The organism is uncultured Roseobacter sp., assembly GCF_947488185.1.
GTDB lineage: Bacteria > Pseudomonadota > Alphaproteobacteria > Rhodobacterales > Rhodobacteraceae > Roseobacter.
In genome coordinates this window covers 57672-109404 of record NZ_CANKYM010000007.1, presented here as the reverse complement: position 1 = coordinate 109404, position 51733 = coordinate 57672, and the positions used below count along the sequence as shown (strand labels likewise).

Genomic DNA, 51733 nt, shown 5'->3' with positions numbered 1-51733 from the left:
AAGCATTGATTGAAGCATTTGTTGATCTCTGTTCGGTTGCTTTGCGCGGCCGTCTCTGGCGTGCGAGAAGAACAGGATAGTGATCAGGGACAGCGCTCAATCCGCGATCCGTTACCGTACCCTAGCCTATGCTATTTGACTGATTTCCGTACAGGCGCACCACTGGCCATATCCGCCGCGACATAATCCAGCTTTGCGTCTTTCCACGCGCCAAACCCTCCTTCCAGATGGGCGATCCGTTTTGCGCCGGATTGCAGCGTTTTTCGCGCCATCATCTCTAATCGCGCCGACGAACCACACATCAGAATAAGTCGCTGTTCGTTGTCTTCCGGCAAGAATCGCGGATCGAAAAACGCCATGGGCAGAAGCAAGGCACCCTCGACGTGCTCAAATGTATACTCGGCCGGCTTGCGGACATCCTCGAGGACGATCTCACCCTTGCGCAAGGCTGCTTCAACCTCTTCCGGCGTCCAGGTTTCGAGGGCGCCACTATCAACCATTTCTTTCTTCATTTCTTCTCCTCAGAATTTGTTTGCAGGAATCTTGAAATAGGAATTTCCGTCTGCCTCGGCAGGTGGAAGACGCCCACCACGCAGGTTGACTTGCAAGGCAAAGAGCACGCGATCGGGTAGCCCCAGCGTCGCGTCGCGCTCTTCCCGCAGTTTGATGAACGCCTCTTTCGACTGATTGCCGCCGACGTGCGGATTGTCGGTCCGGTGTTGGGCGACAGTTGCCTCACAGGCCGGTCTCTCGCGTTTATCGGCCCCGTAGTCGTGACCGATAAAAAGACGTGTGTTTTCTGGCAACGACAGAATTTCTTGTATCAAGTCCCAAATCTCTCCGGTGCTGCCACCCGGAAAGTCTGCGCGCGCGGTCCCCACATCGACATGCATTAACGCGTCATGCACGAACGCCGCATCGTCAACGACATAGCTGACAGAGCCAAGCGTGTGTCCTGCCGAAAGCAGGACTTTGACACCAAGTTCACCGATGGAGAAATCGATGCCCTCGGGAAGCAGACGGTCGAAATCATCTGCCACCGGAAAAGCGTCAGGCAGATGATAATAGTCCCGCCAAAGCTTCGCGATCTCGGTGACCTTTTCTCCTATGACATGCGGCGCACCGGTGCAGTCCGCCAGCCACCGTCCGGCGGTCAGGTGGTCGGCATGTGGATGTGTGTCGAGGATCCATTGCACGTCGTAGCCGTGCTGCTTCACGATCCCCAAAAGCTTTTCCGCAGACTCGGTTGACGTGCGGGCATGGGCGGGATCGAAATCCAGCACCGGATCAATGATTGCGCACTTTCCAGTGGCGGGATCCGCACAGATGTATTGTCACGACCCGGTATCGGGTTCGTACAGACAGTGAACCAGCGGCCCACCGCTGCTAGAATGGCTGGTGAATTCTTGTCCGACCGACATGTGTTCCCTCCTGTCTTTTTCGCACTTATCAACTGAACAACCTTCCAGCACTGGATGGTTCCAAGGGATTTCGCCAACGAAAAGAGGAATTTGGAAAACGTTGCACTAATCCGCGCTTCTTCCGGTCGTTGGTTTGCATCCAGCGAGCGCACCAGAAAGATCCTTCAAGATCGGGCAATCCGGTCGGTGGTCGCCGTGGCAGGCCTCGACGAGATGCGACAAGGTCTCGCGCATCTCTTGAAGCTGAGCGATTTTGTCGTCGATTGCGCTCAGGTGCTCTTCAGCGATGGTCTTTACCTGGGCACTTTCCCGCGTTTCATCCTCGTAAAGGCTCAAGAGATTGCGGCAATCCTCGATCGAGAACCCGAGCGCGCGCGCGCGACCCAGAAACGCAAGCTTGTGCAGATCGGTCTCGCGGAACGCGCGGTATCCGTTGCCGCTGCGCTGCGGCCTGACCAGGCCGATATCCTCGTAGTAGCGGATGGTTTTGGGCGGGATGCCGGACCGCTCTGCAACTTCTCCAATGTTCACGACACGATCCTCCTATTCCGCGGGTTGGGTCTGTGCACCGATCCGTGGTGCGGTGATGTCTCTGTCTTCACGCAAGGCCGGCGCGATGCGGCGCAGACGCAGGGCGTTTGTCAGAACCGATACCGACGACAGGGCCATAGCACCCGCCGCGAAGACCGGGGAAAGAAGCAGACCAAAGGCCGGATAGAGAACCCCGGCGGCGACCGGGATCAGCGCAACATTATACCCGAAGGCCCAGACGAGGTTCTGGCGAATGTTCGACATGGTGCGCCTGGAAACCTCGACCGCATTCACCACGCCGCGCAGATCGCCTGACATCAAGACCACATCGGCGGATTCGATAGCGACATCGGTTCCGGTGCCGATGGCGATGCCGACATCCGCATGGGCCAGGGCCGGTGCATCATTGATGCCGTCGCCGACGAAAGCAATCATTCGGTCTCCCGCGCGCAGATCGTCGAGCGCTGCGACCTTGCCATCCGGCAGGACACCCGCGATCACGTGGTCGATTCCGGTTTCGCGCGCGATGGCCTCCGCCGTCTCGCGTTTGTCTCCGGTGATCATCGCAACCTTGAAACCGCGCGCGTGCAGGGCTGCAATGGCTTCCTGGCTGGCGGGTTTCACGGGGTCCGCCACGGCGATCACTGCGGCCAGTTTGCCGTCGATCGCCGCATAAAGCGCTGTCCGGCCCCGCCCTGCCAGCTCGGCTTCCGTTTCGACCAAGGCGGCGATTTCGATCCCTTCGCGGGACATATAACGGTCCGCGCCGACCATCACCTCCTGACCTTCGACAGTCGCGGCGACGCCGTAACCGGTGATCGACCGGAAGCCCGTGGCATTCGGAACGGCGATCCCTTCGGTGTGCGCTCCGCGAACAATGGCTTCGGCGATGGGATGCTCAGACTGGGCCTCCACAGCGGCGATCAGGCTCAGCACTTTGTCTCGGTCGAAACCGTCGGCGGTGACCAGATCGGTCAGCGACGGCTGGCCTTCGGTGACCGTCCCCGTCTTGTCGAGTGCGATGACATCGACTTCGGACAAGGCCTGGAGCGCATCCCCCTTGCGAAACAAGACTCCCATCTCTGCGGCGCGCCCGGTACCCACCATAATCGACGTGGGTGTGGCCAAGCCCATGGCGCAGGGACAGGCGATGATCAGAACCGAGACGCCGGCCACCAGCGCAAAGGTCAAAGCCGGGTCCGGTCCGACAAGCAACCAGACCACCACCGTGAGCGCGGACAGCACCATGACCGCAGGCACGAACCACAGGGTCACGCGGTCAACAAGGCCCTGGATGGGCAGCTTGGCGCCTTGCGCCTCCTCGACCATGCGGATGATCTGTGCGAGCGTGGTATCCGACCCGACCCGTGCGGCCTTGAACGTCAGGCTGCCAGTGCCGTTGACGGTCCCGCCCGTTACGGCGGCACCTGCAGCCTTCTGCACGGGCACAGGCTCTCCGGTAATCATGCTCTCATCCACATTGCTGGATCCCTCGGTAACCTCGCCGTCCACAGGGATCCGCTCACCCGGGCGGACCAGGATCACATCGCCGACGGCGAGTGCATCGACATCGACCTCTACCGTGTCACCACCCCGGACGACGCGCGCGGTGCGGACCTGCAGGCCCAGCAGAGCCTGAATCGCAGCGCCGGTGCGGCCCTTGGCGCGTGCTTCGAGCCATCGGCCAATCAAAATAAGGACGACGATGACCGCAGCGGCCTCGAAATAGACCGCGCGCACACCCTCTGGCAGAAGTCCGGGAAGAAAGGTTGCGACCACCGAATATCCCCAGGCCGCGCCGGTGCCGATGGCGACGAGGCTGTTCATGTCCGGGGCGCCCTTGAAAAGCGCGGGAAACCCCTTGGTGTAGAAATGGCGTCCCGGCCCGAAGAGGACGAGTGTTGCGAGGACGAACTGGATGATCCAAGACGTTTGGAGACCAACCGTCGTCATCACCAAGTGATGAAATGCCGGAATAAGATGGGAGCCCATTTCTAGGATGAAGACCGGGAGCGTTAGAATTGCTGCCAAAAGGACGCTGCGGCGCAGTCCGTCGGCTTCTTCTGCCTTGCGTGCGACGCGAGACTGGCTCGCCTGCGCCTCTGCAATTTCGGCCGGATAACCAATCGCCGCCGACGCGGCCATCAAGTTGCCCAAGGACACCGCGCCCTCGAGATACTCGACCGTCGCCGTTTCTGCCGCCAGGTTCACGCTGACGGAAAGCACTCCGGGCACGTCCGCCAGTGCCTTGTCCACCCGTCCGACGCAGGATGCGCAGGACATGGACGCAATGTTCAAGGTGACCTTGGATGTTCGCGCGGGATAACCCAAGGAGGCAAGCGTCTGCGTGGCATCGGTAAGTCGAGACGGATCATCCAGCGAAACCCGCGCCGTCTCAGACGCGAGGTTGACGGCGACGTCGGAAACCCCATCGAGCCGCGCCAAGGCCTTTTCAACACGCCCCACGCAGGATGCACAGGTCATGCCTTCGATGCTGAGCGTTGTTTGGCTGGTGTCGGTCATGGCATGTTACCTCGATTGCGTGCTCGAGGCAGATATAGGGCTTCCAGTCACTGGAAGCTCAAGGGGTTTATCGGAGATTTCTTTTTCAACCGGCACAGCATCAACCTACAGTCTCTCTAACCCCCTGTTTCCGATTGAAATGTATCGATTTGTAAACTTGTCGCACGAGCGATTGGTGCGCTATCTCCGAGGAAGGAGTATGTTCGATGAATATGTCAGATCAAGAAAAGCAGCCGCAGAATTCAAAGATGATGCACGTCGGCATGTGGGTGTGCTGCGCGGTGATGCTGCTTCCGCTGCTTGTTTTCTTTATCCGAGGCGGCTCGTTTTTTGGATTGCAGGACAGTTTGGGCGTTCTGGCACCAATCGCCCTTTGCCTCGGCGCACATGGCGTGATGTTCTTCTTCATGGGGAAGTCCTGTCATGGAGGCAGCAAGTCATCGAATAGCAACGCTCCCGTCGCCATAAAAACCGCTGTTCCAACATCGACGGACGCTTGACCTTCCACCAACTGGAATCCCTATTTCCAATTGGTGAGAAAAGGATGCGCCATGAAATTTCACGTCCCAGAGATGAGCTGCGGCCATTGCGTCGCTGCAATCGAAAAAGCGGTAAAGGCCGCAGACCCGCCAGCAACCATCCGGACGGATTTGGCTGCACACGCGACAGAGATCGACTCGACAGTCTCCACGGCTGCCCTGCTTCAGGTTCTTGCGGAAGCTGGTTATCCGGCGATCGCTCTGGGAGAAGGTTCGGAGGATTGAAAATCCGGATGAACGGGACCTCTAAGGCGTTGGGCCTGATTTTTGGTGCGTATTTGCTGACCGGATGTGCCACGACGCCGGCGGTTGATGCGGACGGTGCCTTCACCGAATTGCCTGAACCACTCGTCGGTCTCGCTGCGCCATATCAAAACCTCAACAAGGTACGGCTTGATCCGAATGACAATTGTTTTTGGTATCTTCACAACGGCCCGGTCGAAGCGACCTGGTTGCCGCTCAGAACGCCTCAAGGCAATCCAATCTGCCAGGCGGTGAGCTAGGTCAAGACGCTTTGAGCAACATCAAGGTGCCCATTTAGCTGCCGATCGCATCTTCGGGCGGATACAGGTGAGCGGTCTTGCCCGTTTCCACGTTGGGATAGAGATCGTTGATATGTGCCATGATCATGCGCACGCACCCCGAACTCGCACGACCTCCGATCGAACGCGGCTCAGGAGATCCATGAATACGCAGATAAGTGTCCCGGTTCCCCACGTAGAGATAAAGCGCACGGGATCCCAATGGGTTGGTTGGCCCCGCGTCCATCCCCTCCGCATGCTGTGAGTAAAGGTCCGGGTCGCGTTCGATCATGTCCTCCGTTGGACGCCAAGTGGGCCACTTGGCTTTTCGCCGGATCGTGTAGACACCCGGCTCGTACAATGTCCCGCGTGCGATGGCCACGCCATAGCGCATCGCCGTGCTGCCGTTCGGCTCGATATGATACAAGTAGCGCGCAACGGCATCGACATGGATGTCACCCGGCACGAGGCCCGCCTTTGCCTCCACCCGAACCGGTAGGAACCGCGGATGAACCCCCCACGGATTGGAAGTTGAGGGGTCATAACCCGGAGGTGTGACTTGCGCATCCCAGACATCCCACATCGCGCGCGGGGACGTGGGCGCTGCCGATATCGACGTGGCGAGCGGCGCCGAAAAGAGCATTGCAGACCCTACCACAAAGTGCCGACGCGTCAGTTTGGCCATCAAAGTACCTCTTTCACTCGTTTTGACTGTGTCCGTTCGGCCATTGTCTGGAAACTATTGACCTGCGGCGCGTGCTTCCTGCGCAAGACGGATCATCTGATCAGCCTCGATGACCCCCGGAACCAGCGCGTCTCCGATCACAAAGGATGGCGTGCCATTGAAGCCGAGCGCGCGGCTCATCTCCATTGACGCCGCAATATGGGCATCAATCTCAGGCGCCTGCATGTCCCGTCGCAGCTGCGCGACATCCAAACCAATTTCCTGCGCAACCTGGATGACGGACGCTTCCTCGGCTCGGCCCTGCATGCCCATCAACGCCCAGTGAAACTCTTCGTATTTGCCCTGCTCTCGCGCGGCCAATGCGGCGCGCGCGGCAAAAACCGAGCCGTCTCCGAGGATCGGCCACTCTCGATAGACCAGCCTCACATTGGGATCTTCGTCCAAGAGCGCTTCGATATGCGGCTTCACGCGACGACAATAGGGGCAGTTGTAGTCGAAAAACTCCACGACCGTGACGTCGCCTTCAGGATTTCCGAGAACCGGCGCGTTCGGGTCGTTCTCGAGGAAATCGCGGTTTTCGGAGAGGACACTCGCCGCTGCGGCGGCCTGCCGTTCCTGTTCACGCCGTTCAATGATCTGAACCGCCTCGAGGACAATCTCCGGGTTTTCGCGGATGGCCTCCAGAACCAATTCCTTGACCCGGTCTTCGCTGAGCGCGTCAGCATGAGACGCGAATGGGGCGAGCAAAGTGACGACCAGAGACATTGTCATTGCGATCTTCATGAGAGTTCTCCTAGTTCACCGGCACGCCATTGGTGCGCGCGGCTTGCATATCCTGTATTTCCTCGGGCCAAGTCGACTTGATGTACCCGAGGATATTCAAGATTTCCTGGTCGGAAAGTTGGTCGCCGAAACCGGGCATGCCGCTGTCGAACTCCATGCCCTGAGCGGCCATCACCTCTCGGCCCCCAAGCTTTGTGTAGTCGAACAGCACCTGGTCGGCATGATGCCAGGTGTGACCGGTTTCATCATGGGGAGGTGCCGGCAGCCGACCGTCCGCGCCCGGACTCCGCCAGTTCTCCTGACCCTCCAGATTGGCCCCATGGCACGCAGCACAGGTCTCGGCGTAGAGCGCTTTGCCGACCACGAGATCGACGCTTTCCGGCATCACCCCGCTTTGGACATCTTCGGCAGACCCGGTCCAGACATAGGCTGCCGCCCCGAGCGCCGTCAGGACACCAATCCCGAGGATGGCAGCCATCGCTCTCATGCCACATTGACCCATGTCATCATGCCGGACGCCGCGTGTGACAGCATATGGCAATGCAGCAGCCATTTTCCTGGGTTGTCTGCCACGAAGGCAATGTCGCGCACTTCGCCCCGGTCGAGCAGCGTGGTGTCGCGCAGCGCGCCGAGGCTGCCATCGGGTGCGATCTCGTGAAAATGCATGCCATGAAGATGCATGGCATGCGGAAACGATGTGTCATTAGTGATCTTCAGCCGAACGGTTTCGCCACGCGACAACTCCGCCAGTGCTGGACCATCCATGCCACCCACCGCGCCATTGAAGGCCCAAAAGTTTCCTGTCTCCATCATGTCGCGCATCGAAGACATCCGACCGCCCATCATGGCACCGCGCATGCCGCCCATGGCCCCCCCTTCCATCAGCAATGCGATGTCCCTTGCCGATCCCAGATCGGGCATGGCATGGGCATTCGGCGGCAAGGGTTGAGGCGTTCCGCGCCGCGCGCTTGTACCGTCGCCTGTCACCCCGAAAGCCACCTGAGAAAAGCTTTCATCGCGGCTCAATTGCACGATATGGCCCGCGCTGCCGACCTCTGCGGTCACGTCGACGATCAGGTCCACCCGTTGTGCCGACGACAGCAGGAATGAACCTTCCACGGGTTGCGGCACGGCCAGCGGCATCCCGTCCATGGCCACAATCCAGCCTTCGAGCCCCTCCAGCGCGAGTTGGAAAATCCGGGCGTTCGATGCATTGATAAGACGCAGGCGGAGACGCTCATGCCGTTTCACATTCTTCGCGAGATTGTAGACGCCGTTCGTTGTGATGTAGTTCCCAAGGCGCCCGGCATGGCTGAGGTCATGCATCGCCCCGAAGGTATCCGCAATCTGAGCTGTTTCCGGATCGATGCGCCAATCGTCAAGGATCAGGACCTCTTCCCGATCGATATCGATCAGCTCCGGCTCTTCGACGATCAGCGCACCCTGAAGACCACGTGCGACCTGCTCGAAAGAGCGGTTGTGCGCGTGATACCAGTATGTGCCCGCGTCGGGGACAACGAAATCGTAGTCAAAGCTGTCCCCGGGGCGAATGGCGTCCTGCGTCAGACCGGCCACCCCATCCATCGCATTGTCGATGCGAATCCCGTGCCAATGGGTCGAGGTCGGATCGGGTAAGTCATTGACAATACGCCTCTGTACCCGCGCGCCTTGCAAAACCCGAATTTCCGGGCCCGGCGCGATACCATCGAACCCCCAGATCTGTGTTTTTCCGTAGTTATCAGGTAAAAGCTGTATATCTGCGACCCGGGCTGTCACCGCGCGCATGTCTGTCTGCGCGAGCAGTGAACTCGGCATGCACACCAAACCGGCAGCACTCATGCGAAGAAAATCGCGTTTTGAAAGTTTCATGATGGCACCGTTAGGATTGAGGTGAAAACAGCCGTGGCAAGCAAGATGACACCGATACAAACCCATTCGAGAGAAATCGATCTTGCAAGGTGCGGCCCAGCTTTGGGATCACCGCTCTGCAAAGCGGGCACAATCCGTGTTTTGTTGATGGCGGCAAGGGCCAGAAGCAGCGTCACGACGGCAATCTTTGCCAGAAGTGTCAAACCATAGGCAGTGCCGAGAAGCGCGGATAACGAACCCACCAGTCGCCAGGTCATTACCACGCCAGCGAGTAGTAGGAGTGGGACCGCAACAGATGCGACCTGTCCAAAGCGATGTCCAAGCACGGCAGCAACTCGCAATGTGTCCGCAGACCCCGAAAGCTTGTGGAGCGGAAGAAGGACGCCGATCCAGAATGCGGCAACGATCAGATGACCGAACAAGACGCTCTGAAACCACAGGCGATCTTCGCTGGCGACATGACCGATCTCGCAAAAACTCCAGATTGCCAAGAAACTGCCCAGGAGCGCGACCCATAGCCACCGCCCCCCCAAGACCACACCGGTCAGGAGTGCCCCCAGGCCCAGTAGCCGCAACAGCAGGGCGTCTCCGGGCGGCGTTTCCCAGAGCAACGCCAGGATCGCCAGATCAGTCATGCCTGAAGCATCATCCATGAGCACTGCGCCCCGCACGGCAAAGCCGAGGAATGACATTGCAGCCGCCAAAAGAGCAAAGAAGACGGCCCAGGCCCGTAGAAAACGGTCGAGCCCAGCCAACTGCTCGGAAAAGACTTGGCGACAGAGTATCAGCCCGGCACTCGTGAGGACGCCGAGATAGAGCAAAAACTTTGTGGCAACCGCAGCCTGTCCCCAGATATCCGGCACCGCTCACTTCACTTCAAACGAGAAGACACCGGTCATCGGGTGCCCATCAACACCAAGCCCGCGCCATTCAATATGATACATGCCCGGCCCCATGGGTGTGAGAGGAAGCGAGAATTCTTTGACAAAACCGGATTGGGTGCCGAGGTCCAGAGCCTCGGTGTGCGTCTCAGCATGGGTCATTTCGACTTTCGTCAATCGCATCCCATCGTTGAAGCGCAATCCAATCGTCTCTGGTACGGCGTCAAGAATGGCTCCGTCTGCAGGCGTCATGCTTTCCTTTTCAGAATGGGCGAGGGCTTGCGCGCTGGTCAGCGCCAAAAAAATTGTCAGTGCGACTCTGTATATCACGGATCGTCCTTCGTCGGTTTCTTCAGTCAGTTTATACCATTCGCGCGTTGCAACTCACGCACGTAGGCCACGATCATTTTCACATCGCCATCGGTAACACCTTCGACCGGCGGCATGTTCCCAAAGCGCCAATGATGCGCACGGACACCATTCTTGGCCGCCAGAAGGAAGGCGGCATCCCCATGGTGGCTGGGTTTGTAGATTTTATGCACAAGAGGGGGCGCCACACCGTCCTGCCCGGCCGCATTTGCGCCGTGACAGGCTGCACATTTCGCATCGTAGGCCAGTTTGCCAATCTCCGTATTGGCAGACAGCGCTTCCGGCACCAGTACATCGACAATGGGTGCAGCCGCTTGTGCCGTGACGTCCGCAGCAGGCGCAACGGCATCGCCGGTTGATCCGGTCCACCAGAAGCCTATGCCAAGAACCACGGCAACGCCGACGGCAACGATCGCGTACCGCCCCATCAGATCAGTTTGACCTGCGTGCCGACCGGGGTTCGATTGAAAACCTCGATGATATGTTCGTTGTAGAGGCCGATGCAGCCGCTCGACGAACGACGACCAATCTTGCGTGTATCGTGTGTCCCGTGAATGCGATAATATTGCCAGGTCAAATGCAGCGACCGCACCCCGAGCGGATTGTCCGGACCTGGCGGCATATAGGCCGGCAAGGACGGATCGCGCTCGCGCATGGATGGCGTGGGCGTCCAATCCGGCTCAGGATCTTTGAAAACGATCTCTGTATAGCCCCGCCGCGTCAGCTCATCCGTCATTGGAACCGATGTCGGATAAAGAAACATTTCACCGTCGGCTGTCCATTGCTGAAGCGCGCGGGAATTGGTATCCGCAATAATGATGCCTTTGCCCAGACGATCGAAGTGGTCTTGCCAATCGTGGGTTCTGAAGCTTGAAGCGTTACGCCGAACCGGTGCGCGTGTTTCGGCGCGCAGCACCGAAGGCGCGAACAGGAGCGTCGCACCGATGCCGCCGATCAGCTGACGACGTGACCGAAAGGGTCGATTTCTTGCCTGCATGGCTCTGCCTCGTTTCCATGTCGAACGCCTTGTTTTCTATCGGAGATCAGCAAGCGGCGAAACGCAGGGAGAGCCAGAATTTTGTAAGGTTATGTATCAACCCACCGGTTGGACGGCGGGCCTAGACCTTTTTGATCTGAACCGAAAACCCGGTTTCGGCGCGCGCTTCGGGATGCTCTGACAGAGATGTCATCGCGGCTTGATCCGCAGTCACGGGCAAAACAATCCGGGCACAGAGCCCCCCCTCCGCGCGGTTCGACAGGGTGATCGTGCCGCCGTGTTGCAAAACGATGCTGCGGGCGATTGAAAGGCCCAGCCCATGGCCTCCGGTTTCGCGGGAGCGCGATCCCTCAAGGCGCAGGAAGGGCTGGAAGACATCGCGCAACCGGTCATCGGGGATCCCCGGCCCATCGTCCTCGACCAAAATCTCGATGCTCTCGTCAGAGACGCCCCAAGTCAGGGTCGGGTTGCGCCCGTAGCGCCCCGCGTTGTCGATGAGATTGCGCAAAGCACGGCGCAGCGCCTTGGGCTTGATCTGCACCATTGCCTCGGGTCCCGGGCGCACGTCCAACGCACCGTTGGTAGCGTCCCGAATGTCGGTCAGGAACGCGCCAATCTCGGTCCGTTGCAGGGCCTCGTCCTGTCCCACACCGCGCGCATAGGCCAGCGTGGCTTCCACCATATCCTGCATCTCGTCGAGAGAGGCCGTGATGCCGGTCTTGGTCTCCGCATCCTCCACCATCTCGGCATGAACCCTGAGCGCGGTGAGTGGCGATCTCAAGTCATGAGCCAGGGCGGCCAGCATTTGCGTCCTGTCCGTGACGAAGCGAGCCAGGCGCGTTTGCATGTCATTGAAGGCCGTCGTCAGGTTCCGCACTTCATTTGGGCCGACCGGCGTAAGGGGTCCTTGCCCGCCACCGCGCCCGAACTCCTCGGCTGCCGCGGCGAGATCATTCAGTGGCCGCGTCAGGCGCGTCAGCAGAAACCAGAAGATCGCAAGCAGCAACACGGCGGCCGTCAACACGAAAGAGAGGGTGGAGGCCCAAGACCATTGTATGGGCGGCCGCTCGAACCGGGTGGCGACGTTCAGCCATTGGCCTCCGGCAATGGCGATCGAGACCTCCATCTCGAGGGCCGCCAGGGTGCCCTGCATCATCTCGGCGTGCATTTCCGCCATTTCCGGAGAGAGGTTCGGCAGCGGCAACAGCCCCTGTTCAATCTCATGCACTTCGACCCGGATATCGCGGGTGTAGCCATCGTTCAAAAGCGCACGCACGCGCGCTTCTATCGCTCCGTTCTCATCATGGTGGGTGTGCGTTACGGCAGGCGTGTCGCCGAGATCGAAGCGTACAAGGGGCGAGTTTGCCGCCGCCACAATATCCTCATGCAACGTCGGCGGTGCCTCCTCGATCAGACGGGCGACGTTTGCCGCGCGTCCGGCTGCCTCGCTGCCGATGGCCGCTTGCACGGCAAGCGACCGTTCATCGACGAAAAGCCACAAACCCACGACCTGCGCCACGAACAGAACCACCACCACCAAAAGGGCGATCTGTGAGCGGAACCCCATTCGCATCAGGCCTCGACCTCCACATCACAGTTCAGGCAATATCCACCATTGCGCACGGTCGATATGATCCGGGGGCGAAGCACATCGGGTTCGATTTTCCGGCGCAGGCGCGAAACCTGATTGTCGATCGTTCGGTCAAATGGTCCGGCAACACGGCCGGCGCTCAATTCCAGGAGCTCATCCCGGCCGATCACCGCCCGAGGACGCTCAAGTAAGACCGTCAGCAGCTTTGCTTCGGCCGTGGTCAATGTATTGACCGTGCCATCGGGGCAAATGACATGGCTGGCGTCGTGATCGAATGTGATCCCGGCAAATACGGCCCGCTTGCCCGCAAATGTTCCGCCATGGGGTGCATATCCGTCCGCCGCACGGCGCAGGATCGCATTGATCCGGGCCAGAAGCTCGCGCGGATTGAAGGGCTTGGCCAAGTAGTCATCTGCACCGGTGTCGAGCCCCTTGATCCGAGCGTCATCGTCGCCGAGCGCCGTCAGCATGAGAATCGGCGTTTTCTGCTGCTCCCGTCGTAGCCGTGCGCAGGCCGCGAGCCCGTCCTCTCCCGGCATCATGATATCGAGCACGATCAGATCGAATTTGTCCTCGCTCAATCGTGCATCCATCTCGCCCGCACTTTTGGCTCCCGTCGCGCGCAGCCCGTTTTTCTCAAGGTAGCGCGTCACGGAGTGCCGGATCTCGGCATGATCATCGACAACCAGAATATGCGCCGATGCCGCCATCAGCGATCGGGTCCCACACATCGGCACGTCTGGCCGATCGGCCCTCTGTTCACTAGATTGAGTTCCATAACACCCAGAATAGATTGTTCTTTCGGGAAAGACCCGCACCTCGTTTGTCGCAATATGTATCAATAGACCTGACATGTCTTGACCCTCCAGCTGCTGGAAGCCCCATCTGACGCGGCATGACAGGCGCAAGACCAGACATATCGGGGCAATATCCCGCCCAATCAGCGCACCGGACCATGGCGGCGCCCGCTTGGATCGGATTTGCGCTTTTTGTGGTCACAATGCCCGCCCACCTCCTCTTGGAACAGGCAGACTCGCTTGCCTTGGCAGCGGTCACACTGGCCCTGATCGGCGGGGCCTATATCGGGTTCGGTGCCGCCGATGGCCGTCGCTCCGTGTTCTGGTCTGAGCTGGCGGTTGCTCTCGTCTTTGGTGCGGCGGCCGTAGCGGGTCTCCTTTGGCATTGGGCAGCCTTGCCTCTGGGTCTCGCGCTCCATGCGCTGTGGGATCTTGCCCATCACAATGCGGTCCGGCTTGCCCGGGTCCCACACTGGTACATCCCGTTTTGCGTCGTCTTTGACCTGATGGCGGCAGCCTTTCTTGTGCTGCTTTATACGAGGTAGGCCATGGTGCGTGTCGTTGTTCTTGTCCTTCTGGGGCTCTTGCTTCTCGTCCTGGCGCGTCCGGACCTTGCGGGGCTCGATGCCGATCTGCCGGAGCGCGACGACCTGCGCCTTTGGATCGAGGCGGCTGGTCTTCTTGGTCCGCTTCTGGTCGTGGCGCTGATGACGCTGGCGATCGTGGCCAGTCCCCTGCCCTCGGCGCCGATCGCGCTGGCTGCCGGGGCCGCCTATGGTCACACCTACGGAACACTGCTCGTCGTGCTCGGCGCAGAGATCGGCGCGCTGGCCGCGTTTCTGCTCGCGCGCAGGCTGGGGCGCTCTTTCGTGGAACGCCATGTCGGCGAGACGATCGGGCGTGGACTTCTGGGGTCACAGAATACACTGACGTTTCTGGTGTTCGGAAGCCGACTGCTGCCGTTCCTGTCCTTCGACATGGTCAGCTACGCTGCAGGATTGAGCGTCTTGCACCTTTGGCGGTTTGCCCTGGCGACCCTCGCGGGGATCATTCCGGCCAGCTTCTTGCTCGCCCATCTCGGCAGCGAAGCCATGAATGGGGACGTGCAAACCGCCACCTGGACGGCGCTGGCGCTTGGCGCATTTACCGCCGCGTCCGTCCTCTTTGCGGTATGGCGTGACCGCCGCACGCCGAAAAAGGAGATCTGACATGGCCACTCATTCACATGCGGGACATATGCCGTCGTCGGGAAAAGCTCTGGTCATATCTGCCTGGCTGACCGGCATCTACTTCGTGATCGAACTGGCCGTCGGGCTCTGGACCGGCTCGATCGCGGTGCTGTCAGATGCGTTTCACACGTTGTCCGCCGTCGGGGGCGTGCTCGTCGCCATCATTGCGCAGCGGATCGCGCGCCGCCCGGCGGATATGGCGCGCAGTTACGGGTGGTATCGCGCAGAGATCATTGGCGCGCTCGTGAATGGCGGCTTTCTTCTCGGCATGGCGCTTCTGGTGATCTGGATGGGGGCGATGCGGCTCGGAAATCCGATCCATCTGCCCACGGGACCGATGCTCTGGGTGGCCTTCGGTGGCTTGGTCACCGAGGTGATCTCGCTCGGCCTGATGTGGAAATCCAGCCAGGATGATCTGAATGCCCGCGGGGCCCTCTGGCACATCATCCAGACCTTCGTCGGCAGCCTGTTGATCATCGTGACCGCGCTCGTCATCGAGTTCACCGGCTTTCTGGCGATCGATCCGATCCTTGGTATGGCCTTCGGGGTCGTGCTCCTCTGGGCCTCGATCGGAGTTATCCGCGAGGCGGTGCATATTCTGTTGGAAGGGACCCCGGAAGATACTGATCTCTCGGCCGTGACCGCTGATCTGCGCGCGCAGGACGGCGTTCTCGATGTCCACCATGTCCACGCCTGGACCCTGACCAGCGGCAAGCACGCCTTCTCGGCCCATCTGCGCCATGCAGAACCTGCCGATGCCGCGCGCATCCTTGAGACCGCCTATACGCACCTGACCAAGCATCACCGGTTTCACATGGTGACCCTGCAGCTTGAAACGGACTGCCTCGACGAGCGCCACGCGGACGATTTGGACGTCACGCAATCGATGGGGCCGCAGGCAGAGCTTCATGAACCACCTGCGCACCGCGATCACCTCGACAGTGCCGCTCCGGATGCTAATCTCGAACGCAATTCAAAAGGAAACGACACATGAAACGACGTAGCTTTCTGCTGACCGGCGCTGCCGCCACAATCGCGCTCCCGGCCATGGCTGATGCCGGGCCCATCATCAAGGTTGTCAAAACCCCGACCTGCGGATGCTGCACGGCCTGGGTCGATCATGTCCGGCAAGCCGGATTTCTGGTCGAGGCCCAGGATGTCGATCAGGACGCCCTCTATGCGCTGAAAGACAGGCTCCGGATCGCGCCGGAACTGGCCGGTTGCCACACCGCCGTGGTGGGCGATTATTTCATTGAGGGCCATGTGCCGGCTGAGGACATCGCCCGGCTTCTTTCAGAGCAACCGGCGGCGCGCGGGCTGAGTGTACCGGGTATGCCGATGAGTTCCCCCGGCATGGGCGGTCCCGGTGCCGGCGATACGTTTGATACGCTGCTTGTCGGGCCCGATGGCGCGACATCGGTCTTTGCCAGTCATAGCTAGGCCAATCGGTAGGTCCCACGGGACGGGTTTGTAACCCGGCCCGCTTCGACAAGCGCCCGCAGCGCACGGTAGGTCGCCTCATGCGTCAGCTGGAGGCGCGCGGCAAAGTCGACGACGGTGCCATCCAGAAGACCCGCAACGATCCCCGCCATCACCCGATCCTCGGCGCGTCGGATGCCGACAATTTCCATGATCTGCCGGTGCGCCTGAACCTGTTGGGCCGCATGGCGTCCATAGGCCCGCGCAAAATCCGGGTTCGCGAAGGCGGCGAGAACCGCGGACTTGTCGATCCGGACCAACTCACCTGCATCCATCACGATGGCATCGCAATGATAGCGCTCCGAAAAGACCGAGGCTTCGGCAAAGCTGGTCCCGGATGTCGCCCGGTGAATGATGAGCCGCTCGCCATTCGGACCAACCCGTTCGAGATGCACACGCCCGGTTATCAGCACATAGAGGCCCAGGGTCCTTGCACCCTGTCGGAAGAGCACGTCGCCAGCCGCAATTGTGTGCGACTGACGCGCAGTTGTCGGGAGAAGGTCGTAGGGCTCTGGCAGCATATGATTGAAATCATATTCCAGAGCAGGCCTGCGTGCTACGAAAAACGGGTATCGTGCCGTTCAAAAGGATCCCCCCATGCGCCTTGTTGCTCTCCTGCTTGCCCTGTCATTGTCTGGACCCGTCGCGGCCCAGCACAGCCATTCCGCGACCGGGCATGCGATGCCGGGTCCGCAGGAAACCGGGCAATCTGCCTTTGCCGCCATGGCCGAGATCGTGGCGCTCCTACGCGCCGATCCCGCTACCGATTGGGCAAATGTCGATATCGCGGCCCTGAGGCGACATCTGGTGGACATGGAGCTTGTGACGATGGAGGCCGAGGTTACCCGCAGTGTGCGGCCCGCCGGTATCCGGTTCGAAATCCGCGGAGCACCGCGCGTTCTCGAGGCCATTCGCGCCATGGTGCCTGCCCATGCGCCGTTCCTGGCTGCCGAGACGGGTTGGGAGGTCACGACAGAGGATCTCGGGGATGGTGTTGCCCTCCTCGTCGATGGCGATTCCGACCAGATACAGGGTCTTGGGTTCTTCGGGCTGATGACCATCGGCGCGCATCACCAGGAGCATCACCTCATGGTGGCAAAAGGCGAACCGCCCCACCATTGAGCTGAAGATCCGCCACAGTTTCCCTCCGCCAGCCCCCGGGTTGCAGACAAAACATTACAAAACCTGCGTTGACGTTCCGGGGCGGGAAGGTTGCACACTCGCTGTGCTATGGATGCGACCGACGACACTGACCGCAGGGATTTCCTGTATTATGCCACTGCTGGCGCGGGCGTCGTCGCCTCCGGTGCGGCGCTCTGGCCGCTGATCAATCAAATGAACCCATCGGCGGATGTGCGCGCCCTGGCGACAATCTCGGTGGATATCTCCGGGCTCGCGGAAGGCACCCAACTGACCGTCAATTGGCGCGGAAAGCCCGTCTTCATTCGCCACCGGACGCAAGCGGAGATGGCCCAGGCGCGTGAAGAGGCGGTCTCCACCTTGCCGGACACCGATGCGCGCAATCCCAATCTTCCCGGCGAGGCCACAGCGCAGGATGAGAACCGGGCCATTCCGGGCCATGACGCCTATCTGGTGATGATCGGTGTCTGCACGCATTTGGGATGTGTCCCGCTTGGCGATGGCGCGGGCGATTTTGGAGGGTGGTTCTGTCCCTGCCACGGGTCGCACTACGATACCGCGGGTCGTATTCGCAAAGGGCCTGCGCCGGAGAACCTGCACATTCCACCTCTGGCCCTGTCCGACAACATGGTGCTGACGCTCGGTTAGGCGCATGCGGCGTTGTCATCCTGACTGGCCCGCCAACCGCAGGGTTGGGCAGGCTCTAGGGCATAAGGTGCCCCGGAGCCAATACTGTCTCCGCCCTTCCGGGTAACCATCCTTCGGGCACAAGACAAAGGCAATCGCGGGCCTGCCCGCGATCACGCGGTCAATCGACGGGGGCGCCGCCGCTCTGCTTTGGCACCCCCGACGGTTTTGCATTTTTCCTCCGCCTGACATCCGAACGACGGCGCCAACAGGGGCTCGGGTGCCGCTGGCGCGTCAGCCTCCGCCGGAGAAATCCGGTGCCTCCCGTCGGCTGATGCCGCCGGGTCCCTCCCGATTTCACCGCTTCGGCCCCCTGTGTCCCGCCGCCGCCCGGCCGCAGGTCGGGCTGTGCCCTTCCCTGCTCTGCCCTTCGGAAGACGCGGGGGTCTTCCGAACGTCAGAGACAGGGATGGCCCGCGCCCAAGGCGGACAATGGGCCAAAGCACAAAAGACCCATGCCGCGCCAACCACGAAGGAAAGGAGCGAGACCATGGGCCTCGATCAATATGCCTATCTCAAGACACCCGAAAGCGGAGACGAAGGGGAAGTGCCCGCCTTTGTCTGGCGCAAGCATTCCAAGCTGCAGACATTCATGGAAACCCTCTATGTCGCCCGCACCGGCCTCTCGGCCAGCGACCTCAACTGCGGCGAGTTGATCCTCGCGCCGGAGGACATCGATCGTCTGGAACAGGCCGTCACCGACGGCACCCTGCTCCAGTGCGACGGCGGCTTTTTCTACGGCCACCAGTTCCAGGACGAACAGGCGCAAGACTACCGCAACTACGACCTGGACTTCTGCGGATGGGCGCGGGCCGAAATGCAGGCCGGATCGACCGTGGTCTATTCCTGCTGGTGGTAACCCGACAGCGCCTCAGAGACGCCCTGAGCGTCTTTTGGGGGCCTTCCCCTGCCCTTCCCCTTCCATCGTCCTCCTGCGCCGCCACGGCGCGGTAGGCGCCACATCCCACCCACAAACTCAAGGAGACTTCCCCATGACCAAGCAAGACCCGATCCTCACCGACACGGGCAGCATCGAACTGGTGCCGCTCGACGCCCTCACGCTCTCGGACCTCAATCCGCGCAAGAGCGTCTCGGACGCGCATATCGACACATTGGCGGCCAGTATCGCCCGCTTCGGACTGATCCAGAACCTTGCAGGCCTGCGCACAAAGAAAGGCCGCGTCGAAATCGTCGCGGGCGGATGCCGCCTGCGGGCATTGCAGAAGATCGCCGCCGAGGCCGAAACCCCTGCCCCGGTCACCGTCCCGGTGCGCATCACCGAGGATGCCGAGGAAGCCGCCATCTGGGCCAATGCCGAAAATGCCGCGCGTGAAGCCCTGACCCCGGCGGATGAAATCCGCGCCTTTGGAGCAATGACGGCCAAGGGCGCGACAGTGCCCGATATTGCGCTGGCCTTCGCCACCAGCGAGGCCCAGGTCTATCAGCGGCTGGCCCTTGCCGCCTTGCCCGCCCCGGTCATTGACGCGCTTGCCGCAGGCAAGATCACCCTCGGCGCGGCCAAGGCCTTCACCTTGTCGCAGGATGCGGCGTTGACGCTCACGCTTCTCGAGCAGATCAAGGGGCAGCCGATCTCCGAGGCGCAGCTGAAATCCGCGCTCACCCCCGAAGCGGTGACCGGCAGTGACCGCCGCGCGCTCTTTGTCGGCCAAGAGGCCTATAAGGCCGCAGGCGGCGCGATCACGCGGGACCTGTTTTCGCAGGCGGTCTATTTCACCGATCCGGCTCTGCTGGATGACCTCTTTGACGAACGGCTCGAGGCGGCCCGTGACGCGCTGGTGGCGGATGCGGGCTGGCTCTGGGCCGAGGCCACGCGCGAGCCATGGCTCAACTACTATGAAACCGACCAAGCCAAGCTGACACGGCTTTACCCGGTCGAGGGCGATCTGAGCGACGCGGAGGCCGAGGATTACGACCAACTTGCCGAGATGTGCGAGGCGGGTGTGCTCGACGCGGACGGCGAGGCGCGGCTGGCCGATCTGCAATCCACCCTCGACGGCTCATACACCGACGACCAGAAGCGCGTCTCGGGGTGCCTTATCCTTGTAAATCAATCGGGTAAGGTGGAGATCACCGCCGGTCTGGTGCGCCCCGAGGACAAGGACGTGGCCCTCGCGGCGGGCGTTCTTACAGCCCCCGACCGCCCTGCCCCCGCGCCGAAATCCCCCTACTCCCAGAAGCTGAGGGCCGACATGCAAGCGATCCGGCTGGCGGCGGTGCAATCGGCCCTTCTGGCCAAGCCGGACCTTGTGCTTGATCTTCTGGCCTTCGGCCTGTCGGAAGCCTCCGGGTCGTTCGAAAGCCTCTTTGATCTGCGCCTCGGACGTCCCAACAACGTCCCGAGCATCGAGGATGGGTTTGACCGCGAGCCGCGGCTTGATCACGGTCTCGAGCCGACCACCGGTTGGCAGACCGGCACCCGCGTCGATGATCTGGAGGAGGCCTTCACCGCCTTTCGGGCCAGCGGCAAGAAGGCCCGCAACGCGGTCCTGACCGAAGCTTTCGCGCGCGCCCTGCCCGATCAGGCCGGGGACGAAGGTTTCTTTTCAGCCATCGCCGCCGAGGCCAAGGCCGATATTCGAGCCCTCTGGACGCCCACGGCGGAGAATTTCTTCTCGCGCGTCTCCGCCGGGGTGCTGACCGACCTTCTCTGCACCTTCCTCGACTGCGATACCCGCGACGCGCGTGTGGTGGCCTTCGGCAAACTCAAGAAGGCGGAGAAGGCCGAGAAGCTGGAAAAGCTGATCGGCGATGCGACCACGCAGAAACTCATGGGGCTGACCTCCGAGCAGAAAGACAAGCTGGCGATCTGGGTCCCGGATTGCCTCTGAGCCTTCCTTCGTGGGAAGACCACCTGGCCCCGCTCCGGCGGGGTCTTTTTTGCTCCGGCCAGTGCGGGTACGGGATGGAGCAAATTTGTCCGGCGGCGGGGCAGAGGAATGCCCCCTGCCCCGCCGCCGGACCGGCGCTGCCCGCGCGGGGGTCGCTGCGCGACGGGAGGGGCCGGGGAGACACTCAGGGGGGGGGTCGTCAGGCCCGTTGGGCGTGGAGTGGCCACTTGCGGCAGCTCCGGGGCGTGCCGTTGCAGCCAGTGAATCGGGCTGGAGGCCCATGAGGCGGGGCGGGAGCGTCGCACCCCGCGCGCCGGGCATGGCGCTGAGACAGGTGGCCTGCCCGCTGCGACCTGTGCCGAAACCCTGATTGATATCTCACGGGATGGCCTTGGGGTGACGACCGGTTGACGCCGCCTCGCGGGTTTGCGGCATGGGACCCATGGCGGCGACCGGTGCCGGAGCCAGGCCAGCAAGTTCCCGGATGAGAGGTGGGATGGCGTGCTGTCCTTGCGTTCCGGCGACATGCGTTGCCGAGGCGCAGATCCTGTCCAAGCCATTGGCGCTGATCGTGGCGGGCACCTGTTGTTGTCCGGGGGTCCGGCCCGTCTCCGACCGGTGTTGCTGAGCGTTGCCGGTGGCAGGGCCCCCCGGGAGCCGCAAAGGTTGGGGCCCGTCTTTTTCCCCTGCCCGTGCCGGGCATTCCGCGCGGGTCAAAAAGTGCGCCCCCCTGCCCTTCTCCGCTGCGCTGCGCCTGCGGTGCTGCCCCAGGGCTCCCTGCTTTGGTCACCGGCATTGCAACACCAGAAAAGGAGACACGCAATGACCCCGAACTGCATCAAATTTGACGCCGCCGAGATCGGCACCGCCAAGGGCACTGGGTCGATCTCGACCCTGACCTTCGATCTCGACATCTCCGTGGAACCCGTGACCAACGACAATCCGATGGCACCCACCCACCGGGTGCTCGGCCGCTCGCCCCGCGGCCGTCTCGTCGAATGCGGCGGCATCTGGCGCAAACAGAACCGGGAGACCGGCGCGGACTATTTCACGCTGACGATCCGGGACTACGGGTTCAATGCCAATCTCGGCCAGGCGGCGCATCAGGACGACCCGACCCTGCAGGCGGTGATCCCCTGGGGCCCGAAAGAGGCCGCGTGAGCCCGCGGTTGGCCGGGACTCCCGGCCAACCCACCCGGGCTTGGGCCTGGGAATCGGGGCCCGATTCTCTCCAATGGGTGGGCTGGGGGTGTTTCTTGCCGGGGTCCTCCGAGCGAGACCCCGGTGCGCTCCGTGCGGACGACCGTGATTGTGGCGCAAGCCTGCACGGGTGGTCGCAGGCAACGGCCATCTGGCGCCACGGCCCATATGCTCGGATCGTGATTTGCCTTTTTTGACAGCCGTGCAAATCGGGAAACATTATTAAAAACAATAAATTATAGTAATTCCGCCGCCTTCTGCGCAAAGACGTAAGGACTGGACCGGTATTGCACCCTACCAGATATAGCGGTCCCTCTTGCCCTATCTGCGGTGTCTTGTGGTCTCCCCGATCTCTGCCATGATCCGGCAGTGCTTTGCCGCCCGCTGAAAAAATCGTTGTGGATAACCCACTTCCGCTGTAGTCACAGTTTAACGAAAGAAATCGCGATAAAAGCGATATTAGGCGAGGCGGCAGGATGGCGACAGCACCATTCCGGCAAGATACAGGCGAGTTGGCCTTCGATGAAATCATTCTCCAGCAAGGAGAACTGATTTCCGATCGACTCAATATCTTGCGTCAGGAACAATACCCCCCCGATGCCCAGAAGGGTCTGCGGCAGTTTTCTCTCGCCGAGGTGGCCTATTTCCTCGGCGTCACGCAGTCGACGATCAAGAAGCTTCATCTGGAGGGCAAAGGGCCGGAGCCACAAACCTCGGCCTCTGGGCGGCGATCCTATTCCGCAGCACAAATGCTGGAGCTGCGCGCCTATCTCGATGCCCATGGCCGTCCGGGCAAGCGGCGTTACCTGCCCCACCGCACCGAAGGCGAAGAGCTGCATGTCATCTCCGTCGTCAACTTCAAGGGGGGCAGTGGCAAGACAACGACCGCCGCGCATCTGGCGCAGCACCTGGCTCTCAAGGGCCATCGGGTGCTGGCGGTCGATCTTGATCCCCAGGCCTCGCTCACCGCATTGCACGGGATTCAGCCTGAATTAGACTCTGTTTCCTCGCTTTACGAGACCCTGCGCTATGACGCCGAGCGCCAGCCGATCAGCGCGGTGATCCGGCCCACGAATTTCCCGAACCTGGATATCGTCCCAGCCAGCCTCGATCTGCAGGAATACGAATACGACACGCCGGTGGCCCTCACGAGCCGTGACCCGTCCGAAGGCCGCGCCTTCTTCACGCGCATCTCAAAAGCGCTGGAAGAGGTCGAAGACCGCTACGACGTGGTGGTGATCGATTGCCCGCCCCAGCTTGGATATCTGACCCTAACCGCGCTGACAGCCTCAAGTTCGGTGCTGATCACCGTGCATCCCCAGATGCTCGACGTGATGTCGATGAGCCAGTTCCTCCTGATGTTGGGCGGTATCCTGCGCACCGTCCGCGAAGCCGGGGCGGAGATGCGTCTCAAATGGTTCCGCTATCTCGTCACGCGGTTCGAACCCACCGATGGGCCGCAAAAGCAGATGGTAGGCTTCCTGCAGGCAATGTTTCCCAACCAGATGCTCGAAGCGCAGATGGTGAAATCGACAGCGATCTCGGATGCCGGGATCACCAAGCAGACGCTTTACGAGGTCGAGCGGGCGCAGTTCGTGCGGTCGACCTATGACCGCGCGATCACCTCTCTGAACGCCGTCAACGATGAAATCGCCGGTCTCGTGCATCAGGCCTGGGGGCGCGAAAACCGATGAGTTTGACAGCCGTGCAGATGCGTTTTGACAGCCGTGCAGATGGGGGGTCTCGTGGCCCGGAAAGGAGGGCATCATGGCCAGAAAAGACCTGTTGAAATCCGTGATCGGGCAGCCGACCGACCCACCGGTCGATGGAGGCCGCTCGAGCTACGCGATGCGCGGTGCTTCGAAGTCCATGAAGGTCTCGATCGACAGTCTCGCCGAAAACTCCAAGCGCCTTCTCGAAGGCGAAACCATCGTCGAGATCGATCCCGCCTTGATCGATGCCTCTTTCGTCAATGACCGGCTCAGCGGCGATGACGAGGCCTTCGACGAGCTGAAAGCCTCGATCGCATCAAGCGGGCAGGACACACCGGTCCTGCTCAGGCCGCATCCGGAGGCCGCCAATCGCTATATGGTCGTCTTCGGGCATCGCCGGGTCCGCGTCGCGCGCGCGCTCGGACGGCCGGTCCGCGCCGTGGTCAAGGAGATGGACGATGTCGCCCATGTGCTGGCGCAGGGCCAGGAGAACACGGCCCGGGCCGATCTTTCCTTCATCGAGAAGGCGCTGTTCGCCAGGAACCTGCATGATCTCGGCCAGGCCAAGGAGGTGATCCAGCAGGCGCTGACCATCGACGGCACGCTCTTGTCGCGCATGCTGTCGGTGGCGGGGACTGTGCCGGGCCATGTCATCGCCGCGATCGGACCCGCCAAGCAGATCGGGCGCGACCGCTGGGAAGACTTCAAGAAGCTGATGGCGGTCAAAAGCAATGTCGCGGTGGCCGACCGTATCCTGGCCACGGAGGGCTTTGACCAACTCGACAGCGACACAAAGTTCGAAATTCTGCACAGCAAAGTGACCGAGGCGGGCAGGGCACCCCGGCGCCGGGCGGCGAAAGCCACCCCGGTCAAGCGCACCTGGACCGCCGGAGAGGGCCGGATCAAGGGCGTCATCGGACGCGCGGGCCGCGCCTATACCATTTCGCTGACATCAAAGGATTCCGCAGGCTTTGGAGAGTTTCTCTCGGAGAACCTCGACCAGCTCTATGCAGAGTATCTGTCTCAATCGGAGGAGACATCGACATCATGACCTGAGGCAAAAGAAAAGCCCCCAAGCCGATCCGGCCCGAGAGCTTATCCAAATAGATTAGACACCTTCTGGATACCGCTCCCGCGAATCACTGTCAACGAAAGAACGTCGTTTTGGCGCACGGGAATCTTTTGCCTCCACAAAACCGGAGGTGAGATACAGGAATGACACAGAGCGGTTGGCGCAAGCCGACGCCGGCTCTCGGGACCGCGGATCAGCTGGCCCGAGACGGCGAACAGATTTCCATTGCCAAGACACGCAGTGTTGTCGCAGCGAAACGTGTCGGGGCCCATATCGGGCTGAAAGCGGCAGATCTTCTGCTGCTCGATACGCTTGCGGCCTTTACCCAGCCCCAGGATTGGGAAGAGGGGCGACGACCCATCGTCTGGGCGTCGAACGCCTATCTGATGGAGCGGACCGGGTTTTCCTTGTCGACGCTCAAACGCCACGCCCGGCGCCTGGCGGAGGTCGGTGTGATCACTTTCCGGGACAGCCCGAATGGCAAACGCTGGGGTCGCCGCGATGCCGATGGTGTGATTGTCGAGGCCTACGGGTTCGATCTCGCCCCCTTGAGCGCCCGCGTCGCAGAGTTCGAGGCTCTGGCGGCCGATCTGGCGGCGGAGCGCGCGCTCTGTCACCGTCTGCGGCGTCAGATCACGATTGCCCGGCGCAGTATCCGGGCGCGTCTCGAGGCGGCGCTGGAGCGCCAGGAACACATGCCGGGGCTCCGGAGCCTGCAACAGGCCTTTGAGGCGCTTCTGACGTGCCTGCCAGGCCCGCGCGCGGGGGCCGACATGCTTCAGCGGCTGGCAAATCGCTTCGCTGACCTGCTGTCGCGGGCCGAGAAGGTGTTTCTGCGGGAGGCAAAACCTGTGGGTCAAAGCACAGAGATGACCGAAGAAAGAGAAAATATGGACCCCAGGGAGGTCAGTTCCGGACCTCACATACCAATTACAAAACAACTTCATCCTGTAATTCGTAATTCCTCAGAAAATGAGGAAGCGGCAGCCGAATCACCCGGACGGGCAGAGCCAGCACCTGTGGCACGGACCGCATCGGACAGTGGGGCAGGGGAGGCGAACAAGCCGCAGGTCGGGATCGAGCTGGGAACGATATTGCGAGCCTGCCCGGAATTCACCTCCTGGGGGCGCAATCTGGGCGGCTACATCCGTGATTGGCGCGATTTCGTGCGGGTCGCCGGTGAATTGCGGCCGATGATTGGGATTTCGGAACATGCCTGGGTCGCCGCACAGGAGCAGATGGGCAAACCCGCCGCTGCGGCTGCATTTGCCTTGGTCTTCGAGAAGGTCCATTCAGGCGAGGTCAACTCGCCGGGCGGATATCTGCGGGGGATGGTCGAAAAGGCCGGGGCAGGGGAGCTGCATCTGGAGCGTAGCTTCTTCGGTCGGCTGAGTGAGATGGCGGCGTGACACGGGGCTTCACCGCTCGAAATCCTTGCAAACCTTCCATGCGATGGAATAAATGCAAGGTATGATCGTGCGCAATCACCTCAAACGGGTCGAAGACGCCCTCGATGCCCAGGCGGGGGTCGTCCTTCTCGGGCCGCGTCAGGTCGGCAAGACCACGCTCGCCCAGGACATCGCGGAGACCCGCGAGGCGATCTATCTCGACATGGAGCGGACCGCGGACCGGCAGATCCTCGAGGAGCCCGATCTCTATCTCGATGCGCAGATGGGCAAGCTGGTGGTGATTGACGAGGTGCAGCTGATGCCGGGGCTGTTTGGTGCCCTTCGGGGGCAGATCGACCGCCGTCGCCGGGCCGGGCACCGCACCGGGCAATTCCTGCTCCTGGGGTCGGCCTCCAATACGCTGTTGCAGCAAAGCGCAGAATCGCTGGCAGGCCGGGTCAGCTATCACGAACTGACCCCCTTCACGCTGGATGAAGTGGAGCAGGGGGCCTTGCAGAGGCTCTGGCTGCGCGGCGGCTTTCCCGACAGCTTCCTGGCTCAGTCGGACCGGGCCAGCCTGAGCTGGCGCGAGGATTTCATTCGAACCTATCTCGAACGCGACATCCCGAGCTTCGGCCTGCGCATCCCGGCCGAAACCCTGCGGCGGTTCTGGACCATGCTGGCCCATGAGCAGGGCGGGCTCTTGAATGCGGCAAAGCTGGCGGCGGGGCTGGGTGTCTCCGGCCAAAGCATTGCGCGCTATCTCGATCTGCTGGTGGACCTGATGCTGGTGCGACGGCTCCCGCCCTGGCACGCGAATACCGGCAAGCGGCTCGTCAAATCACCCAAGGTCTATATCCGCGATGCGGGCCTGACCCACGCGCTTTTGGGACTTGAGACGTCCGAGGCGCTGCTCGGTCATCCGGTGGTCGGCGGCTCCTGGGAAGGCTTCTGCATCGAAAACCTGATCGCGGCGGCCCCGCGTGGCACCGAAGCCAGTTTCTATCGCTCCTCGGCCGGGGCCGAGATCGACCTGATCCTGAAATTGCCCGGCGGCGCGCTTTGGGCCATTGAGATCAAACGCACGACCAGTCCCAAGGTCACCCGCGGATTTCATATCGCCGCTGACGATCTCGACGTGGCGGAGCGGCTTCTGGTCTATGCCGAGACCCGCGAAGTGCCGGGGCAGGGCGGGCTCCGTGCCATGCCGCTCTCGGCCGCAATCGACCGGCTGCGCGCGCTCTAGGAGCGCGTCTCGGCCTGGGTTCCAGGCCAATCCGCGGCCCAAGCCCCGATGACACGGGGCTGATCAATCCTCGACCCGCCTGCTTGCTGCGCCTCCCGTCAGGTCCCCTGTGCGAGCAGGGGAGCGCGGGCCTGACAGACGCCACCGCCAGCGCAATGGCCTGCCCGCGCCGGTCGCGGACGCTCCCCCGTGTTGACCATGCGCCGTCGGCTCACGGCGTCCGTCCTGCCTTTTCGCGTCCCGCACGAGGGACCTGCCGAAAGGAGGACATCATGGCACATCGACCTGACATCTACACCCGCGTCACCGCGAAGATCATCGCCGATCTCGAAGCCGGGACCCAACCTTGGCACAAGCCCTGGAACGCCGAACATCTTGCGGGGCGGATTTCCCGACCCTTGCGGCACAACGGGGTCGCCTATCGCGGTCTCAACATCGTCCTGCTCTGGGCCGCCTCGGTTGCCAAAGGCTTCGCCGCGCCGACCTGGATGACCTATCGTCAGGCGTCAGAACTCGGCGGCCAGGTGCGCAAGGGCGCAAAGGGCGAGCTGGTCGTCTATGCAGACACCTTCCGCAAAACCGAAACTGACGCGGCCGGTCAGGACCGCGAGGTCGCGATCCCCTTCATGAAAGGCTACACGGTTTTCAACGTCGACCAATTCGAGGGCCTTCCCGAGGGGTTCTATGCCGTCCCAGAGCCGATACTCGACACAGTCGAGCGCGATGCAGCTGCAGACGCCTTCTTTGGAGCCACGGGGGCCGACATTCGTCACGGGGGAACCCAGGCCTATTACGCCGTTGAGCCGGACTACGTGCAGATGCCGTCCTTCGAGACTTTCCAAGACCCAGAGAGCTACTACGCAACACTCGGTCATGAGATCACCCACTGGACCCGCCATCCCGATCGCCTGGACCGGAGTTTCGGTCGAAAACGCTGGGGCGATGAAGGCTATGCGCAAGAGGAGCTTGTCGCGGAACTGGGCGCTGCGTTTCTGGCCGCCGATCTGGGATTGTCGCCGGATCCGCGCCCGGAGCATGCCGCCTATATCGATCATTGGCTTCGCGGTCTTCGAAGCGACACGCGATATATCTTCCAGGCCGCGGCCCATGCACAGCGTGCGGTCGATTTTCTGCACGGTCTGCAACCGGATCAGGACGAGGCAGTCGCTTAGGCGGTCTCAAAATAGACCTGCCTAAGGGTTCGCAGGTGACGGTTCCGGACCTTCATCGCGCCAATAATCGGTGGCGGCAATGCGGGACTTTCCGGACTTTTGCAACTGCGGCCACTGCTGACGCAGCATCTGATTGCAGGTGCAGCGCATTTTCCGCTACGCTGCAACTCCCGTCGCCAGAGCGGTCATTCATAGGTCCTACATCCGTCCGGCAAAGGCCCCAATTTTCGCTGCATGATAGTCAGAGCGTCGAGATTCGGACGAAACAACCTGCGGCTGGGAATGCGTTAAGTTGTGCCTGATGGCGATGACAATTGCACGGGATGTCTCTTTTCCGTCGGAATATCAGGTCATTGTGTCGACAAACGCGTATCGTTCCGCGCGCTTACGTTAGGTCTGTTCGAGCACTTTTCGCGCAACACGAAAGCACTGCAACGCCTGCGGCACGCCACAGTAAATCCCGATGACATGAATGATCGCGCGGATTTCATCCTGGGTGACGCCGTTGTTGATCGCACCTTTGCAGTGAATTTCCCATTCATGCATTTTCCCCAAAGCCCCGATCATCGACAGGTTCATCATGGACCGTGTCTTGGCGTCGATGACATCATCGCCCCAGCCAAAGCCCCAGCACCAGGCTGTCATCGCCTCTTGAAACGGACGCGTGAAATCATCGGCTGCGGCAAGGTTCTTTTCGACATATTCCGCGCCGAGCGTCGCTTTGCGCTGCTCCAAGCCCTTCACAAAAAGATCTTCGTCGAATGCACTCATGTTTTAGCCCTTCAATTTGATGGCGTCATTTTCTACGCGCTCATCCAAGTTTGATCGCGATGTTCTTGGTCTGCACGTAGTTCCAGAGAGCTTCGCGGCCTTTTTCGCGCCCGTAGCCCGACTTGCCATAGCCGCCAAACGGCGTCTCCACCCCGCCAGCATACCATTCATTGACGAAGACCTGACCGGCCCGTAACTGCCGCGCCGCGGTCGTCGCGCGGTCGAGGTCGCGGGTAAAGACGCCGCCGACCAGACCGTAAGGCGTGCCGTTTGCGATCCTGATTGCGTCATCGTCGGATGTGAATTTCAGAACCGACAGGACGGGGCCAAAGACCTCTTCGTTCGCAATTGCCATACCGGGTTCGACGTTCGTCACGATGGTGGGTTCAAGGAACGCGCCGGGGATGTTCAGCTTACGGCCCCCCGTCGCGACTTGCGCCCCTTCTCCTTGTGCCGCACCAATCATATCGGCCACGCGGTTGCATTGTGCCTCGGACACCATCGCACCCATTGTCGGGCCGAATTCAGGTTGGTCGATTCCGGGCCCAACCGTCAACGACTGCGCCACGCCAACCATGCGGTCCACAAGTTCATCGTGGACACTTTCGTGCACGATCACACGGCTCATAGCAGAACACACTTGTCCCGCGTTGAAATAGATGCCCCAGCGAACATCGTTTTCAAATGCATCCAGATCCGCGTCGTCATGCACAATCGCAGCGGACTTCCCGCCGAGTTCGAGGACGCAAGGCACCACATTCTTTGCGGCTGCACTGGCAATGGCGACACCGGTTGGCACCGACCCGGTAAAGACGATCTGGTTGACCGCGGGGTGCGCTGACAAAGTCGCCCCCGCCTCATTGCCAAAACCGCACAGGATGTTGACCGCACCTTTCGGCAGTCCCACGGCCTCTGCGGCATGGGCGAACCACGCGTTGCTGAGGGGGGTTAATTCCGGCGTCTTGATCACACAGGCATTGCCGGTCGCCAAGGCCGCCGACAAAGATCGTGCCGTCATTTCAACGGGGTAGTTCCACGGAATGATTTGGGCCGAGACGCCGAATGGCTCATTGGTCGTGAAATCGAAATAGCCCTTGCCAAGCGGGATCGAACGGCCCTCAACCGTTTCAGCCTGATTGCCATAGTATTCGAAATAGCGGGCCGCGCCTTCGACTTCGATCCGGGCCTCCCATAGCGGTTTGCCCTGTTCCAGCGTGAGGACAGGGGCAATTTCGTCGATGTTATCGAGCAGGTAGCGCCCCATGGCCTGCACCATGCGACCGCGATCAACCGGGCGCAGATCAGACAACGCACCCGACATATGCACCCTCTGCGCCGCCATGACTGCTCGGTCCACATCCGCAGCGTCCGCAAGCGCCTGTTCCGCCAGCCTTTCCCCCGTTCCCGGGTTGATCACGTCGATCCGCCCCGCGCTGCCATCCACCCAGGCACCGTCGATGTAGTTTTGCCAATACGCCTTCATGCGGGGGTGATCCGATGCTGATAGAGGTGGTCATAATGCGGCTTCATCCGTCTGTAGACACGGCGCACACGCTCGGGCGCGTCTGCGACCTCGACATAGCGCCGCTTTTGTGGCGTGAGGCCGGTGGACTGCGCGAGGTTGGCATGGAACGACCCACCATCCCACCAACTATGCGCCGACGGATCGCCGCCCGGCTCCCACGACATCGCTTCAGGCAGGAAAGGAAGGCCAACCGCGTCGCAAAAGGCCGCGACCATGGTGTCGGGGTCTTCCAGCAGATCATCGCTGTCGATGACGGGCGGCGGCGCACCGTTCAACGCGGTGAGTAAGTCAAACAAGGCGCGCTGCTCGGGAAAGCCAACCTCAAGCTCATCGAAATCGGGCCACTTGTCATACATGCTCGAAATCGTCTTCGCCGGATCGCGGATCAGGAAAGCATGGGTGAAATGCGCCAAGAAGTCGGGCGTCCACATGTGATTGATGTAGTGTGGAAAATCCTTGAGGAAGACCGGCCCCTTTTCCGCGCGGGCTTGGATATCGTCCCAGACGCTTTCAATCGTCAGACCAGGGGTCGTTTTCTCACCGCCTTTGAAGCGGGGCCAAAGCGGGTCTTCACCCTGATACCATGCCTCGCCAAACGGTTCGTGTAGGCAGTCGAGGTCTCCGCGTTGGCGCATCATCCATTCGAAGGCGGTCGAGGTGGAACGGGGGATCGCCCAGAGTGCGATGATCTTATGCATGCAGGCTCTCCAACAGCGCACTTTGGGGTGTTGTGGGTGCAATCCCAAGATCTTTCATGATCCGCCAATAAAGGGCGGTGTCATGGCCGATGACAGGCTTGCCAAGCTTGGCCTCGGTATCGCGCGCGAGGTGGAGGGGGCGCTGCGGCAATCCACCCGGCCCGGATCGGAAATTGCACATGCCGTTGATGAGGTAGGCATCGGCATTTGGCGCTTTTTCCGCAACATAGGCGAAGCTTTTGTCGAACAGCTCGCCATCGAAAATCCAGCGCTTGGCGTTGACGGTTTCCTGATCAGGAAACCAGCCCTGATCGACGAAATTTCCGGCCCAAAGCACGTCAAACCCGGCCTCGCGCAGGAACCCGACCGTGCCTAGCCACCACTCCGGCCAATGGTAGGCCGCATTCAGCGCCACCTTTTCGACGTTCATGGCGCGCAGCGCCTCGACCATCGCATAGCCTGCCATGTGAAAGCGCGTCTCAAATCTCTCGGACAGGTCAGCGCAGTGTTGGCGGATGCCCTCAACCCCCAACCCGCTCGCGTGCACCCAGTTCGAGCCGACCTGCCCGCAAACATCGACGCCGTTTCGTGACATGCAATGGACGAATTCTTCGAGCATGCCAAAATTCTTTTTTCGCTGGTCGAGACCATGCACGTAGTCGGGCACATGCAGCATCCAGCCATGCACGCCGACGGTGTCAGGACAGATGCGCAAGAAATCTGACGGAGCCGCGTCGTAGTCGAATGGCGGGCAAGTGAACCCAACCTGATGGGGAAAGAGTTTTTGCTCGGCCGTCCACTTTTCGGGCATTGCAAGATCAGCCATCAATCGCCTCTTTCATCCAGCGTTGCAGGTGCATCACAGGATGCTCTGAATTCACCCCGCCCTTAGGATCCACGACCAATGGCCCCGGTACATAGCCACGCGACTTGAGACCACGATGGACGGATTCGACCAGATGGATATCCTCTTCCACGGTGGTTGCCCGATCCTGCTGTGCGAGCTTGCGGACCTTCTCATCGTCAATGCCCCCAACAGAGTACCAGCCCCGCCAGACCACCACGTGATCTGCATCGATCGCCCGCCAGTGATAGGTGTTCAGCACATTGCCCGGGTAGACCTGAAAGCTGAACATCGGCCACAGGAACCAGCTTGAATATTCGTGGGAATGGGCAAAGCCCGAGTCGATGTCGTAGGTCATCTGCTCCAGCGCCTGACATTCCGTCGTGTGGCGCAGGCATTTGCCTTGCGGTTGGATGTCATAGGTCTCGGGCTTGACCACACCATTGGCAAAAGTCGGGTGATTGAGGGAGCAGTGATAGCATTCTGAGTAGTTCTCGACCGAAACTTTCCAGTTGCAATTCTCCGGAATCTCAACCCATTCGAGCGGTTCCAATTCGGCCCAGTTTGGCACCCACTCTTCCAGTTCGGCCCGCGCGTTTGGGAACCAGTCTTCCATGGGGGCGGCATCCGGATCGAGGTTCACGAAGACAAAGCCAAGAAAGGTTTCCGCCCTCACTTCGGTCAGGCAGATGCTGGATGTGTCGAACCCCTCAACGGCTTTGATATTTGGCCCGGCCCGCAGCTGGCCAGTCAGCTCATAGGTCCATGCGTGATAGGGGCAAACGACAACGCGCGTAGTGCCGGTTCCGCTCACCAACTGATGCGCGCGGTGCTGGCAGACGTTGTAGAACACACGGATTTTGTCGTCGCGCCCGCGGATCGCAAAGAGGCTTTCGCCCGCAATCTCAAACGTGGCATAGTCGCCGGTTTTCGCAAGCTGTGATGCATGGCATCCGAACTGCCATGTCAGGGCGAGCAAGCCGTCGGTCTCCAGTTTGAAAACGGCAGGATCGGTGTAGTAGCGCGCGGCGAGCGATTTGATCGGGCCGGTCATCCGTCCTCTCTGTGATAAAGGCCAAGCTGGTGGCGGCGTTTATGGAACGTCTCAACCCGTTGTGGGATTTCGTCACTGGCCACGGCAATGACGAAGGATAGCAACGTCTCCAGCAAGGCGATGATGCTGACCGAGGACGGGAAAAACTGCGGGGTTTCGACCGATACCACGAAACCGTGGTCGGCCATGCGAATGATCGGGCTGGCGGGGCTGTCTGACAAGGCCACGATGACCATGCCCTGTTCCCGTGCGATCTTCACCGCCTCCACCACTTCGGACCGATAAGGTTTGCAGGTGATCGCGATCAGGATATCGCGGCCATCCGCCCAGGCCAGGTCATCCACCGGCGTGGACCCGGGACGCGGAATGGCATGGAATTCGGTCATGCCGGTTGAGGCGAGGTAGGTGAAGTTCCGCGCGACCGAATTGTTGACACCTACACCCAGCGTGAAAACCCGCCGCGCATTCCAGATCGCCTCTGCCGCCAGTTTCAGCTTGTCTAAGGAGATGCCGGCGAAAGTCTCCTCGATATTCGCCATCACATCACGGACCATGTCGGCATAAAGTCCACCAAGTTCGCCGGACTTGGAAATGTCCTGCAGCCAGCGTGCACGATCCGGGAAATCTGCAGCGCCTTTCCGAATGGCGTCACGGAAGGGCGCACGGAAGTCCTCGTACCCCTCAAAGCCCACCTGCCGTGCCATCCGCACCACGGTGTTCGGTTTCACATTCGCCGCCTCGGCAATCTCGCGCACTGTCGAGACCCCAACATCGCGCGGATTTTCCAGCACGTATGTTGCCGCCTTGCGCGCCTCTGGCGTCAGCTCTGACAGCTCACCGGCCAGCCGCTCCAGAATCGTTGATGATACATTTGTCCCATTCATGATTGACGATGGTACTTTTGTCCGATTAGCCTGTCGAGAGAAAAAAGCGACTCATCAAAGGACATTCCATTGGCGCATAAATTTCCCAGCCACGCCCGCGTTGTCATTGTTGGCGGTGGCGTCATGGGCGTCGGCCTTGCCTATCACCTCGGGCACGAAGGGTGGGGCGCGGACACTGTGCTCCTTGAGAAGGCCGAACTGACCTCGGGCAGCACATGGCACGCGGCGGGGCAGATCACCCATTCGACCTCCAGTTTCGGGTTGGGCAAATGCGTGGATTACAACATCGGGCTCTATTCCGGTGGGTTGGAGTCCGAGACCGGACAGCCCGTGACCTGGCACGGCTGCGGGTCCTTCCGGTTGGCCTATACCGAGGACGAGATGGACTGGCTGCGTCACACGCTGTCGGTCGGGCGGTCGCTAGGGTTCAATATCGCGCTTGTCGGTACCGAAGACATCGCCAGGCTTCACCCGTTCTATAACCTCGACGGCGTCCTTGGGGCGCTATACACGCCCGATGACGGCCACGTCGACCCCAGCAACGTGACGATGGCCATGGCCGCCGGAGCGCGGCAGAAAGGCGTGCAGATCATCCGGCAATGCCGCGCCACCAACATCACGCAGTTGCCCTCCGGTGAGTGGCAGGTCGAAACGGAGAAAGGCACGATCACCTGCGAACATGTGGTCAATGCAGGCGGCACCTATGCGCGGCAGATGGGCGAATGGTCTGGTCTGCAACTGCCAATGACCTCAATGACGCACCATTATTTTGTGACCGAACCCGTGCCGGAGTTTGAGGCTCTGGACACCGAACTGCCCGTGATCCGCGACGACAAAAAGGTGTCGGGCTACATCCGGATGGAACAAAAGCGTGGGCTGATCGGGATCTACGAAAAAGAGAATCCGAACTCCGTCTGGCACGACCATTGCCCGTGGGACTATGAAAACTGGCTCTTCGATGCGGATTATGACCGGGTCATGCCATACCTGGAGGAAAGCCTGAACCGCATGCCGATCTTCGCGGATCTTGGCATCCAGCGCGAGGTCCACGGCGCGATCAGCCATCCGCCCGACGGCAACCCGCTGATCGGTCCCGCACCCGGCGTGCGCAACTACTGGTGCTGCTGCGGCACGCAGATTGGGATCGGCTGGGGGCCGGGCCTGACGCGTGAACTGGCACGCTGGATGGTGCACGGGGCGGCGGATATCTCGATGCGCGAGTATGATCCGCGTCGTTTTGGCAGCTATGCCACGAAGGATTGGCAGGTGGTGAAGGCGGAAGAGGACTACTGCCTGCGCCACGAAATCCCCTTCCCTCATTTTAACCGGCTGGCCGGGCGGCCGATCAAACCCTCCCCGCTTCATGACCTGCTCAAAGCCAAAGGCGCCGTGCACGAGGAAGTCTACGGCTTTGAACGTCCGCGCTTCTTTGCCAAAGGTATCCCGCAGGAAGACCACTATTCCTTCAACCGCACTCCTGTCGACGACATGGTCGCAACCGAAGTAAAAGCCGTCCGCAACAGCGTCGGTATCATGGACGTGACCGCCTTTACCAAGGTGCTGGTCTCTGGCCCCGACGCCTATGCGCTGCTGGATCGCCTCACCGCGAACCGGATGCCGCAGAATGTCGGCTCGATCACCCTGACCCATATGCTCAATCGCGCGGGCCGGATTGAGCTGGAAACCACCATCGTACGGATGGCTGAGGACAAGTTTTATCTGGTCTGTGCCGCGTTCTTTGAGCAGCGCTTGCTGGATCATCTGGCCCACAACCACGCCGAAGAGGACGTGACGATCACAGCCCTGTCCTCTGAATGGAGCGCGCTGTCACTCAACGGCCCAAAAGCGCGCGACGTGCTGGCGACCTGCACCGATGCGGACCTTTCAAACGCGGGGTTCCGCTGGTTGTCTGCTCAGGAAATCACCGTGGCTGGCCACAAAATCTGGGCGTTCCGTATGTCTTATGCAGGCGAGCTGGGCTGGGAATTCCATATGCCCCAGACCGCCTGCCTGGACGTCTACAATGCGCTTTGGACGGCGGGTGAGGCCCACGGCATCGCCGACTACGGCTCCTTCGCAATGAACGCCATGCGGATGGAGAAAGGCTTCAAAGGGGCGGGCGAACTCACCAACGAGGTCACGCTGGCCGAAGCCGACGTGCTGCGCTTCGCACGTACCGACAAGTATTACCTTGGACGCGACCAAACCCTGAACACCGATCTGCCCTGGGTCTGCGCCTATCTGGAAATTGAGCCCGACGGCGTTGCGGATGGCCACGGCGGCGAAGCGGTGATGCGAGACGGCAAGGTGGTCGGCTCCACTGCCTCCGTCGCCTATGGCCCAACCGTCGGCAAGATTCTGGCCTTTGCCTATATCAAGCCAGAGGCCGCAGCACCCGGTACCGCGCTTGAGGTTGTCATTCACGGCGCACCGCGCGCCGCCAAGGTGCTGGGTGAGCCAGCCTATGACCCGCAAAGCCTGCTGCCGCGCACAGATGTAGCAAAAGAGGCCGCCGAATGACCTTGCCAACAACAATGGGGGCCATGGTCACCATGGGCCACGGCGGTCTGGATCAGATGATCTGGCATGGCGCTTGGCCGCGCCCTGATCCGGCTCCGGATGAAGTTCTGATCAAGGTGGGTGCCTGCGGGTTGAACAACACGGACGTGAACACGCGATCGGGATGGTATTCCAAAGCGGTGACGGAGGCCACAACCGGTGGCGCGTTTGAGGAGGTCGGCGAGGACGACCCGACATGGGGCGGTGCCCCCATCACATTTCCACGCATCCAAGGCGCGGATGTCTGCGGCGAAATCGTTGCGGTTGGTGCGGATATTGATCCGTCCCGCATTGGCGAACGGGTGATTACGGACGGTTGGCTGCGGGACGCCGAGGACCTCGATAACCTTGATAAGACCGGCTATTTCGGGTCCGAGCGTGACGGTGGTTTTGCTGAATACACAACAACGCCGGCGCGCAATGCTCTTGCCATCAATTCGGACCTGACGGACGCTGAACTCGCGACGTTCTCGTGCTCCTATTCCACCGCCGAGGGCATGTTGACCCGTGCCAGCGTGACACATGCCGACACCGTGCTGGTCCCCGGCGCATCAGGCGGCGTGGGCGGTGCGTTGGTGCAACTGGCCAAACGCCGCGGCGCGCGGGTGATCGCGATGGCGTCTGATGCGAAACATGGCGAGGTGGCGAAACTTGGCCCCGACGCGATTTTGCCACGCGCCCCCACGGACCTCCGGGCGGCACTCGGAGCAGAGCGGATCACCGTCGTTGCCGATATCGTCGGTGGTCCATACTGGCCAACACTCATCGACGTCCTTGAACGCGGAGGACGCTACACCTGCTCAGGAGCTATCGCAGGCCCCATGGTCGATCTTGATCTGCGCACGCTCTATCTGCGCGACCTGACCTTCACCGGGTCGACCGTAATCCCCCCCGAGGTCATGCCGAACCTGATCCGCTACATCGAACAGGGCGAGATCAAACCCGTGCTCGCCGCGACATACCGGCTCGACCAACTCCGCGAGGCACAGGCCGCCTTCATCGCAAAAGAGCACACCGGCAACATCGTGGTCGTGCCGAAGGCGCGCGAGGATACGGCCCCGTGAAAATCACCCGCATCCGCATCTTCAAGACCGATCTGCCTTACGTTGGCGGGGCCTATGTCTGGGGTGCGGGCAATGCCATCAGGATCGCAAAGGCAAGCGTCGTTGTCATAGATACAGACGCAGGCCTGCAGGGTTGCGGTGAATTCACCCCATGTGGCGAAAACTATATGGTCGCGCATTCGGAAGGGGTGGAGGCCTTTGCCCGCCTCGCCGCATCGAACCTGCTGGGCGAGGACCCCCGGCAAGTCGCGCGGATCGAACAGGTCATGGATCATACGGTGCAAGGGCACGGCTATGCCAAAGCCCCGTTCGATGCAGCCTGCTGGGACATTCTGGGCCAAGCTTGCAACCAGCCTGTTTGGATGCTTCTCGGGGGCAAACTTACGGACGGCGCACCGATGTACCGGGTGGCCCCACAAAAAGCGACCGAAGAAACCCTTACCGAAATGGAACGCTACCGGGCGGAGGGATATCGGCAATTCCAGATCAAGGTCGGCGGCGATTGGACGTCAGACATTGATCGGATCAAAGCCGGCGTCGCGCTGCTTCACCCCGGGGAAAAGGCGATGGCCGATGCCAATCAGGGCTGGCGCGTCGACAACGCCATTCGTGTTGCCCGCGCAACGGCAGATTTGGACTACATCCTGGAACAACCCTGCCGCACGTATGAGGAATGCCAGCAGGTCCGCCGCGTGGCCCGACAGCCGATGAAACTGGATGAATGCGTGACCGACATTTCGGTCGCGCAGCGGATCGTTGCGGATCGGGGGGCCGAGATCTGTTGCCTGAAGCTCTCGAACCTTGGCGGGTTGTCCAAGGCCCGTCGCGTTCGCGACTACCTCGTGGACAACCGTATCCCTGTCGTATCGGAAGACACGTGGGGCGGCGAAATCACCACCGCCGTGGTCGCGCATTTTGCGGCCTCAACGCCCCCGGACTACCTGCAAAACACCACAGATCTGATGAACTACAATACCCGATCGACAGGAATTGGCGGTGCCTGGGCGAAGGATGGAAAACTCTATGCGCCTGATACGCCGGGCTTGGGGGTCACGCCGGACTTCGACAGCCTCGGCGCACCAGTGGCGGAGTATACAGCTTGAAGATCACGCGCCTTTCCGTGTTTCAGGTCGATCTGCCGCTTGAGCACCCCTATTGGCTCTCTGGTGGTCGGCTCAAGTTTGAGGTGCTCGACGCGACGCTCGTCAAGATCGAGACCGATGCAGGCATCACCGGCTGGGGTGAGGGAACGCCCTGGGGGCACACATATGTCCCTGCCCATGGCCCCGGCATCCGTGCGGGGATCGAGACGATGGCGTTCTTCATACTCGGCCTCGACCCGCGCAAAGTGCTTGATGTCGAACGCGCGATGGACCTTGCCTTGCCCGGCCACCTCTATGCCAAAAGCCCCATCGACATGGCGTGCTGGGACATTGCGGGGCAAGCCGCGGGGCTCCCGATTGCCGACCTGATGGGCGGCGGATCACGCACGCCGCGCCCCATCGCCTCCTCCGTGGGGGCCAAAACGGTGGACGAAACCCGCGCCGTCATCGAGCGCTATCGCCAACGCGGCTACGTCGCGCATTCCGTTAAGATTGGCGGGGACGTGGCGCCGGACATTGCCCGCATCCGCGACGTCGAAGACATGCGGCGCGACGGCGAAATCGTCCTGTACGATGTGAACCGTGGCTGGACCCGGCAACAGGCCTTGCGTGTCATGTCTGCGACCGAAGACCTGAACGCGATGTTTGAACAGCCGTGCGAAACGCTGGACGACATCGCGGCCATCAGCGGGAAACATGCGGCACCCGTGTCGGTCGACGAAAGCCTTGTCACGCTGCAAGACGCCGCCCGCATCGCACGCGATGGGCTGGCAGAGGTATTCGGCATCAAACTCAACCGTGTCGGTGGGCTGACCAAAGCGGCCCGCATGCGCGACATCGCGCTCTCCCATGGGATCGACATGTTTGTCATGGCAACCGGCGGCACCGTCCTCGCCGATACTGAAGCCCTGCATCTGGCGGCGACAATACCGGACGCCAACTGCCATGCTGTCTGGGCCTGTCAGGATATGATCACCATCGACATCGCCGGAGGCCGTGGGCCGCGCAATACGGATGGCCACCTGCATTTGCCAGACAATCCCGGCCTCGGCGTTCATCCGGACGAAGACACGCTGGGAAATCCGGTGGCAGTCTACGCATGAGGGTCACGCGCATCACCCTGTGGTCTGTCGACCTGACCAGCCATGAAACCTACTACATGGCCGAGGGTAAAACCTGCGACACGGTCAAAACCCACGTGCTGTGCCTTGAAACTGACACCGGCCTGCAAGGCTGGGGCGAAGTCTGCCCAATTCCGCATTACCTGCCCGCATTTGCGGATGGCGTGCCCAGTGCACTCACCGAAATGGCTCCGGAAATCCTAGGGATCAGCCCCTTCGGCGTCGACGCGCCCATGCGCAAGCTTGATGGTTTTCTGCAAGGACACCTCCATGCCAAATCCATTGTCGATATGGCACTCTGGGACCTGTTCGGCAAAGCGACGGGGCAACCGCTTTATGCCCTGCTGGGCGGGCGCACGCGGGCCGATATGCCGCTTTATCACTCGATCACCTGCATTGCCCCGGACGAGATGGCGCGGATCGCGAAAGAGGCTTACGCAACGGGCATCCGCCAGTTTCAGGTCAAACTGGGTGCCGACGCGGATTGGCAAGCAGATGCAGAACGTCTGATCAAAGTGCGCGAGGCTGTTGGCGCGGGGCCACTGGTCTACGGCGATTGGAACTGCGGCGCGACCAAACTGCACGCCACCCGCACAGGCCGTGCCGTAGCGCATCTCGACGTGATGCTCGAACAGCCCTGCAAGACACTCGAAGATTGCGCTGCCGTCCGAAATGCCACCGGTTTGCCCATGAAGATCGACGAAGGCGCTTACGATCTTGCCTCGCTAATGCGCGCGGCAGAGTTGGGCGTGTTGGACGCGGTCGCCCTGAAACTCTCGAAGTTCGGCGGTCTCTCGGCGATGCGCCGCGCCCGCGATCTGACCGTGCATCTGGGCGCGGAAATCTGCGCCGAATGTACTTGGGGGTCCGACGTCGTCACCGCCGCGTCGCTGCACTTTGCGGCCTCTACACCGCGTGGCGCGCTCCTCAACACCTGCGATCTGTCATCCTACGTCGGTCCGCGCATCGCGCCTGATTGCCCGACACGCACAGACGGTCGTATCGCACCGCCTGAAGGGCCGGGCCTTGGGGTGACACCTGACCCGGACGTGCTCGGCACACCCATCCTTGAGTTGAACTGAACACATGCAAAAACTGACCACCCAATCCGAATGGATCGCCCGCGCTCAATCCGTCCTGCCTGCGGGCGGATTTGGCAATTTCGACCCCGGCATCGTCATCGCGCGAGGCGAGGGAAGCCGCGTTTGGGACGAAGATGGCAACGAATACGTCGACTACCTGATCGGCTCCGGCCCCATGCTCCTCGGTCACGGTCACCCGGAGGTGATGGAGGCTGTATTGGAGCAACTCCCGAAGGGCATGACGTTCTTTGCCAACAACGCCAAAGGCATCGCACTGGCCGAGGCAATCGTCGAAGCCGTGCCCTGTTGTGAACAAGTCAGGTTCGTCGCGTCGGGTGGAGAGGCAGATATGTATGCCATCCGCCTCGCGCGCGCCTATACGGGTCGCAACAAGATCCTGAAGTTTGAAGGCGGCTATCATGGCATGAGCGCAGAGGCACAGATGAGCCTTGCGCCCGAGCGGCGCGTTAACTTCCCGCAAGCCGTGCCGGACAGCGCGGGTATCCCGCAAAGCGTTGCCGATCAGATGCTGATTGCGCCCTTCAACGATCTGGCCGCTGTTGAGGCTTTGCTGATCGAACACAACGACATTGCCGCTATCATCGCCGAGCCGCTGCAACGGATCATTCCTGCCGCACCCGGTTTTCTGCAGGGCCTGCGCAATCTGTGCGACAAGCACGGCGTGTTGCTGATCTTTGATGAGATCGTCACGGGGTTCAGGCTGGCCTACGGCGGGGCACAGGAACGCTATGGCGTGACGCCGGATATCTGCACGCTGGGCAAGATTATCGGCGGGGGGTTTCCGCTTGCCGCCCTCGGGGCGAGCGCCGAGATCATGCAGCATTTCGACAAATCTATCGTGGGGGGTGACAAATGGCTGATGCAACTTGGCACACTTTCGGGCAATCCGATTGCGGCGGCGGCGGGTCTCAAGACCATGGAAATCCTGAAGCGCGACGGCAGCTATGACAGCCTCCGCGACATCGGCCGCAGGTTGCAGGAAATGCAAAGCAGCGCGCTCGACGCAGTAGAGATCCCACACAAAATCTGCGGGGACGAGACCCTTTTTGATATTTTCTTCACGACCGGGGCGTGCCGTGACTACCGCACAGCCAAGCATGACGATCCCGCACGGAATGCAACCTACAACAAGGCGCTGCGTCAGCACGGGATATTCAAGTCACCGGGTAAGCTCTATCCGTCACTCGCGATCACCGCGGAGGATCTGGAGAAGACGAAATTCGCAGTTGAACAGGCTGCGAAATCCATTTCGCCGACCTGAGAGGCAGGTAATTTCCTGGAATTGGAACACCTGCGATCTGCACAGCGCTGCCAAGTCAATAGTTCGGTATCGGTTATTGCCATACGAAGCACCAACAACCGCTAAAAAAATGGCGAACGACAGCGCCGCTCGCCAAGGTAAGTTATATGTCGATCCGCTCTGCAATACTCAGAGCATCTTCTAGTTCGACACCTAGGCACCGAACGGTGCTGTCGACCCTAGTGCGACCTAGCAGCAGTTGGACGGCACGTAGATTACCGGTCTTCCGATAGATTTCCGCTGCCTTTGTCCGGCGCAATGAGTGCGTGCCATATCCACTTGGCTCTAACCCAATGGAAGTCACCCAATCGCGTACAATCCGACCGTACTGGCGCGTCGATATGTGTGGCCGATCGTGAAAGCGACTTGGGAACAAGAAAGGGCCCGCGAACACCTCTGGGGATTTGACCTAGGCCAAAATAGTTTCACGCGTGTTTTCCGTCAGTTCGAATTGAACAGGTCGCTTGGTCTTACTTTGGACCACTGTAACTCGTTCCCTCACTCGGTCTTCCTTCACGAGGTTGCTAACCGTCAGTCGGACCAAATCGCAGCCACGCAATTTGCTATCGATGGCGACGTTTAACAAGGCAAGGTCTCGTAGATTACCAGCGAGCTCTAGACGTGTCCGAATGGCCCAGACTTGCTTCGGTAACAGCGGCCGCTTTTGACCGATGATGCGCCCCTTGTTCCAGGCTCTGTGTTTTGGCGTGACAGCGGGAAGTTGGACTCTTGGCATTATTCATACCCTCCAATCCTCCCCCCGTACCCAGTCATCAGCACAGCGCTGACGGCAAGAACATAGCATATCTTGAACGGCCGCTTCCCTTGCAGTTGAACATTGCTCTCCATAGTGCATATGCGGAAATTTTGTTGCTGCGCGCGCACGCAGCGAGAATTCCGAATTCACAGGTTGGGCTCTTTCCGAACCTTCGCCGCAACAAGGGCCAAGGTCGGCATGCGAGACATATATCTTTGTCATCAATTGAGATTGCCGCTGACAGAAACAACCGATCTTGGCCCATCAATGCTGCCGCTCGCACAGCTCGTGGTCGGCCAAGGATGTTAGCACGTAGCAGTCCTCTGACACGCCTTCGCCATCACACCCTTTGGTGATACGGAGTAACTCCTTCTCCAGCGCACGGAGCCTTCTGATCTTCGCCCGGACATCCGAGAGTTGCGCGGCCGCGATATCGGTTGCCGCCTGGCAGGACCGGTCAGGGTGATCCTGAAGCTCGATCAGCGACGAGATCGCTTCAATCGAAAACCCGAGGTCCCGTGCGTGCCTGATGAAGTTCAATCGTTGCAGGCCCGCCCGATCGTATCGTCTCTGGTTGCCTTCAGTGCGCTCTGGCGCGGTCAGCAGGCCGACAGTCTCATAGTAGCGGATGGTCGGAACCTTGACCTTGGTGCGTCGTGAAAGCTCGCCGATCGAGAACATGAAAATACTCCTTGAACCTCTAGTCGCTAGAGACATTATGCTGTTCGGGACAACGTATCCAGAGGCTTGCCATGTCCTGTGACCATCTCTCCGCAACATCGCTTCTCGATTTCAGGGCGCAGTCTGTTCAAGGGCTGATTGCCGAGCGTGGCTGGTCTGCCCTCGCGACCTATGACCGGGTCGGGGCCGTCTATGATTTTGTCCGCAACGAAATCCTGTTTGGCTACAATCGCGCCGATGACATTCCGGCATCCGAGGTGCTGTCTGACGGGTATGGGCAGTGCAACACGAAGGGCACGCTGCTGATGGCGCTCCTGCGCGCACTCGGAGTCCCGTGTCGGCTTCACGGCTTTACGATCCACAAGGGCCTTCAGCGCGGCGTGGTGCCCGAGCTTGTCTATCCCATCGCGCCTTTGGAAATCCTGCACTCCTGGGTGGAGGTCGAAATGGATGGACGTTGGATCGACCTTGAGGGGTTCATCCTGGACAGCCGGTTTCTGTCAGCTTTGCTGACCGCCTTCGATGGACGGGAAAGCCTGTGTGGCTACGGTGTCGGCACGGATTGCTTAAGCGCGCCGCCGGTCGAATGGAAGGGCGACGGCACCTACATCCAAAAGTCTGGGATCGTTCAGGATTTTGGCCTCTTTGAGACCCCTGACGACTTCTACGAAACACATGCCCAGGAGTTCGGTTGGGTTCGGAGCTTCCTCTATCGAAACATCATTCGTCATTGGATGAACCGTCGAGTTCGAGCATTTCGTTCGGGTCGCTTGAAGCCACGAGCAGTTTTAACACGTTCGCATGGGGGTTCACCCAATGCCGCATGACCACGTCCACATAGACCCCGAGGCTGGCGACCGGAGGGTGTTCGCGGCGATTGCCGTCAATCTTGGACTGACGGTCGCGCAGATCATTGGCGGGATCGTCTCCGGCTCTCTCGCACTGATCGCCGATGCGCTGCACAACTTCTCCGACGCGATCTCGCTCATCATCGCCTTTGCGGCCCGCAAGATCGCACGGCGACCGAGGGATGCGGATATGACCTTCGGTTACGGCCGGGTGGAGGTGGTTGCAGCGCTCATCAACTACACGACCCTGATCCTGATCGGTCTCTACCTGCTTTACGAGGCGGCGATGCGCTTTGTCGATCCGCAGCCTGTCGAGGGATGGCTGATCGTCATCATCGCGGGAATCGCGCTGATCGTGGACGCGGCCACCGCACTGCTGACTTATCGCATGTCCAAATCCAGCGTGAACATACGCGCGGCGTTCCTGCACAACGTCGCAGACGCGCTTGGCTCCATCGCCGTGATCCTCGCCGGAACACTGATCCTGCTCTACGACTGGCGGCTGATCGACCCTATCGTGACGGTCATGATTGCGGGCTATATCCTCTGGCAATCCTTCCGGGAGATCGGCCCGGTCATCCGCATCCTGATGCTCGGATCGCCGCCAGATATCGAGACGCGCGGCGTTCTCGACGCCGTGCGCGGGGTGCCCGGCGTGACCGGCATCCACCACGCGCATTTCTGGCAGATGGACGAGCATTGCGCCGCGCTCGACGCGCATGTGGTGATCGAGGAGGGCCGCTGGAATGACGCCGACGCGATCAAGGAGCGGATCAAGTCCGTCCTCTCCGACAGGTTCGACATCGAGCACACGACGTTGGAGCTTGAATGTGCGCGACACGCCTGTGGCGACCCCTCCGAGTTCGGCGGGCGCGGGCATGGTGAGGCGATCTCATGAACACGCCCGGAACCAGTGAGCAGAACGCGCCGATCCGGATGCGGGTGCAGGGAATGGATTGTGCGCAGGACGCGGCCGAGATCGAGCGCGCTGCGCGGTCGGCTGGCGTCGCGGCGGAGAACGTCAAGGTCTCGGCGGCAACCCACATAATGACGCTGCGCATCGCGGAAAACGATCTTCCGCAGGTGCGTCCGGCCCTGGAGGCGACAGGCTACGGATTCGAACGGATTGAGGGCGACGACGCCTCGACCGATATAGCCCACCAAGACCCGTCCTACCGTCGGGCGCTCTGGATCGTGGTTGCGCTGAATCTCGGATACGGCGTTGTGGAAATGGCGGGCGGCTTCCTGTCCGGCTCGCAGGCGCTGAAGGCGGATGCCCTCGATTTCCTCGGCGATGGGGCGATCACGTTTCTCGGCTTGCTCGCCATTGGCTGGAGCCTGACGTGGCGCGCCCGGTCCGCCATGATCCAGGGCGTGTTCCTTGGCCTTCTGGGACTTGGGGTCGTTGCCAGCACGTTCTGGCGCGTCCTGAACCAGGCCACGCCCGAGGCGGGCCTGATGGGTGCCTTCGCCGTGGGTGCGCTGATCGTCAATATCCTCGCCGTTCTGCCGCTTCTGAAGCACCGGAAGGGAGACGCCAACATGCGGGCGGTCTGGCTGTTCTCGCGCAACGACGCCATCGGCAACGTCGCTGTGGTGATCGCGGCCGGACTTGTCGCCTGGTTCGGCAGTGGCTGGCCGGACCTGATCGTCGCCTTCGGTATCGCGGCGCTGTTCCTGCACTCGTCCTGGGCAATTATTCGCGACGCGCGGGCTGATTTGCGAGAGCAGCCGGTGCCGGACCAATAACGCCATGTCATCAATGTCGAGGTCAGTCAGAGCCTGAGAGGGCACAAAAGCGATGCACGAATCTACCTCGTTAGGCTGAAGCCGAAGAAGACGAGCCCGCCTTTTGCGACAAGGCCAGATCCGTTGGAGTTCTGCTGCGGTCTGTCCTTCGGCAGTGACGCATCTTAAAGCTGCGTCTCTGCCGCACTTCCATCTTGGCATGTCGCGCCACGAAGGGGACCGGTCGATCGCCTCGCGTTTTCTTCCAGATGCAATCTCCGGGACCTGGCCCGACTGACGGTCGCGCGCGCCGCTTGCTCTCTTCAAGCGGAACTTTCCCCTGTCCGCTGACGCGGCCATTCCTCGCGCAGCAAAGTTCCGCCTGACAGCCTGTCCGGACGGTCCCGGTCTCTTCTTGCATCGAAAACGAGAGGAGATCGACATGACCCGCTACTACACCGTCACCACACCCGACGAAGGAAAGGACGGCAAGACCCGTTTCCACAAGATCGGCGTTGCCTTCCCCCAGAAGCCCGACGCGAAATCCTTCCTCACCATCCAGCTCTTCGCCACGCCCGTGACCGGCCAGCTCGTTCTTTTCGAGCCGAAGCCAGACGGGCAGGGCGATGCCCCGGACCTCGTCGAATGAGCTGTCCTCCGGGACGGTGTCTGCCGTCCCGGCCTTTTTCACACCGACATCCAGGAGACACCTTATGGACCTTCTGCCACAATCCATCCTCGACCAGCTCGCTGCGAACGGGCGCACCAACCAGGACCGCATTGAAGCAGGCGAAGACACCCTCGACTTCGAACCTGTCGTGAAACTCTTCACCCCCGATGCCGGGGCGACCTGGCTGCTTTCCGAAACCGATCCGGAAGACCCGGATATCGCGCACGGCCTCTGCGACCTGGGGCTTGGCTTTCCCGAGATCGGCTCGGTCCGCCTCAGCGAAATTCGAGCCGTCCGCGGTCGTCTCGGATTGCCCGTCGAACGGGATCTGCACTTCAAGGCCGATGGCACCCTCAGCGCCTATGCCGAGCGCGCCCGCAAAGCCGGAGGGATCGTCGCATGAGCACCAATATCCGAAGAGATCACGTCAGCGCCTTCGAGGCGCTGACATCCGGTCGTTTCGAGAACTTCGCGCTCTTCTCCTGTTTCGTGGACGGTGCGCCGGCCTCGGCTATCGTCGCAGTAACAGCACCTGAAGACGCAGGCGGCGAATATGTCATCACGCCGCTTTTCGTCAGTGTGACCGACACGATGGTGGTCACTGACCACGGGGGAAGACCGGCCTGACATTGTCTTGCGGGCCGCTCCGGTGACCCGCCAAGCATCAGCGCGACACGCCGGACTTTTTCCTGAATAGACGCGTGTCGCCAGCAATTCTTCTTCCCGCAGTGGTCCCGCATCGATGGCGCCTCGGTGCAGTTGCTTCACTCTTGTGCTCAGCATGAGTGCGGGCTTCGGGCCATGCTAGACTGATCCCGACGACTCGGCAGCATTTTGCGCAGTGACACGATGTGCAAAAAGACAAATTGCGCAGATTCACGCATTGATGTATCCCTGAGGATGAAATGAGAGGGACGTTGGCAGGATACGCCAAATGTCTGCGACTTTTGTCCGAGGGGTCTGAGACGTGAAACCGGGACGCCCAAAACGCCTAAAGCTCGAAGAGCGGATCGAACTCGCGCGGCGCTATCATGCCGGGGAGACGCCGAAGGTTCTGGCAGAGGCCTACGGTGTATCGCGACGGCACGTGACCCGGCTGGCCAAGGAGGAGCGGGGCGAAGGACAGGAGGTTCGAGACCCTTCGGTCACGGTGAGTTTCCGCGCGGCGACCTCTGAAATGGCCGCCTTCGATGCGGCTTGGCTGGCCCGCGGCTTTACGAGCCGCAGCCAGGCCTTGCAGGCGGTTGTGCGGGCCCGGTGTGGGCTGCTCGATCTGATGCGAGACGATCTCCGGGCGTTCTCGGAGACGTTGCAGCAGGCACAAGACGTTGCAGACAGCGGCCGTGTTCTGGCGAAGGCGGTGCAACGCGGAAAGCTGACGCTGTCGCCGGAGAACCGTGCAACGCTTGTCGCGCTACATGATCTTGCGCAGCGCACCTATCGCGATCTGGCCGCACTGAAAGCGTCGGCCTGTCGGCGGCGGGGCGTGGGGTGGAACGCGGCGGATCCCGAGGCTTCAGACCCGCATGAGAAGTTGGTGGACCATGTCTGAGCCGCTCGCCCTCTATCACGCCGTCATGGGCAAGCTCTGGGAGACGGAGCGCATCCAGGGTCAGCGTCAGGCGCGCATAGACGCGCGGCTGGCAGGGCGGCGGCAGGGTCGCAGTTACCAGCGCGTGGGCCGGGCCTCGGCGCGCAATCTGCTGAAGTCAGTTGTGCCGGAGAGTCGCGCCGCGGTCTTCAAGCGGATCAGGGCAGGGGGGTGCAAGACGAAGCAGAGCCTTGGCAACCAGCTGTCTTATGTGAACGACAAGGCGGTCTACACCTACGCAACGATGACCAACCCGCTGACGGCTGAGGCCGTGCTGACCGAGGCGCAGAAGGCGGAGATTGTGGAGGCCTGGGCGCAATCCTGGCGGGGCACAACGAAGCTCGGGTTTACCTCGCATATGCTGCTGTCGTTTCCGACCGACGTCACGGTAGATCAGGTGCGAGAGATCACACTCGACTGGGCCGAGCATTTCTTCGAAAGCGGAGATTACGGCGATCAGTGGGATTACGTGCTCTCGGTGCATGATGACCGGGCGCACAAGCACGTGCATATCCTGCTGAACAACCGGGGCCTCGCCAACGGCACTTGGTTCTCCTGTTGGGCGGAGGGCGTGATGTCGCCGCAGCTGATGCGGGAAAAGCAGGCGGAGATCGCCGAACGCTACGGTGTCATACTTGAGGCCACGACCCGGCTCGAGCGCGGCATCTTCGAGAAGGCCCCAGGTATCGCAGAGATCTACCGGGCAAAGGACGGGGCGCGCCTGCCGTGCGAGATCGCGCTGTCGCCCGAAGAACGCGCCATCGCCAAGGCGCAGGTTGTGGGCTTTGCCAAGGACTACCGCAATCTTGCCGATGTGCTGGATCGCATGGATCACAAACACCTGGCCTATGCCATGCGCCGCATGGCGGCTTCAATCGGCTCGGACACGCCGTACAGATTTACCGCAGGAGAGATCGATATGGAGACCATTCGAACGGTCGGTGAGGCCATCGACTATGCCGAGAAAACCATCGAAGCGCTAAGACTCAAGGCAGAAGAACTTGATGCCACCGAACGCCCGGGATTTGAGACCAAGGCGGCGGGTGTCGTTCGTGATCTCTCGCAGATGGTGCCGGATCCTGATTTCCGCGCCCGGTTCGGGCGCGACTTGACCGAACCCTATCCGCCAGGCGCAGGAGATGCACGTTTGAGTGCGGCACTCGCGTCGGGCAAAGACCCTGTCCTCGAGGCCCTGAAGGTGGATGCCGCAAGGGCCGGTCTCGATCCGCAAGAGATGGCTGCCCGGATCGAAGCCGGTGGGACGACGAACTATGGGCTTGCTCAGGATTGGGTGGACCGCGACATGGCGGCGGTTCTGGCCAAGGATGGCATCGATCTCGCGCAGGCCAGCGACGATCAACAAGATCGCGCGTTGGAAACAGTCGATCGGTTCATGGACCGATTGCTGGAGCGCGCGCAGGAGCTCGGCATAGCGACGGGTCTGTCACGCGCATCGGACCACTTGCAGGTGATCGATGACGAGGACCGTGGGCCAAACCCGTATCTGCAGGACCTCGCGGACATGCTGCGTGACGGCACCCTCTCGGAAGCTCAGGAAGAGACTGTGGAACGCACGCTGAAGGCCGAACTCTTCAAGGAGCTGGGCGAGGAGGGACTTGGGGAGCTGCGGCGCGGCAATTACGAGGTGCTGGCAGAGGTGCTTCCCAACCGGATCGATCAGATCACGGTCACGCAGGAATTCCTCGAGCTGACGCATGAGGAGACCGGTGATCAGGTCTTTACCGACCGTGCCGCCGCCTTGCAGCAGGACAAGGTCGAGGCGTTGGCCCGCGACACCCATCTCGAGATGCAGCGGGGCAGGGAGCTATCGCGCGATCTCGAAGAGGAGATCAGCTTCTGATGAGCACCCGGCTTCCTCTCTGGGCTGCCGTGCCAGTGGGTACCCTCTGCGGAACCGCCCTCGGCACGATCGCGGCGAGCTTCTATCTCGCACTGGCGTTGAGAACGGGTTTTGCCGAGTTTGACATGTTTGCCGTCTGGACGGCGAGCGCGGGTCTGCGCGCCGCGCATCCCGAGGCGTTCAAGGTCGCGTTTGGGGCCGTCGGTTTCGGGGCCATTGGACTGGCGGTTCTGGCTTTCAGCTGGACCTGGGCGCAGGACCGGGATGATTACGGGTCCGCACATTGGCAGACCAGACGTGAGCTCAAGGCGAACGGCATGCTCCAGACACCGGGACCCGGGTTTGTCTGCGGCAAGCTGGGAAAGCCCGCGTCAAAGGCGCCCTACATCTCTGCGAGCGACATTCCGCATGTAATGATGGTGGCTCCGACCCGGGCCGGCAAGGGCGTGGGCTTCGTGATCCCGAACCTTTTGTCTTTCGCAGGTTCGGTTGTGGTTCTGGATGTGAAAGGCGAGAATTTCGAGAAGACAGCGCGGCTCAGGGCGCTCAACGGCGATGAGGTCTTTCGCTTCAGCCCGTTCGATTGGGCGAACAGTTCGCATCGCTACAACCCGCTCGCGCGGATCGCGGCCGCCCCCAGTTTCGCCCAGCAGTTCACAGAAGTCTCGATCCTGGCGGACCTCTTCCTCGACAAGGACAACAAGACACTCGACACCTTCTCTGAGGCAGGCAAATCGATATTCGTCGCGGCTTGCCTTCTGGCGATCCAGCGCGGCAGGCCGACACTGGGCGAGGTCAACAAGATCGTGACCGGTGGGGACTACAAGAACGCACAGTACAGTGCGTATGCGGACGAGGCGAAGGAAGCGACGGTGCGCGAGCTTTGGATC

The 51733-nt window shown here is 61.2% G+C and carries 55 protein-coding genes and 1 pseudogene (1 of these 56 running past the window's edge); 32 read left to right on the top strand and 24 right to left on the bottom strand.

The features are described from left to right. Window positions 1–131 precede the first annotated feature (131 nt). The 4 genes from Q1A52_RS21590 to Q1A52_RS21575 all read right to left on the bottom strand — a co-directional run bounded on the left by Q1A52_RS21590 (window position 132) and on the right by Q1A52_RS21575 (window position 4475). A complete protein-coding gene (locus Q1A52_RS21590; protein WP_013959910.1) occupies window positions 132–512 on the bottom strand; it encodes a rhodanese-like domain-containing protein in 381 nt (126 codons plus the stop codon). A 9-nt stretch (window positions 513–521) separates the two neighbouring features. Continuing rightward, window positions 522–1328 carry an MBL fold metallo-hydrolase gene (locus Q1A52_RS21585; RefSeq protein ID WP_300019829.1) on the bottom strand — a complete coding sequence of 269 codons (807 nt, stop codon included), beginning with the start codon at window positions 1326–1328 and terminating at the stop codon, window positions 522–524. A gap of 198 nt (window positions 1329–1526) precedes the next feature. After that, window positions 1527–1952 carry a Cu(I)-responsive transcriptional regulator gene (cueR, locus tag Q1A52_RS21580; RefSeq protein ID WP_013959912.1) on the bottom strand — a complete coding sequence of 142 codons (426 nt, stop codon included), beginning with the start codon at window positions 1950–1952 and terminating at the stop codon, window positions 1527–1529. 12 nt (window positions 1953–1964) lie between these two features. Beyond that, window positions 1965–4475 (bottom strand): heavy metal translocating P-type ATPase, encoded by a 2511-nt coding sequence (locus Q1A52_RS21575; protein WP_300019827.1) that lies wholly within the window; start codon window positions 4473–4475, stop codon window positions 1965–1967. 206 nt (window positions 4476–4681) lie between these two features. Here Q1A52_RS21575 and Q1A52_RS21570 point away from each other — a divergent pair, with 206 nt between their 5' ends. Genes Q1A52_RS21570 through Q1A52_RS21560 form a run of 3 tightly spaced genes read left to right on the top strand, consistent with a single transcriptional unit; the run spans window position 4682 to window position 5517 of the window. Next, window positions 4682–4975, top strand: a complete 294-nt coding sequence (locus tag Q1A52_RS21570; protein WP_299784435.1) for a DUF2933 domain-containing protein — start codon at window positions 4682–4684, stop codon at window positions 4973–4975. A gap of 51 nt (window positions 4976–5026) precedes the next feature. Further along, window positions 5027–5239 carry a heavy-metal-associated domain-containing protein gene (locus Q1A52_RS21565; protein ID WP_300019826.1) on the top strand — a complete coding sequence of 71 codons (213 nt, stop codon included), beginning with the start codon at window positions 5027–5029 and terminating at the stop codon, window positions 5237–5239. Between the two features lie 29 nt (window positions 5240–5268). Further along, window positions 5269–5517, top strand: coding sequence for a hypothetical protein (locus Q1A52_RS21560; protein ID WP_299784431.1), 249 nt, complete (start codon window positions 5269–5271; stop codon window positions 5515–5517). A gap of 34 nt (window positions 5518–5551) precedes the next feature. On the opposite strand, the gene Q1A52_RS21555 is transcribed toward Q1A52_RS21560, so the two are convergent. The 10 genes from Q1A52_RS21555 to Q1A52_RS21510 all read right to left on the bottom strand — a co-directional run bounded on the left by Q1A52_RS21555 (window position 5552) and on the right by Q1A52_RS21510 (window position 13441). Then, complete coding sequence (locus tag Q1A52_RS21555) at window positions 5552–6220, bottom strand: L,D-transpeptidase (protein ID WP_300019825.1); 669 nt, start codon at window positions 6218–6220, stop codon at window positions 5552–5554. Between the two features lie 54 nt (window positions 6221–6274). Continuing rightward, window positions 6275–7003 (bottom strand): DsbA family protein, encoded by a 729-nt coding sequence (locus tag Q1A52_RS21550; RefSeq protein WP_300019824.1) that lies wholly within the window; start codon window positions 7001–7003, stop codon window positions 6275–6277. A 10-nt stretch (window positions 7004–7013) separates the two neighbouring features. Then, a complete protein-coding gene (locus Q1A52_RS21545; protein WP_300019823.1) occupies window positions 7014–7490 on the bottom strand; it encodes a cytochrome c in 477 nt (158 codons plus the stop codon). Beyond that, window positions 7487–8872 carry a multicopper oxidase family protein gene (locus tag Q1A52_RS21540; RefSeq protein WP_300019822.1) on the bottom strand — a complete coding sequence of 462 codons (1386 nt, stop codon included), beginning with the start codon at window positions 8870–8872 and terminating at the stop codon, window positions 7487–7489. The genes Q1A52_RS21545 and Q1A52_RS21540 overlap by 4 nt, the downstream gene beginning before the upstream one ends. Then, entirely contained in the window at window positions 8869–9735 is an 867-nt protein-coding gene (locus Q1A52_RS21535; RefSeq protein ID WP_300019821.1) for a CopD family protein, read from the bottom strand. The genes Q1A52_RS21540 and Q1A52_RS21535 overlap by 4 nt, the downstream gene beginning before the upstream one ends. Before the next feature lie 3 nt (window positions 9736–9738). Then, the gene (locus tag Q1A52_RS21530) at window positions 9739–10053 is read right to left on the bottom strand and encodes a copper resistance CopC family protein (protein WP_255626078.1); all 315 of its coding nucleotides are present in this window, start codon (window positions 10051–10053) and stop codon (window positions 9739–9741) included. A 56-nt stretch (window positions 10054–10109) separates the two neighbouring features. After that, window positions 10110–10550: a cytochrome c gene (locus tag Q1A52_RS21525; RefSeq protein ID WP_300019820.1), complete on the bottom strand. Its 441-nt coding sequence runs from the start codon at window positions 10548–10550 to the stop codon at window positions 10110–10112. Continuing rightward, window positions 10550–11119 carry a L,D-transpeptidase gene (locus Q1A52_RS21520; protein ID WP_300019819.1) on the bottom strand — a complete coding sequence of 190 codons (570 nt, stop codon included), beginning with the start codon at window positions 11117–11119 and terminating at the stop codon, window positions 10550–10552. Before Q1A52_RS21520 ends, Q1A52_RS21525 begins: the two co-directional genes overlap by 1 nt. Before the next feature lie 121 nt (window positions 11120–11240). Further along, the gene (locus Q1A52_RS21515; RefSeq protein ID WP_300019818.1) at window positions 11241–12686 is read right to left on the bottom strand and encodes an ATP-binding protein; all 1446 of its coding nucleotides are present in this window, start codon (window positions 12684–12686) and stop codon (window positions 11241–11243) included. A 5-nt stretch (window positions 12687–12691) separates the two neighbouring features. Beyond that, window positions 12692–13441, bottom strand: coding sequence for a response regulator (locus Q1A52_RS21510; RefSeq protein WP_300019817.1), 750 nt, complete (start codon window positions 13439–13441; stop codon window positions 12692–12694). A 224-nt stretch (window positions 13442–13665) separates the two neighbouring features. Between Q1A52_RS21510 and Q1A52_RS21505 the strand changes: the two genes are divergently transcribed. From Q1A52_RS21505 to Q1A52_RS21490, 4 genes are read left to right on the top strand one after another with little or no spacing between them, the layout of a single operon-like run. Beyond that, window positions 13666–14052 (top strand): DUF6010 family protein, encoded by a 387-nt coding sequence (locus Q1A52_RS21505; RefSeq protein ID WP_244525680.1) that lies wholly within the window; start codon window positions 13666–13668, stop codon window positions 14050–14052. Window positions 14053–14055: 3 nt separating this feature from the next. Continuing rightward, complete coding sequence (locus Q1A52_RS21500) at window positions 14056–14715, top strand: VTT domain-containing protein (RefSeq protein ID WP_300019816.1); 660 nt, start codon at window positions 14056–14058, stop codon at window positions 14713–14715. Between the two features lies 1 nt (window position 14716). Further along, a complete protein-coding gene (locus tag Q1A52_RS21495; protein ID WP_300019815.1) occupies window positions 14717–15730 on the top strand; it encodes a cation diffusion facilitator family transporter in 1014 nt (337 codons plus the stop codon). After that, window positions 15727–16176, top strand: a complete 450-nt coding sequence (locus Q1A52_RS21490) for a DUF411 domain-containing protein (RefSeq protein ID WP_093454954.1) — start codon at window positions 15727–15729, stop codon at window positions 16174–16176. The genes Q1A52_RS21495 and Q1A52_RS21490 overlap by 4 nt, the downstream gene beginning before the upstream one ends. Here Q1A52_RS21490 and Q1A52_RS21485 read toward each other — a convergent pair. Further along, window positions 16173–16736: a Crp/Fnr family transcriptional regulator gene (locus Q1A52_RS21485; protein WP_300019814.1), complete on the bottom strand. Its 564-nt coding sequence runs from the start codon at window positions 16734–16736 to the stop codon at window positions 16173–16175. The two genes, Q1A52_RS21490 and Q1A52_RS21485, sit on opposite strands and share 4 nt — an antisense overlap. Window positions 16737–16812: 76 nt before the next feature. Between Q1A52_RS21485 and Q1A52_RS21480 the strand changes: the two genes are divergently transcribed. From Q1A52_RS21480 to Q1A52_RS21465, 4 genes are all read left to right on the top strand, one after another. After that, the gene (locus tag Q1A52_RS21480) at window positions 16813–17337 is read left to right on the top strand and encodes a hypothetical protein (protein ID WP_300019813.1); all 525 of its coding nucleotides are present in this window, start codon (window positions 16813–16815) and stop codon (window positions 17335–17337) included. A gap of 108 nt (window positions 17338–17445) precedes the next feature. Beyond that, entirely contained in the window at window positions 17446–18003 is a 558-nt protein-coding gene (gene petA / locus Q1A52_RS21475) for a ubiquinol-cytochrome c reductase iron-sulfur subunit (RefSeq protein ID WP_300019812.1), read from the top strand. A 448-nt stretch (window positions 18004–18451) separates the two neighbouring features. Further along, window positions 18452–18901, top strand: coding sequence for a hypothetical protein (locus tag Q1A52_RS21470; RefSeq protein WP_300019811.1), 450 nt, complete (start codon window positions 18452–18454; stop codon window positions 18899–18901). A gap of 133 nt (window positions 18902–19034) precedes the next feature. Further along, a complete protein-coding gene (locus tag Q1A52_RS21465; RefSeq protein WP_300019810.1) occupies window positions 19035–20891 on the top strand; it encodes a ParB/RepB/Spo0J family partition protein in 1857 nt (618 codons plus the stop codon). 378 nt (window positions 20892–21269) lie between these two features. On the opposite strand, the gene Q1A52_RS21460 is transcribed toward Q1A52_RS21465, so the two are convergent. Next, window positions 21270–21473 carry a hypothetical protein gene (locus tag Q1A52_RS21460; protein ID WP_300019809.1) on the bottom strand — a complete coding sequence of 68 codons (204 nt, stop codon included), beginning with the start codon at window positions 21471–21473 and terminating at the stop codon, window positions 21270–21272. A gap of 240 nt (window positions 21474–21713) precedes the next feature. Between Q1A52_RS21460 and Q1A52_RS21455 the strand changes: the two genes are divergently transcribed. The 6 genes from Q1A52_RS21455 to Q1A52_RS21430 all read left to right on the top strand — a co-directional run bounded on the left by Q1A52_RS21455 (window position 21714) and on the right by Q1A52_RS21430 (window position 28681). Next, entirely contained in the window at window positions 21714–22052 is a 339-nt protein-coding gene (locus Q1A52_RS21455) for a DUF736 family protein (protein ID WP_300019808.1), read from the top strand. Window positions 22053–22567: 515 nt separating this feature from the next. Next, a complete protein-coding gene (gene repA, locus Q1A52_RS21450) occupies window positions 22568–23785 on the top strand; it encodes a plasmid partitioning protein RepA (protein ID WP_300019807.1) in 1218 nt (405 codons plus the stop codon). 73 nt (window positions 23786–23858) lie between these two features. Continuing rightward, window positions 23859–24854, top strand: a complete 996-nt coding sequence (repB, locus tag Q1A52_RS21445; RefSeq protein WP_300019806.1) for a plasmid partitioning protein RepB — start codon at window positions 23859–23861, stop codon at window positions 24852–24854. Window positions 24855–25018: 164 nt separating this feature from the next. Then, window positions 25019–26284, top strand: coding sequence for a plasmid replication protein RepC (gene repC / locus Q1A52_RS21440; protein ID WP_300019805.1), 1266 nt, complete (start codon window positions 25019–25021; stop codon window positions 26282–26284). Between the two features lie 52 nt (window positions 26285–26336). Continuing rightward, window positions 26337–27509 carry an ATP-binding protein gene (locus Q1A52_RS21435; protein ID WP_300019804.1) on the top strand — a complete coding sequence of 391 codons (1173 nt, stop codon included), beginning with the start codon at window positions 26337–26339 and terminating at the stop codon, window positions 27507–27509. Between the two features lie 272 nt (window positions 27510–27781). Then, window positions 27782–28681 (top strand): zincin-like metallopeptidase domain-containing protein, encoded by a 900-nt coding sequence (locus tag Q1A52_RS21430; RefSeq protein WP_300019803.1) that lies wholly within the window; start codon window positions 27782–27784, stop codon window positions 28679–28681. Window positions 28682–29071: 390 nt separating this feature from the next. Here Q1A52_RS21430 and Q1A52_RS21425 read toward each other — a convergent pair whose 3' ends face one another. The 6 genes from Q1A52_RS21425 to Q1A52_RS21400 are packed head-to-tail and all read right to left on the bottom strand — an operon-like array spanning window position 29072 to window position 34457. Continuing rightward, the gene (locus tag Q1A52_RS21425; protein ID WP_300019802.1) at window positions 29072–29452 is read right to left on the bottom strand and encodes a carboxymuconolactone decarboxylase family protein; all 381 of its coding nucleotides are present in this window, start codon (window positions 29450–29452) and stop codon (window positions 29072–29074) included. 40 nt (window positions 29453–29492) lie between these two features. Then, window positions 29493–30935 (bottom strand): aldehyde dehydrogenase family protein, encoded by a 1443-nt coding sequence (locus Q1A52_RS21420; RefSeq protein ID WP_300019801.1) that lies wholly within the window; start codon window positions 30933–30935, stop codon window positions 29493–29495. Then, window positions 30932–31675, bottom strand: coding sequence for a sulfotransferase family protein (locus tag Q1A52_RS21415; RefSeq protein ID WP_300019800.1), 744 nt, complete (start codon window positions 31673–31675; stop codon window positions 30932–30934). The genes Q1A52_RS21420 and Q1A52_RS21415 overlap by 4 nt, the downstream gene beginning before the upstream one ends. Next, window positions 31668–32501 (bottom strand): hypothetical protein, encoded by an 834-nt coding sequence (locus Q1A52_RS21410; protein WP_300019799.1) that lies wholly within the window; start codon window positions 32499–32501, stop codon window positions 31668–31670. Before Q1A52_RS21410 ends, Q1A52_RS21415 begins: the two co-directional genes overlap by 8 nt. Continuing rightward, window positions 32494–33573: an aromatic ring-hydroxylating dioxygenase subunit alpha gene (locus Q1A52_RS21405; protein WP_300019798.1), complete on the bottom strand. Its 1080-nt coding sequence runs from the start codon at window positions 33571–33573 to the stop codon at window positions 32494–32496. The genes Q1A52_RS21410 and Q1A52_RS21405 overlap by 8 nt, the downstream gene beginning before the upstream one ends. Beyond that, complete coding sequence (locus tag Q1A52_RS21400) at window positions 33570–34457, bottom strand: MurR/RpiR family transcriptional regulator (RefSeq protein ID WP_300019797.1); 888 nt, start codon at window positions 34455–34457, stop codon at window positions 33570–33572. The genes Q1A52_RS21405 and Q1A52_RS21400 overlap by 4 nt, the downstream gene beginning before the upstream one ends. 69 nt (window positions 34458–34526) lie before the next feature. On the opposite strand from Q1A52_RS21400, the gene Q1A52_RS21395 reads away from it, so the two are divergent. Genes Q1A52_RS21395 through Q1A52_RS21370 form a run of 6 tightly spaced genes read left to right on the top strand, consistent with a single transcriptional unit; the run spans window position 34527 to window position 42668 of the window. Then, window positions 34527–36977 carry an FAD-dependent oxidoreductase gene (locus Q1A52_RS21395; protein ID WP_300019796.1) on the top strand — a complete coding sequence of 817 codons (2451 nt, stop codon included), beginning with the start codon at window positions 34527–34529 and terminating at the stop codon, window positions 36975–36977. Further along, a complete protein-coding gene (locus Q1A52_RS21390) occupies window positions 36974–38080 on the top strand; it encodes an alcohol dehydrogenase family protein (RefSeq protein WP_300019795.1) in 1107 nt (368 codons plus the stop codon). Before Q1A52_RS21395 ends, Q1A52_RS21390 begins: the two co-directional genes overlap by 4 nt. Continuing rightward, window positions 38077–39183, top strand: a complete 1107-nt coding sequence (locus Q1A52_RS21385; protein ID WP_300019794.1) for a mandelate racemase/muconate lactonizing enzyme family protein — start codon at window positions 38077–38079, stop codon at window positions 39181–39183. The genes Q1A52_RS21390 and Q1A52_RS21385 overlap by 4 nt, the downstream gene beginning before the upstream one ends. Further along, on the top strand, window positions 39180–40286 hold the full coding sequence (locus Q1A52_RS21380) for a mandelate racemase/muconate lactonizing enzyme family protein (protein WP_300019793.1): 1107 nt from the start codon (window positions 39180–39182) through the stop codon (window positions 40284–40286). Before Q1A52_RS21385 ends, Q1A52_RS21380 begins: the two co-directional genes overlap by 4 nt. After that, the gene (locus tag Q1A52_RS21375; protein WP_300019792.1) at window positions 40283–41386 is read left to right on the top strand and encodes a mandelate racemase/muconate lactonizing enzyme family protein; all 1104 of its coding nucleotides are present in this window, start codon (window positions 40283–40285) and stop codon (window positions 41384–41386) included. Before Q1A52_RS21380 ends, Q1A52_RS21375 begins: the two co-directional genes overlap by 4 nt. A gap of 4 nt (window positions 41387–41390) precedes the next feature. Then, window positions 41391–42668: an aminotransferase class III-fold pyridoxal phosphate-dependent enzyme gene (locus Q1A52_RS21370; RefSeq protein ID WP_300019791.1), complete on the top strand. Its 1278-nt coding sequence runs from the start codon at window positions 41391–41393 to the stop codon at window positions 42666–42668. Window positions 42669–42810: 142 nt separating this feature from the next. Here Q1A52_RS21370 and Q1A52_RS21365 read toward each other — a convergent pair. Beyond that, window positions 42811–43443, bottom strand: a pseudogene (locus tag Q1A52_RS21365) (tyrosine-type recombinase/integrase). A gap of 285 nt (window positions 43444–43728) precedes the next feature. Further along, entirely contained in the window at window positions 43729–44145 is a 417-nt protein-coding gene (locus Q1A52_RS21360; RefSeq protein ID WP_300019790.1) for a helix-turn-helix domain-containing protein, read from the bottom strand. A gap of 71 nt (window positions 44146–44216) precedes the next feature. On the opposite strand from Q1A52_RS21360, the gene Q1A52_RS21355 reads away from it, so the two are divergent. The 9 genes from Q1A52_RS21355 to Q1A52_RS21315 all read left to right on the top strand — a co-directional run. Next, entirely contained in the window at window positions 44217–44972 is a 756-nt protein-coding gene (locus Q1A52_RS21355) for a transglutaminase family protein (protein ID WP_300019789.1), read from the top strand. Further along, a complete protein-coding gene (locus tag Q1A52_RS21350) occupies window positions 44962–45891 on the top strand; it encodes a cation diffusion facilitator family transporter (RefSeq protein WP_300019828.1) in 930 nt (309 codons plus the stop codon). The genes Q1A52_RS21355 and Q1A52_RS21350 overlap by 11 nt, the downstream gene beginning before the upstream one ends. Next, entirely contained in the window at window positions 45888–46742 is an 855-nt protein-coding gene (locus Q1A52_RS21345; protein ID WP_300019788.1) for a cation diffusion facilitator family transporter, read from the top strand. The genes Q1A52_RS21350 and Q1A52_RS21345 overlap by 4 nt, the downstream gene beginning before the upstream one ends. A gap of 421 nt (window positions 46743–47163) precedes the next feature. Then, complete coding sequence (locus Q1A52_RS21340) at window positions 47164–47370, top strand: hypothetical protein (protein WP_249994673.1); 207 nt, start codon at window positions 47164–47166, stop codon at window positions 47368–47370. 64 nt (window positions 47371–47434) lie between these two features. Continuing rightward, window positions 47435–47794: a DUF2958 domain-containing protein gene (locus Q1A52_RS21335; protein ID WP_227364339.1), complete on the top strand. Its 360-nt coding sequence runs from the start codon at window positions 47435–47437 to the stop codon at window positions 47792–47794. Then, window positions 47791–48018, top strand: a complete 228-nt coding sequence (locus Q1A52_RS21330; protein WP_072779902.1) for a hypothetical protein — start codon at window positions 47791–47793, stop codon at window positions 48016–48018. The genes Q1A52_RS21335 and Q1A52_RS21330 overlap by 4 nt, the downstream gene beginning before the upstream one ends. A gap of 340 nt (window positions 48019–48358) precedes the next feature. After that, a complete protein-coding gene (locus Q1A52_RS21325) occupies window positions 48359–48943 on the top strand; it encodes a helix-turn-helix domain-containing protein (protein ID WP_300019787.1) in 585 nt (194 codons plus the stop codon). Next, entirely contained in the window at window positions 48936–50843 is a 1908-nt protein-coding gene (locus Q1A52_RS21320; protein WP_300019786.1) for a relaxase/mobilization nuclease domain-containing protein, read from the top strand. The genes Q1A52_RS21325 and Q1A52_RS21320 overlap by 8 nt, the downstream gene beginning before the upstream one ends. Continuing rightward, on the top strand, window positions 50843–51733 hold the beginning of the coding sequence (locus Q1A52_RS21315; protein WP_300019785.1) for a type IV secretory system conjugative DNA transfer family protein. Its footprint extends 1026 nt past the window's final position; the window shows 891 of its 1917 coding nt (coding positions 1–891); it begins with the start codon at window positions 50843–50845; its stop codon lies off the right edge, out of view. The genes Q1A52_RS21320 and Q1A52_RS21315 overlap by 1 nt, the downstream gene beginning before the upstream one ends.

Excerpts from the sequence above, each read along its gene's own strand:
- Q1A52_RS21590 (WP_013959910.1), bottom strand. The coding sequence starts at position 512 with ATGAAGAAAGAAATGGTTGATAGTGGCGCCCTCGAAACCTGGACGCCG.
- Q1A52_RS21575 (WP_300019827.1), bottom strand. The coding sequence starts at position 4,475 with ATGACCGACACCAGCCAAACAACGCTCAGCATCGAAGGCATGACCTGT.
- Q1A52_RS21570 (WP_299784435.1), top strand. The coding sequence starts at position 4,682 with ATGAATATGTCAGATCAAGAAAAGCAGCCGCAGAATTCAAAGATGATG.
- Q1A52_RS21565 (WP_300019826.1), top strand. The coding sequence starts at position 5,027 with ATGAAATTTCACGTCCCAGAGATGAGCTGCGGCCATTGCGTCGCTGCA.
- Q1A52_RS21555 (WP_300019825.1), bottom strand. The coding sequence starts at position 6,220 with ATGGCCAAACTGACGCGTCGGCACTTTGTGGTAGGGTCTGCAATGCTC.
- Q1A52_RS21550 (WP_300019824.1), bottom strand. The coding sequence starts at position 7,003 with ATGAAGATCGCAATGACAATGTCTCTGGTCGTCACTTTGCTCGCCCCA.
- Q1A52_RS21545 (WP_300019823.1), bottom strand. The coding sequence starts at position 7,490 with ATGAGAGCGATGGCTGCCATCCTCGGGATTGGTGTCCTGACGGCGCTC.
- Q1A52_RS21540 (WP_300019822.1), bottom strand. The coding sequence starts at position 8,872 with ATGAAACTTTCAAAACGCGATTTTCTTCGCATGAGTGCTGCCGGTTTG.
- Q1A52_RS21525 (WP_300019820.1), bottom strand. The coding sequence starts at position 10,550 with ATGGGGCGGTACGCGATCGTTGCCGTCGGCGTTGCCGTGGTTCTTGGC.
- Q1A52_RS21520 (WP_300019819.1), bottom strand. The coding sequence starts at position 11,119 with ATGCAGGCAAGAAATCGACCCTTTCGGTCACGTCGTCAGCTGATCGGC.
- Q1A52_RS21515 (WP_300019818.1), bottom strand. The coding sequence starts at position 12,686 with ATGGGGTTCCGCTCACAGATCGCCCTTTTGGTGGTGGTGGTTCTGTTC.
- Q1A52_RS21510 (WP_300019817.1), bottom strand. The coding sequence starts at position 13,441 with ATGTGTGGGACCCGATCGCTGATGGCGGCATCGGCGCATATTCTGGTT.
- Q1A52_RS21505 (WP_244525680.1), top strand. The coding sequence starts at position 13,666 with ATGGCGGCGCCCGCTTGGATCGGATTTGCGCTTTTTGTGGTCACAATG.
- Q1A52_RS21500 (WP_300019816.1), top strand. The coding sequence starts at position 14,056 with ATGGTGCGTGTCGTTGTTCTTGTCCTTCTGGGGCTCTTGCTTCTCGTC.
- Q1A52_RS21495 (WP_300019815.1), top strand. The coding sequence starts at position 14,717 with ATGGCCACTCATTCACATGCGGGACATATGCCGTCGTCGGGAAAAGCT.
- Q1A52_RS21490 (WP_093454954.1), top strand. The coding sequence starts at position 15,727 with ATGAAACGACGTAGCTTTCTGCTGACCGGCGCTGCCGCCACAATCGCG.
- Q1A52_RS21485 (WP_300019814.1), bottom strand. The coding sequence starts at position 16,736 with ATGCTGCCAGAGCCCTACGACCTTCTCCCGACAACTGCGCGTCAGTCG.
- Q1A52_RS21480 (WP_300019813.1), top strand. The coding sequence starts at position 16,813 with ATGCGCCTTGTTGCTCTCCTGCTTGCCCTGTCATTGTCTGGACCCGTC.
- petA (WP_300019812.1), top strand. The coding sequence starts at position 17,446 with ATGGATGCGACCGACGACACTGACCGCAGGGATTTCCTGTATTATGCC.
- Q1A52_RS21470 (WP_300019811.1), top strand. The coding sequence starts at position 18,452 with ATGGCCCGCGCCCAAGGCGGACAATGGGCCAAAGCACAAAAGACCCAT.
- Q1A52_RS21465 (WP_300019810.1), top strand. The coding sequence starts at position 19,035 with ATGACCAAGCAAGACCCGATCCTCACCGACACGGGCAGCATCGAACTG.
- Q1A52_RS21455 (WP_300019808.1), top strand. The coding sequence starts at position 21,714 with ATGACCCCGAACTGCATCAAATTTGACGCCGCCGAGATCGGCACCGCC.
- repA (WP_300019807.1), top strand. The coding sequence starts at position 22,568 with ATGGCGACAGCACCATTCCGGCAAGATACAGGCGAGTTGGCCTTCGAT.
- repB (WP_300019806.1), top strand. The coding sequence starts at position 23,859 with ATGGCCAGAAAAGACCTGTTGAAATCCGTGATCGGGCAGCCGACCGAC.
- repC (WP_300019805.1), top strand. The coding sequence starts at position 25,019 with ATGACACAGAGCGGTTGGCGCAAGCCGACGCCGGCTCTCGGGACCGCG.
- Q1A52_RS21435 (WP_300019804.1), top strand. The coding sequence starts at position 26,337 with ATGCAAGGTATGATCGTGCGCAATCACCTCAAACGGGTCGAAGACGCC.
- Q1A52_RS21430 (WP_300019803.1), top strand. The coding sequence starts at position 27,782 with ATGGCACATCGACCTGACATCTACACCCGCGTCACCGCGAAGATCATC.
- Q1A52_RS21425 (WP_300019802.1), bottom strand. The coding sequence starts at position 29,452 with ATGAGTGCATTCGACGAAGATCTTTTTGTGAAGGGCTTGGAGCAGCGC.
- Q1A52_RS21420 (WP_300019801.1), bottom strand. The coding sequence starts at position 30,935 with ATGAAGGCGTATTGGCAAAACTACATCGACGGTGCCTGGGTGGATGGC.
- Q1A52_RS21415 (WP_300019800.1), bottom strand. The coding sequence starts at position 31,675 with ATGCATAAGATCATCGCACTCTGGGCGATCCCCCGTTCCACCTCGACC.
- Q1A52_RS21410 (WP_300019799.1), bottom strand. The coding sequence starts at position 32,501 with ATGGCTGATCTTGCAATGCCCGAAAAGTGGACGGCCGAGCAAAAACTC.
- Q1A52_RS21405 (WP_300019798.1), bottom strand. The coding sequence starts at position 33,573 with ATGACCGGCCCGATCAAATCGCTCGCCGCGCGCTACTACACCGATCCT.
- Q1A52_RS21400 (WP_300019797.1), bottom strand. The coding sequence starts at position 34,457 with ATGAATGGGACAAATGTATCATCAACGATTCTGGAGCGGCTGGCCGGT.
- Q1A52_RS21390 (WP_300019795.1), top strand. The coding sequence starts at position 36,974 with ATGACCTTGCCAACAACAATGGGGGCCATGGTCACCATGGGCCACGGC.
- Q1A52_RS21375 (WP_300019792.1), top strand. The coding sequence starts at position 40,283 with ATGAGGGTCACGCGCATCACCCTGTGGTCTGTCGACCTGACCAGCCAT.
- Q1A52_RS21370 (WP_300019791.1), top strand. The coding sequence starts at position 41,391 with ATGCAAAAACTGACCACCCAATCCGAATGGATCGCCCGCGCTCAATCC.
- Q1A52_RS21360 (WP_300019790.1), bottom strand. The coding sequence starts at position 44,145 with ATGTTCTCGATCGGCGAGCTTTCACGACGCACCAAGGTCAAGGTTCCG.
- Q1A52_RS21355 (WP_300019789.1), top strand. The coding sequence starts at position 44,217 with ATGTCCTGTGACCATCTCTCCGCAACATCGCTTCTCGATTTCAGGGCG.
- Q1A52_RS21350 (WP_300019828.1), top strand. The coding sequence starts at position 44,962 with ATGCCGCATGACCACGTCCACATAGACCCCGAGGCTGGCGACCGGAGG.
- Q1A52_RS21345 (WP_300019788.1), top strand. The coding sequence starts at position 45,888 with ATGAACACGCCCGGAACCAGTGAGCAGAACGCGCCGATCCGGATGCGG.
- Q1A52_RS21340 (WP_249994673.1), top strand. The coding sequence starts at position 47,164 with ATGACCCGCTACTACACCGTCACCACACCCGACGAAGGAAAGGACGGC.
- Q1A52_RS21335 (WP_227364339.1), top strand. The coding sequence starts at position 47,435 with ATGGACCTTCTGCCACAATCCATCCTCGACCAGCTCGCTGCGAACGGG.
- Q1A52_RS21330 (WP_072779902.1), top strand. The coding sequence starts at position 47,791 with ATGAGCACCAATATCCGAAGAGATCACGTCAGCGCCTTCGAGGCGCTG.
- Q1A52_RS21320 (WP_300019786.1), top strand. The coding sequence starts at position 48,936 with ATGTCTGAGCCGCTCGCCCTCTATCACGCCGTCATGGGCAAGCTCTGG.